Raw genomic sequence first — 54,602 nt, 5'->3', positions numbered from 1 at the left:
TTCCGGAGGTGAGCCCGCCGGCCAAGCTGGAGCGCATCCGCGGCTACGGCGCCGAACTGGTCGTCGGCGGCGCCCGCTATGCCGAGGCGCTGGCCGCCAGCGAACGTTTCGCCGAGCAAACCGGCGCCTTGCAGATTCACGCTTTCAACCAGGAGGAAACGCTTATCGGGCAAGGCACGCTCGGACTGGAAATCGAGAACGACCTGCCTCAGATCGATACTTTGCTGGTCGCCGTCGGCGGCGGCGGCCTGATCGGTGGCATCGCCGCCTGGTTCGCCGGCCGTATCCGCATCGTCGCCGTCGAACCGGAGGGCGCGCCGACACTCTATCGCGCCCTCGAGGCCGGCCATCCGGTCGATGCGCCGGCCGAGGGCATCGCCGCCGATTCCCTGGCGCCCAAACGTGTCGGCGAGATGATGTTCCCGATCGCCGAGGCCTTCGTGGAACGCTCCATCCTGGTCAGCGACGACGACATCGTCGCCGCCCAGAAGGCGCTGTGGGACCGGGTGCGGATCATCTCGGAACCCGGTGGCGCCGCGGCTTTCGGCGCCATCCTGTCTGGCCGCTATGCGCCGGCACCCGGCGAACGGGTCGCCGTCCTGGTCTGCGGCGCGAACGCAAATCCGGCGAAATTTTGATCGCTGCGCCTTTCTCTCGCTCACGTTTTTCAGGAACTGCCTCGCCTTCGCCGCGTTTGCTGGGTATTCTTCGAGTCGTGAGGTTCGGGCCATCCCGCCCGCTCCCGTGGAAGGGCCGATGACGGAACGACCGATCTTCAGCAGCGATCGCGGTCTCGCCGGGCGCCTGGCGCTCAGCCGGCTGGCGACGCGGGTGTCGATGATGGTCGAACGGGGCTGGCCGCTCCTGCTGCCGCTTCTCGTCGTCGCCAGCCTGTATCTCAGCATTTCCTGGCTAGGGCTCTTCCCGCGCCTGCCCGATGCGGCGCGCATCGGGCTGGTCGCCGCCTTCGGCGTCGCGACACTGGCTGCGCTCTACCCGCTACGCTTTTTTCGCATGCCGGGCGGCGCCGAGATCGACCGCCGGATCGAGGCGGCCAACCATTTGCTGCACCACCCCGTCCAGACCCAGACGGACCGGCCGAGCGGCCGCGAAAGCAGCTTCTCGCAGGCGCTGTGGCGCGAGCACCAGAAGCGCATGGCCGACAGGCTCGACAGCCTCGGTGCCGACGTGCCGCGCACGCGCGTGCCGGAACGCGATCCCTGGGGATTGCGCGCCGTGGCGGCGCTTCTGCTCGTCACCGCCTTCGCTTTTTCCTTCGGACCGACCGGTGGCCGGGTAGCCGACGCGTTCAGCGCCCGGGACGCGCATGACGCCGTGCCGCCGCGCATCGATGCATGGGTGACGCCGCCCGCTTATACCGGCAAGCCCCCGATCTTCCTGACCGCGGATGCCAACCAGGCGGCGCCGGCCTTCCATGTTCCCGAAGGCAGCGACGTTTCGCTGCGCGTCACAGGCGGCACGGGCGAGGAGACACTTGCCTATGCCGACAAGAATGGCAATGCCCGCGCCATCGATCCCGCCGACCCGCAGGCCGCTGCGGCCAAGCCGGCGGCAAGCCCGGCAGCGCAGTCCAAAGTGCGTCAGTTCATCGGCAAGCTGACGAGCGATGGCACGCTGACGCTGAAGTCGGGCGAGGACGAACTCGGCCGTTGGGCCTTCGCGGTGATCCCGGACAAGCCGCCGCAGATCCGTTTCGTCGGCGAGCCGAAGCGCGCTGTCAACGGCGCTTTCGAGCTCAACTACCAGATCGACGACGATTATGGCGCCGCCAACGCCAAGGCCGTGTTCGCGCTCGCCGATCCGCAGGTGCCCGATGCGCGTCCGCTCTACGGTCCGCCCGACATGCCGCTGACGCTGCCGCGCCGCGGCGGCAAGGCGAATGCCGCCCGGACCTCGAAGGACCTGACCGAGCACGTCTGGGCTGGCGCCGAGATCAAGTTGACGCTGGTCGCCACCGACGATGCCGGGCATACGGCGAGCAGCGAAACCAAGACATTGGTGATGCCGGAGCGGCCGTTCTCCAATCCGCTGGCGCGGGCCGTTATCGAGCAGCGCCGCCTGCTGGCGCTCGACGCCAACGCCAAGCCGCGCGTGCTCGACCTGATGGATGCGATCACGCTGCGGCCCGAGGACACGTTCGACAACATGTCCCACTACCTCGCCATCATGAGCGCGCGCAGCCGGTTGAAGATGGCCGACAGCGACGACCAGTTGCGCAACGAGGTCTCCTATCTCTGGGAAATCGCGCTCGGCATCGAGGAGGGCAATCTCTCGGCCGCCGAGAAGCGGCTGCGCCAGGCGCAGCAGGCTTTGCAGGACGCCATCAAGAATGGCGCCAGCGACGCGGAGATCGAAAAGGCGATGAAGGAACTGCGCGAGGCGATGAACCAGTTCCTGCAGGAATTCGCCGAGCGCGCCAAGCAGAATCCCAATGCCCCGCAGATGCAGCAGAACGGCCAGGAACTGCGCCAGAGCGACATCGACCGCATGATGGACCAGATCGAGAACCTGGCGAAGTCCGGCGATCGCGACAAGGCGCAGCAATTGTTGTCGCAGCTGCAGGACATGATGAACAACCTCCAGGCCGGCCGCCAGCAGCAGGGTGGCCAGCAGGACAGCCAGATGCGCCAGCAGATGGACAAGCTCGGCGACATCCTGCGGCGCCAGCAGGAGATGATGAACGACACCTTCCGCATGGACCAGATGCAACGCGGCGAGCGCCAGCGCGGCCAGAACCGCGATGAACAGCTCGGCGAAGGCGGCGGCGAGGATCAGGACAGGCCGGGCGCAGGCGAGAACCGCGATCCGCTCGCCGGGCAAAAGCCGATGACGCCGCAGGAATTCGCCGACGCGCTGAAGCAGTTGCAGGACGGCCAAGGCCAGCTGAAGAACGACCTCGAGCAGTTGAAGAAGGGGCTGGAAGGGATGGGCATGGAGCCCAATGAAGGCTTCGGCGAAGCCGGCAAATCAATGGGCAATGCCGAGCAGGCCTTGGGCGATGGTGACGGTGATCAGGCCGTTGGCCACCAGGGCCGCGCGCTGGAGGCGCTGCGCAAGGGCGCCAAGGACATGATGAAGCAGATGCAGGCGATGCAGGGCGACGAAGGCGGCAGCGAGGAAGGCGGTCGCCAGCAGAACGCCGATCGCGATCCGCTCGGCCGGCCGCGCGCCAGCCAGGGTCCCGATTTCGGCGATTCGGTGAAGGTGCCGGACGAGATAGACGTGCAGCGCGCCCGCCAGATCCTGGAAGCGATCCGCAAACGGCTCGGCAATGCGCTCAGCCCCGACATCGAGCGCAGCTATCTGGAACGGCTGCTGGAACTGAAATAGGGATCGCCGCCGCGGCATCGGCCTGCAATTCGGGAGCGGCTGCAACATCATGCCCAAATTCGGCACAGTGACGCCCATCCTGCGCATATTCGACATTGCCAAGGCCCATGAGTTTTACGTCGGCTTCCTCGGCTTCGAGGTGCTGTGGGAGCACCGCTTCGACGACAACGCGCCGCTTTACATGGCGCTCGGCCGTGACGGCTGCGTCCTGCATCTGAGCGAACACCATGGCGACGGCGTGCCCGGCATCGCCATGCGCATCAAGGTCGAGGACATCGCCGCCCTGCATCGCGAGCTGATCGGCAAAGCATACCGTTTCGCCAGACCGGGCCTGGAAGAGACGCCGTGGAAGACCCGGGAGGTGTCGGTTGCCGATCCGTTCGGCAACCGGCTGCATTTCTACGAGGATGCGGCCGGCTGAGTCTGCCTGTTGACGAACGCCTCGCGGATCGCCTCTTGCATCCCGTCGATCGCCTCGCCCGACGCATTCGGGTTGCGATGCATCACCACATTCGAGGAATCGATGTCACCGAACCCGTCGGCCGACGTCAACTCCCGGCAGCCGTCCGGAATGTTGCTGCGCGAAATCGGTGCGATCGCCAGTCCCGAGGTCACGGCAAGCTTCAGCCCGCCTGTCGTGTCGCTGGTGTAGGCGACACGGTAGCCAAGCCCGCGCTGCTCGAGCGATTTGATGGCGAAATCCTTGCACCAGCCGGCCCGGTTATAGAGAGCGATCGGCACCGGACGCTCCTCATGCATGTTATGCAGGACCGATGTCACCCACACCGTCGGATCATGCATCAGCACTTCGCCGCCTGAAGGATCCTGCCATTCGAACACCACGCAAAGATCGAGCTCGCCGGCGGCAAGCGCCGCTATCTGCGCCCCCGAATGGGCATAGCGCACGGTGACCTCGACCTTGGTGTGACGCTTCGAGAACGCGCCGAGCGCACGCGACAGGATGGCATGGCCGTATTCCTCCGGAATGCCGATCCGCACCGGCCCGCCGAGCGGCGCCGCCGCCATCGACGCTGCCGTCTCGTCGAGCAGCGAGACGATGCGGCGAGCATTGACAATCAGCTCGCCGCCGCGCCGCGTCAGCGCCACGCCGCGCGACCCGCGCTCGAACAGGCTGTCGCCGATGACGCTTTCGAGCTTCTTCATCTGCATCGAAACCGCCGATTGGGTGCGACCGGCCTGCTCGGCCGCCTTGGTGAAATTGCCTGCTTCGACAATGGCCACGAAGGTGCGCAGGAGATCGCTGTCGAGGGTGGGCCGCATCCCGTCCGCCATAAGGAATTTTGATTGCTGGTATCATTCCAATTCGTTTGCAACATGTCAAACACGGGATGATAGTTGCTTCACCCATTGGATATGTGGCTGAGGATTCGGCCACGGACCAATCAAGAGTCCTCACTCATGCCCGCTGCCCGAAACGGTGGCGGGTTCTTTTTAGCTTGCTGCAAGCTTGCTTGCGCCCTGGTGCGGGAGCTTGGGATCCTCATGCGCAATCGGATGGTGCTCGGCATGCTGAGCCTGTGCCTGGGCGTGTTGGTCTTCTCGCTGCAAGACCCGCTCGTCAAGGCGGTGTCGGGCGGCTACCCCGTGACCGAGGTGATGGCCATCCGCGCGATCGTCGCCCTGCCGATCCTGATCGTCCTCGTCCATGCCGATGTCGGGCTGCGAGCGATCCTGTCGCGGCGGTTCGGCATGCTGACCATGCGCGCCTTCATTCAGTTCACCTCCTACACCATGTACTACCTCGCTATCGCCGCCTTGCCCCTGGCCGATGCCGTGGCGCTCTATTTCATGGCCCCGCTGTGCATCATGGTGCTGGCCGGGCCCTATCTTGGCGAACGGGTCTCCTGGCAGGCGCTGGCGACCGTGTTGATCGGGCTGCTTGGTGTCGTCGTGATGCTGCGCCCGGGTGCGGGACTGTTCGACTGGGCGGCGCTGCTATCGCTGGGCTCCGCGGTGCTCTACGGCTTCTCGCAACTGATGGCGCGCAAGATCGGCGACACCGAATCCTCGACCGTGATGGCCTTCTACCAGAACGGTGCCTATCTCGCCGGTGCGGCACTGGTCGCAAGCCTGTTCTGGCTTGCCGGCATCAATCATGCCGCCCATCCCAGCCTGGAATTCCTGGTGCGCCCCTGGCTGTGGCCGACAATGCCGGATTTCCTCAAGATGGCCGCCTGCGGCTTCGTCGCTTCCGCCGGCATGATCTTGCTGTCGCAAGCCTACCGGATGGCGCCGGCAAACCGCGTGGCCACCTTCGAATACACCGGCATCCTATGGTCGCCGCTGTGGGGTTTTCTGTTCTTCGCCGAAGTGCCGCGGTCGACGACCGTGATCGGCGCCGCCCTTATCATCGGAGCTGGCCTCTTGGCGCTCAACACCGAACGGCGCAAGCCCCCCGTGCTCGTCGCTGCCGATCCTGCCTGATCAGGCGAAAATGCTCAGCGCCCGTTCGACGCGTGAACGGATTTCGGCCAGCGTGAACGGCTTCTGCACGACGTCGAGGATGATGCCGTTCAACTCCTCGGCGCGCTCGCGCTGATCGGCATAGCCGGTCATCAGCAGGATCTTCATCGACGGGAAAAGTGCCGAAGCTGCAATCGCCATCTCGATGCCGTCCATCTCGGGCATGCGGATGTCGGTGACGACGAGATCATAGCCGCCCTTCTCGGCGCGTATCAGCGCCAGTCCTTGCGCGCCGTCGGCGGCGATGTCGATTGCGTGCCCGGCGCGTTCGAGCGCCCGGGCTGCGAGGGTGCGGACGGACTCATCGTCCTCGACGATCAGAAGCTTTGCCATGGCCGGCATGTTTGGCGAGCAAACGTTGACTTTTTCTGAAGGGCCCGGCGCTCCGGCATGGGTTATTTTCTTGAAGCCGTTAAGGCCTTTTTCAGTATTTGCCGCTGCCTCACGCATCGCCTTTGACGACGCCGACGAACGGCAGTTCGCGAAAGGCGTGCGCGACATCCATGCCGTAGCCGACGACGAAATAATCCGGGCAGTCGAAGCCGACATAATCGGCATTGAGGGTGGTCTGGCGGCGCATGCGCTTGTCGAGCAGCACCGCGATGGCGCAGCTTCTGGCGCCGCGTGACAGCATCAGGTCACGGGTGAAGCTCAGCGTCTTGCCCGACTCCAGAATGTCGTCGATCAGAAGCACGTCGCGGCCGGCGACCTCGTTGTCGATGTCGCGCAGCACCCTTACCTCGCCGCTTGTGGTGCCGGCGCCGTAGCTGGAGATGAAGATGAACTCAACCTCTGGCGACAGGCCGACATCATGCATGGCGCGGATAAGGTCTGCGGCGAAGATGAACGAGCCCTTCAGCACCGAGATCACCAGCAGATCGTGATAGTCGTGCCCGGCGATCTCCTTGGCGAGTTCGAGATTGCGCCGGGCGATGGCCGACGCCGAAAACAGGACCTCGATGTCCTTGCCGCGCACAACTGGCATGCTTCGTCCCTTCAAGACTTTAAGGCCTTCGCGCACCGGAAGCGCTGACATCAGCCGTTTGCGGGCCGGCCTCACCTGTCGCACATGCTATTCCGCGAAGGTGACCGACACCGTCCTCACGCCGTTTCTAGGCACGTCGAGCCGGCTGGCAAAGCCGAATCTTTCACTTGGCGCCAATGAGCGGCTGGATGTCCCCAAAGTATAGCGCGTTGTGCGCCCGTCATTGCCGGTGACGCGGATCTCGAGTGGCGGCAGTGTCGCCGGATTCGCACCGTCATTGGCGGCCTCGCCGTCGACGAACAGCACGGCTCCGGACGCGTCCACGCGTGACGTGACCCCTGAAATGCTCAATGCCGAGGCCGGTCCGCCCGCGAGGAGCGGCGCCTGTCGCACCAGTGCATGGCCGCCGGAGACCCAGAAAGCAGCGAAGGCGGCGCCGATGCCGGCGATCCAGAAGATCGGCCCGCCGCGCGGCGCCGGTGGCCGGTCCGCCGGCGGCTCGGACTTGCGCAGCATGTCCATGCCTTCGAGGGATGGCATGGACATGACACGCAGCGGCGGCGAAATAGCTTCGACACGGGGCGCGGCGCGTGGCACCACCACATAGTCGGCATCGACGATATCCGCCGCGCCAGCGCGCAGGACTCGCTCCGGCGCGGCATTTGCCGGCGGATCGGTCATGATTTCGCCGGAAACCGGGCGCGCGGTTCGATCCTCAGCCATCATGGCCCCAGCATTGCAGCACGTTCGCTTTCGTTTCTTTTGCGTAAAGGGAAATGGTTAACGCTTCTCCACCGGAGTCCTCGTGACGAGCCGAAACAACCCACCGATTAACCGCCGGTTAACCATGCCGGCCGATGGTCTTTTCCCAGGCCGGCTCGCCGCCGACGGATTCCGATTTCAGGTCAAATCGACCTGAAATCTGAATCCGCCTCCGAATTAGAGTGATAGAGCATGATGTCGCCCGAAAACCGTCTCACACTTTTCGGCATCACGCTCTAGGAATTTCAGGTCGCCGAAATTGATTCGCTTCGAAAATGTCGGCCTCCGCTATGGCATGGGTCCGGAAATCCTCCGCGACATCTCCCTGCACATACCGGAGCGCTCCTTCCAGTTCCTGAGCGGGCCTTCGGGTGCCGGCAAGACGACATTGCTGCGCCTTCTGTTCATGTCGCTGAAGCCGACGCGCGGGCTGATCACCATCTTCGGCAAGGACCGCTCCCGCATCTCGCGCACCGAACTGCCGCATCTCAGGCGCCGCATCGGCGTGGTGTTCCAGGATTTCCGCCTGCTCGACCACATGACCACCTATGAGAATGTCGCGTTGCCCTTGCGCGTGCGCGGGCGCGAGGAAACGAGCTATCGCACCGACGTGACCGAGCTGTTGAAATGGGTCGGGCTCGGCGAACGCATGCATGTGCTGCCGCCGGTCCTGTCGGGCGGCGAGAAGCAGCGGGCCGCGATCGCCCGCGCCCTGATCGAGCAGCCGGAGATCCTGCTGGCCGACGAGCCGACCGGCAATGTCGATCCGCCGCTGGCGCGACGCCTGCTCAGGCTCTTCATCGAACTCAACCGCCTGGGCACCGCCGTGGTGATCGCGACCCACGATCTCGGCCTGATGGAGCAGGTCGATGCGCGCCGCATGATCCTGGCCGGCGGGAGGCTTGACATCTATGACTGAGCTTTCCGCCGAACACCTCGACGCACAGGCCGACGAAGCGGCCGTGCCGAGGCCGCGCGTCCAGCGCAAGATGGCGCCCATCGTGCCGGCGCAGAACATCGCCGGCCGCGCCCTGGTGCTGGTCATCGCCATCATGACCTTCCTGTCCTGCCTGACCTTCGGCGCGGTTACGCTGGTGCGCGACACCGCCTCGGTCTGGGAAAACCAGATCTCGCGCGAGGCGACGATCCAGATCAAGCCGGCCGACGGCCTCGACATGGAGGCAGCTCTGGCCCAGGCCTCGCAGATCGCCGGCGAATTCCCCGGCGTGAAGGCGACCAGGATCATCGATCGCGACGCCACCGCCAGATTGCTGGAGCCATGGCTGGGTTCGGGCCTCAACATCGACGAACTGCCGGTGCCGCGGCTGATCATCGTCACCATCGACGAGAACAACCCGCCCGATTTCGCCGCCATGCGCGCCGCGATCACGCCTAAGCTGCCGAGCGCATCGCTTGACGATCACCGCACCTGGGTGGACCGGTTGGTGGCCATGGCCCGCACCACGGTGACCATCGGTATCGCGGTGCTGGCGCTGATGCTCTCGGCGACGGTGCTGACAGTGGTGTTCGCCACGCGCGGCGCCATGGCCGGCAACGGCCACATCATCGAGGTACTGCATTTCGTCGGCGCCGAAGCGCGTTTCATCGCCCGCGAGTTCCGCCGCCATTTCCTGATCACCGGCATGAAGGGCGCGGCCGCCGGCGGAGCCGCCGCGGTCGCCGTCTTCATCGTCTTTTCCTGGTGGTCCTCGCGCAACATGGCGACCCCGCAGGCCGACCAGGCGACTGCGCTATTCGGCAATTTCGCCATCGGCTCTGCCGGTTATCTCGGTGTCGTGCTGATGGTGCTGGTCATCGGCGCGCTGACGGCCGCAACCTCGCACGCCACCGTCGTCGCCTATCTCAGCGACATCGACGTCCGCCAGCCTGAAGCATGACGACGTCGAATAACCAGGATCGATCACGCATGAAGAACTGCCGTAACGCAAATTGCAATTTTTTCCTACCAAAGGCCGCATTTCGGGATTAACCATGCCATGATGGAGGTGCGGGACTCGACCAGTACCGTTGGACCGATGCCGGCGTTGGCGGCGCGTCCGCATGGACGCGACCGGGTTTCGGCCGTGCTGCGCGTTTCTTCTTTCGCCTTGCTTGCCTTGGTCGCCCTATTTGCCGGCGGCTTCGGCTGGTTCGCCAACACTGTCAGTCATCTGACCACCCCTGCCAACCCGGCCAGGGCCGACGCGATCATCGTGTTGACCGGCGGCCAATCGCGCCTCGATGCGGCGATGGAGCTGCTGGCGTCGGGCAAGGGCGCGCGGCTTTTGATCAGCGGTGTGCATCCCTCCGCCAGCCGACGTCAGCTTCAGGCCGCGACCGGCGGCGACAGCAGGCTGTTTTCCTGCTGCGTCGACATCGACCGCGCCGCGCTCGATACGATCGGCAATGCCGAGGAAAGCGCCAAATGGGTCGAGAGCCATGCCTATGGCACGGTGATCCTCGTCACCAACAATTACCACATGCCGCGCAGCCTGCTCGAAATGGGCCGGCTGCTGCACAAGGCCAAGCTCGAACCCTATCCGGTGGTCAACAGCAATCTCGACAATGGCGGCTGGCTGACCAAGCCGCGGGCACTGCGCGTTCTGTTCACCGAATACAACAAATATCTGCTGGCATTGGCGCGCGGCATCGTTCCGGTGAAGCCGACGCCGGACGGCATCGCGTTGGCCGAGATCGCCGCCGGCAGTTGAACCTGCATCGGCGCCTCATCATTTGGTGACGACGGATTCCGGCGCCTGCCGCAGGCGAGCGACTTCCTGTTCGAGCCGTTCGATCCGCCTGTCCCGTTCGGCCAGCGCCGCCGCCACATCGGCGGCCTCGAAACGCTGCGGAATGTGCTGCGGACAATTGGCATCCCAGGTCGCCACGGTGAACAGGATGACCTGTTCGGGCCGTGCCGCATAATCCCGCGGCATCAGCCTCGCCATCAGTTCGGCGTCGCCTTCCACCACGCGCGCGCTGCCCCAGATCTTGACGCGCCGGCGATGGGCATAGTCGATGAGGAACAGGAAGGCCTGCGGATTGTCGGCGAGATTGCCCTGGGTGATGAACTGTCTGTTGCCGGCGAAATCGGCGAAGCCGATCGTCTTTTCATCGAGCACCTTGAGGAAGCCGGCCGGCCCGCCGCGATGCTGGATATAGGGCTGGCCAACACCGTTGGCCGTCGACAGGAAGACGCTGGTCTGCATCCCGATGAAGGCGGCAAGGTCCGATGTAATCTCCGATTGCCAGCCACCGCGCTCCTCGACCCGGGAATAGGCCTGGCGAGAGCCCTTGCGGGCCTGGACCGCCTTGACGGTCGGCGTGAAAGCGACGTCGCTGGTGAAAGCATGCGCGCCCATCGATAGCCTTTCTTACCCCGAAGGGCTAAAGCCCGAGTTCCGACAGCGACGGATGGTCGTCCGGCCGCCGGCCGAGCGGCCAGTGATATTTACGGTCGGCAGCGCCTATCGGCAGGTCGTTGATGCTGGCGATGCGCAGCCGCATCAGCCCATGTTCGTCGAATTCCCAGTTCTCATTGCCATAGCTGCGGAACCAGGAGCCGCTGTCGTCATGCCACTCATAGGCGAAACGCACGGCGATACGGTTGCCATGGAAAGCCCAGACCTCCTTGATCAGCCGGTAGTCGAGTTCCCGGCTCCATTTGCGCGTCAGGAAAGCCTGGATGGCATCGCGCCCTTGCAGGAACTCGGCACGGTTGCGCCAGCGGCTGTCTGCCGTATAGGCAAGCGCGACACGGGCTGGATCGCGCGAGTTCCAGGCATCCTCGGCCATGCGCGCCTTCTGCGCGGCGGTTTCCGCGGTGAATGGCGGCAGCGGCGGGCGGTCTTGCGACATGACAATTCCTTTCTCGACCCAGGCCGTCTGCGTCACGGCCAATATGGAGGCTTCCATCAAGCAGATGTAGATGCCATATTTGTAATCTATCCTTCCAATTTCCGGAAGAAACCATGGACCGGCTCGAAGCCATGTCGCTTTTTGTCGCCGCGGCGGAGGCCGGCAGCCTGTCTGCCGCCGCGCGCCGTTTTCGCATTCCGCTGGCGACGGTCAGCCGCAAGGTTTCCGACCTGGAACGGCATCTCAAGACCCGCCTTCTGAACCGCTCGACGCGCCGGCTTACGCTGACCGACGCCGGCCAGGCCTATCTGGCCGCCTGCCGCCGCATCCTGGGCGAGGTCGGCGAGGCCGAGCGCATGGCGGCCGGCGAATACAGCGCCCCCACGGGCGAACTGGCCATCACCGCGCCGGTCGTCTTCGGCCGCCTGCACGTGCTGCCCGTCGTGACCGGCTTCCTCGCCGCCTATCCCGACGTGGACATCCGCCTGACGCTGGCCGACCGCATAACCCAGTTGGTCGAGGACCATTTCGACCTCGCCATCCGCATCGGCCGGCTTCCCGACTCCAGTTTTGTCGCCATGCGGATCGGTACGATCCGCCATGTCGTTTGCGCGAGCCCCGGCTATCTGGCCGAACGCGGCGCCCCGACGACGCTTGCGGACCTCGAGGCCCACAGCTGCATCACCTTCGAAGGGCCGGGCGCGCTCTCGACATGGAGCTTCACCGCCGGCAAGACCGAGATGCCGGTTCGGATCCGCTCGCGGCTCCAGGTCAACACCGCCGAAGCGGCCATCGATGCCGCGCTCGCCGGCGTCGGGCTGACGAGGGTGCTGTCCTACCAGATCGACGCGGCGGTGCGGTCAGGCGCGCTGCGCGTGCTGCTGCGGGAGTTCGAACCGGAACCCTGGCCGGTAAGCCTGGTGCATGCGGGCCACGGTCTGCTGCCGGTGAAGCTGCGCGCATTTCTCGACTTCGCCGCCCCGCGCTTGAAAGAAAGACTGGCGCGGCTGATGTAGCGCGGCTGGGCCTTCGGGCGAAGCCGAAACGCTTTTCGGCGCCATTCGGGGCATCTTCGGCCATTTCCTTTTTGCGCCCGCTTGGTGTAACCAACGCACACCTCTTTACCGGGCCTCCCCCAATGCTCCAAGTCCGATCGCTGGCGTTCAACTTCGTCTTCTACGTCAATCTGATCGTCCAGATGATCCTCTGGACTCCCTATTATTTCCTGTCGCCGCGCCATCGCGCCTGGTTCGTGCCGAAGTTCTGGTCGCGCACCTCGATGTGGCTCTACGACAAGATCGCCGGGACGAAGAGCGACATCACCGGGCTGGAAAATCTGCCCGAAGGCTCTTTCATCCTGGCGCCCAAGCACCAGTCCTTCTGGGACGCGATCGCCTTCTTCCCCTATCTCCAGGATCCGCTCTACATCCTGAAGCGCGAGCTGACCTGGATTCCGTTCTTTGGCTGGTACATCCTGAAAATGCGCATGATCCCGGTCGACCGCGGCAGCCGCTCAAAGGCGCTGAAGGCAGTGGTTGCGGCGACAAAGGAAGAAATCGCGCGCAACCCGCGCCAGCTCATCATCTATCCCGAAGGCACCCGCCGCGCGCCCGGCGACGAACCCGCCTACAAATACGGCATCGTCGAAATCTATGCACAGCTCGGCATTCCCGTGGTGCCGGTCGCCCATGTTGCCGGCCTCTATTGGCCGCGCCGCAAGTTCCTGCGCTATCCCGGCACCATCAAGGCGCGCTTCCTGCCGCCGATCCCGCCGGGCCTGGACAAGGAGGAATTCATGCGGCGGCTGATCGGGGAAACCGAAACCGCCTGCGACCAGTTCCTCATCGACGCGTCCCGCGCGCCCAATCCGCCCGCCTTGCCGCCGACGGCAGTGAAGCGGCTGCGGGAGCTCGGCGCCAAAGCCTGAAGTGCGGCCATCGGCGCCGACGGCCGCTCGCGCAATGTTCAAGCGAACACGGCCAGTGCGGTCGTCAGCACCAGCGTCGCGGCAAAGACTAGATTGATGATGCGCGAGGCTACCGGCCTGCGCAGGAAGCGCGCGAAAGCGGCGCCCGCAAGCAGCCACACGGCATGGATGGCGACGATCATGAACGCGAGGGCCGCCAGTTTCGGCGCGGTGCCGATGTCGCCAGCGCCCCAGTCAACAGACGCGCCGGCGAACACCGCGGCGATGGCCACATAGGCCTTGGGGTTGGCCACCGCCAGCAGGAAGCCGCCGGCGAATGTCGGGCGCGCGGCCTCGCCGGCATGCGCCGCCAGGGGCGGCGCGGTGGCGATCTTGAACGCGAGATAGAGGATATAGGCAGCCGACGCAGCGACGAGCAGCGGCGCGAGCCGCGGCATCGCGGCAAGCATAGCGCTCACCCCGCTTGCCACGAGCAGAAGCACGGCGATCGTGCCCAGGATCACCCCTAAGGCGTAGCTCAGGGAATGGCGCAGGCCGAAAGCCGCGCCGACGGCGGTAACGCTTATCGTCGCCGGTCCCGGGCTGCCCATGACGACCATGGCGGCAAGCATCAGCGCAGCGAGCTGACGCCACAGATCCGGCTGCGAAAAAAACGAGACGGCCATCCGCGCCTCCTGTCTTGCCAAGCGTCAATGACGGTATGGCAAGGTCGGGGAGATCGTCTTGGACGATCGTGCGCGCTGTTGGCGGCTCAGCCGCTCGCCTTGTCGAGCTCGGCCATGTCGTCGGCGTTCAGCTCCAGCGACGCCGCCTTGATCAGGCTGTCCATCTGTTCAGGCTTGGTGGCGCTGGCGATCGGCGCGGTGACGCCCGGCCGGGCAATGACCCAGGCAAGCGCCACTTCCGCCTGTTTGGCCGAATGCCTGGCAGACACCGCGTCGAGTACCGCGAGGATGCGCATCCCGCGCGCATTGAGGTAGTCCTTCACCCCGCCGCCGCGCGGACTTTGACCGAGATCGGCCTCGCTGCGGTATTTGCCGCTCAAGAAGCCCTTGGCCAGGCTGAAATAGGTGATGACGCCGATATCCTCGGCCATGCAGAGATCGCGCAGCGGGCCATCGAACGACGAGCGGTCGTAGAGATTGTATTCCGGCTGCAGCACCTCGTAGCGCGGCAGGCTGCGCAGGCTCGCCACGTCCAGTGCGGCGCGTAGCTGGGCGGCGTCTAGGTTGGAGCAGCCGGCGTAGCGGATCTTGCCCTTGGCGAGCAGCTTTTCATAGGCGCCGAGGGTTTCCTCATAGGGCGTGGTCGGATCCGGCCAGTGCGACAGATAAAGATCGATGAACTCGGTCTGCAGCCGCTTCAGCGATGCATCGACGGCCTTTTCGATGTAAGCGGCGGACAGGTCCTTGTGGCCCTGTCCCATGTCCGAGCCGACTTTGGTGATCACCACGACCTTATCACGGTTGCCGCGGTCCTTCATCCATTTGCCGATGATGGTTTCCGATTCGCCGCCCTGATGGCCGGGCACCCAGCGCGAATAGGCGTCCGCTGTGTCGACCGCGTTCAGGCCAGCGCCGACGAAGCGGTCGAGCAGGTCGAACGACGTCTTCTCGTCGGCGGTCCAGCCGAAGACATTGCCGCCCAGAACCAGGGGCGCGATGGAAAGGTCGGTGCGACCGAGACGGCGTTTCTGCAAGGTTGATCTCCGTGGGTGGGATTGGGCGGCTGCCGCCCATTGCGGGTTCGAGGCCTAAGCTAGGTCTTGCCGCATCGAGGTCAAAGGCCTCACCGGATTTTTCCGCGGAACCAGCGCTTCACAAAGGCGCGATCCGCCTCGCCACGTCTTCCAGCCAGTGGTCGCGAATGCCGAGCGCCCGGAGATGGTCGAGCGTGCTCGACACATAGTCCTCGTTGTTGCCGGACTGGCCGACAGCGCCGCGCACCACATCAGCGGCGTGGGCGGCATCGAGCGCACCGGCATACTGCTCATGGCCGCGGTCGACGATATAGGCCACGGCTTCGACCGTGCCGCCGCCGTCAAGGCGGACATTGAGCATGCGCTCGAGATAGACATTGGTGACCAGCTCGCGCTCCCGCAGATAGGCGACGACCTCGTCCCGCAACTCGCCCGGCACCCGGAAAGCCAGCCCGACGCAGGAGCCCCCGCGGTCAAGGCCGAGTACCAGCCCCGGACGTTCCCGCGTGCCGCGATGGACGAAGGAATAGACGCACAGCGCGCGACGATAGCCATGCAGGCGCGCCCGCCTTGTCTCGACATGCGCGAACCCCGGCCGCCATATCAACGAACCATAGCCAAACACCCAAAAATCGCCCATATCGCCGTGCCTGATTGCGTAAGAATGGCAACACCACACCGGAATCGGTGTTTTTTCCGTCCATCTCTGTCTACCTATTGTCGTTGCCAGAATCGACAGCCCGCCCACAGCCCCCGATGCGTGAACGAGAACCGCAGCATGACGTCCACTGACGAACGCCAGCCGAAGCATCGCCGCCGCCTGTTCTGGCTTGCAGCGTTTGTCATCGCGCTGTTCGCCATCTACAGCGGCGGCTGGTTCTATCTCGCCGACAGGGTCCGGAGCGAAGCCGACAAGGCGGTCGCCACGCTCAACAAGAGTGGCATCGAGGCCGGCTGCGCCAATCTCCAGGTCAGCGGTTATCCCCTGAGCTTCGCCGTCTCCTGCGACAATCTTGCCTATGAGGACGACGCCAAGAACGTTGCCGCCTCCGCCGGCTCTTTCAACGCCGTCGCCCAGATCATCCAGCCGCTGTCGCCGGTCGCGGACCTGCGCGGTCCGCTCAGGACCTCGGTTCCGGGCATGGTGCCGCTGTGGATCGACTGGGATGATCTGCAGGCCAACGTCAAGCTCTCATGGCCGCTGCCGCGGCGCATTTCGCTCACGGCCGAGGGCCTGTCCGGCCAGACCGATCCGGCCGACGACACCGATCCGGTGCAACTGTTCAGCGCCGGCAGGGCGGCGGGACAGCTGCAGCCGAACGGCAGGGATATCGACTATATCGGCAGCTTCGGCGATCTGGAGATCGACCCCGATGCGATCGGGGGCCGCGTCCTGCCGCCGCTAGACGCCAGTGGCGAGGCGACGCTGAAGAACGGCCTGGCACTGATCGGCACGCAACTGAAAAGCCTGCGCGGCCAAGCTATCGAGATCCGCAGGCTCGATTTGTCGTCGGGCACGGCGCACGTCGCCGTTTCCGGGCCGCTGTCGGTCGACGCCGAGGGTCTGGTCGATGCCGATCTGATGATCAGACTGAAAGACCCGAAAGCCGTGGCCGCCGTTCTCGGCGCCGCCATACCCGAGCAGAAGAACCAGATCGAACAAGGCTTTGCCGCCCTGGCGCTGCTCGGCAACGAACCGTCGATGCCGCTCAAGGTGGTCAAGGGCAAGGCCTCGCTCGGCTTTATCCCGCTGGGCAAGATCAAGCCGGTCGACTAGAGCAACTCCAGGAAAAGTGTGGACGGTTTTCCGTCCGGAATTTGCGTCAAAACAAAGAGGTAGAGCAGTTCGCCGTTTCCGTGAAACGGTGAACTGCGCTAAGCATCCCCAATGGACAGACCGGCAAAACTCCTGAGCGTCGGCGCGCTGACGCTCGACACCATTCTTCGCGTCGAAACGCTTCCCGTCCATCAGGGCAAGTTCATGGCCGCCGATGGCGTCCAGATCGCTTCCGGCATGGCCACGAGTGCCGCCTGCGCCGCACGCCGGCTGGGCGCCGAAGTGTGGCTTTGGGCGAGCGCCGGCGATGATCAGGTCGGCGACCAGCTGATATCGGGCATCGAGGCGGAGGGCGTCGATTGCAGTCTCGTCCGTCGCGTCGCCGGAGCGCGCTCAGCGCTGGCCGCGATCCTCGTCGACGGCCATGGCGAGCGCATCATCGTGCCTTTCTACGATCAGCGCGCCCAGGCCGATCCCGACGGCTTGCCGGTCGCCGATCTCACCGCTTTCGATGCCGTGCTGGTCGATGTGCGCTGGCCGGGTGCGGCAGCGCTGGCGCTCAGCGCTGCGCGCGCTGCCCGCCGCCCCGGGATTCTCGATGCCGACACCGCGCCATTGGCAGTGCTGGAGCGGCTGTTGCCGCTCGCCTCGCACATCGTCGCCTCCGAACCGGCGGCGCGCATCGTCTGCGGTCAGGCGGCGGACCCGCAGGCCGCATGCGCCTACCTTGCGTCGCGCACCGACGCTTTCGTCGCGGTAACCGCAGGCGGCGCTGGAACATGGTGGCATGACAGGCACGCCGGCTGCGTGCGCCACGTCGCTGCGCCAAAGATCAAGGTGGTGGATACGCTGGCAGCCGGCGACGTCTTTCATGGTGCCTTCGCCGCGGGGTTGGGGCAAGCCATGCCGATCGAAGAGGCGCTACGCTTTGCCAGCGCGGCCGCGGCGCTCAAATGTCAGCGCTTCGGCGGCAGGTTGGGCGCGCCGGACAAGGCCGAGACGCTGGCGATGATGACGGCGACCTGGCCTGAAGGAGCCTAGTTTTTCGCCGGATGTTCGATCGCCTGGCGGCCGAAATCCGGCACGTCGATGTCCTGGCCGGCCTCGATGATCGAGCGGCGCACGGCGCGGGTGCGGGTGAACAGGTCGAACAGCTTGTCGCCGTCGCCCCAGCGGATCGCCCGCTGCAGAAAAGCCAGATCCTCCGAGAACCGCGCCAGCATTTCCAGGATCGCATCCTTGTTGTGCAGGCACACGTCCCGCCACATCGTCGGATCGGAGGCGGCGAGACGCGTGAAGTCGCGGAAACCGGAAGCGGAATATTTGATGACTTCCGTCTTGGTCACCGATTCCAGGTCATCGGCGGTGCCGACGATGTTGTAGGCGATGATGTGCGGCAAATGCGAGACGATGGCCAGCGTCATGTCGTGATGCTGCGGATCCATCGTGTCGATGTTGGCGCCGCAACGGCGCCAGAATTCGGACAGCTTTTCCAGCGCGTCCGGATCCGTGCCCGGCAGCGGCGTGAAAATGCACCAGCGGTTGTCGAACAGATCGGCGAAACCCGCATCGGGCCCTGATTTCTCCGTGCCGGCCAGCGGATGGCCGGGAATGAAATGCACGCCGCCGGGTATATGCGGCTGCATCTGTGCGATCACGGAAGCCTTGGTGGAGCCGACATCGGTGACGATGGCGCCTCTCTTCAGCGCCGGCGCGATCTCCTGCGCCACCGCGCCGGACGAGCCGACCGGCACCGAGACGATGACCAGGTCGGCATCGCGGACCGCTTCCTTGGCATCCATGGTGTAGGAGGAGCCCAGCCCAAGCTCTTGCGCCCGCGCCAGCGTTGCGGCGCTGCGCGTCGAGATGGCGACATGGCCGGCCAGGCCCTCGCGGCTGATGACGCGGGCCAGCGACGAGCCGATCAGGCCGATGCCGACCAGCGCGATCTTTTCGAACATCGGTGATGCCATGGCGTTCTAGCTTTTCAGGAATGTCGTGAGTGCCGCGACAACGCCGCGATTGGCCTCTTCGGTGCCGACGGTCATGCGCAGCGCGTTGGGAAATCCGTAGCCCGAAACACGCCGCAGGATGTAGCCGCGCTGGGTGAGATAATCGTCCGCCGCCGCGGCCGAATGCTTGCCGTCGTCGGGAAAATGAATGAGGAGGAAATTGCCGACGCTCGGCGTTACCCGCAACCCGAGCCCGGTCATCTGCTCGCTCAGCCAGGCCAGCCAGGTCTCGTTGTGCGCGACGCTGCGCTCGACATGGGCGCGGTCGCGCACGGCGGCGATGCCGGCCTCGATCGCCGTCGCATTGACATTGAAGGGGCCGCGTATGCGGTTGATCGCGTCGACGATGTGCATCGGCCCATACATCCATCCGATCCGCGCCCCGCCAAGTCCGATCTTGGAGAAGGTGCGGGTCATGACCACGTTCTGCGAGCTGCCCGCCAGCTCGATGCCGGCCTCGTAGTCGTTGCGCCTGACATATTCGGCATAGGCGGCGTCGAGCACCAGAAGCACGTTCTTCGGCAGGCCGGCATGCAGGCGGCGCACCTCCTGGAACGGCACGTAAGTGCCGGTCGGATTGTTGGGATTGGCGAGGAACACGATCTTCGTACGTGGCGTTACGGCCGCCAGGATCGCATCGATGTCGGCGCGCTCCTTGGTCTCCTTCACCGCGACCGGCGTCGCACCCGCCGACTGGATGTAGATCTTGTAGACCATGAAGGCATGTTCGGTGAATATGGCCTCGTCACCGGGCGCGAGATAGGTCTGCGCCAGCAGGCCGAGGATCTCGTCGGAGCCGTTGGAACAGATGATGTTCTGTGCGTTGAGCCCATGCACCTCGGCGATTGCCTCGCGCAGGCGCCGGGCGGTGCCGTCGGGATAGACGTCGAGCTTGGCGGCGACCTCGCGCGCGGCCTCGATTGCCTTCGGCGAGGGACCGAGCGGGTTCTCGTTCGACGACAGCTTGTGGACCTTGTCCACCCCGGCGGGGGCCGCGCTCTTGCCCGGCACATAGGCCTGGATGTCCATGATGCCCGCGCGCGGGGTTGGACGTGCCTTGTCCGGGGTCTGGCTCATATCGCAAATCCGTCGAGAACGCTTCCGTCCTGGAAGCCGCTGCGGAAATACAAGCCATGGCCCGCAATGTCGAGAGGTGGCAGTGGTGCAAGCAGGCGGCATTGACGGCGAGGCAGGTGAGTTCTAGAAGGGCAGCAACAGTTCCGTGGTGATTTGGCCGGTCGGCTTGCAGCCACGTTAAACAATTCGCTAAAGGGCCGTTTGCGTGACGTAACCGGCTTTGCGAAGGCAATGCCGGTTTTTTGTTGTCCGCGGCCGGCCGGACACCGTGTCGGCCCGTATTCGGTTTCCGCCGGACACGTCGTGCGATGTAAGAGGATGCGATGGCCGCTCAGCGCGCTGGCAGAACCAACAACGAGGCAGACCAACCGTCGAGCCCGGTCGTGCGCTTCGGCGCCGACAAGCCGCTCAGGCTCGACGCCGGCACGCTGCTGTCGCCGTTCCAGATCGCCTACCAGACCTACGGCACGCTGAACGACGCCCGTTCCAACGCCATTCTCGTATGCCACGCATTGACCGGCGACCAGCATGTGGCCAGCACCAATCCGGTGACCGGCAAGCCGGGCTGGTGGGAAGTGCTGATCGGCCCCGGCAAGATCATCGACACAAACCGCTTCTTCGTCATCTGCTCAAACGTGATCGGCGGCTGCCTCGGTTCCACCGGTCCGGCCTCCACCAATCCCGCTACCGGCAAGCCCTATGGGCTCGACCTTCCGGTCATCACCATCCGCGACATGGTGCGTGCCCAGCAGATGCTGATCGACCATTTCGGCATCGAGAAACTGTTTTGCGTGCTCGGCGGGTCGATGGGCGGCATGCAGGTGCTGCAATGGGCGTCGAGCTATCCGGAACGTGTTTTCTCGGCGCTGCCGATTGCCACCGGCGCGCGGCATTCCTCGCAGAACATCGCTTTCCACGAGGTCGGCCGGCAGGCCGTGATGGCCGACCCAGAATGGCATGGCGGCAAGTATTTCGAGCACGGCAAACGCCCGGAAAAGGGGCTCGCCGTGGCGCGCATGGCCGCCCACATCACCTACCTGTCGGAAGCAGCCTTGCACCGGAAGTTCGGCCGCAACCTGCAGGACCGCGAAGCTCTGACCTTCGGCTTCGACGCCGACTTCCAGATCGAGAGCTATCTGCGTCACCAGGGCATGACGTTCGTCGACCGTTTCGACGCCAATTCCTATCTCTACATGACACGGTCCATGGACTATTTCGACCTCGCCGCCGACCATGGCGGCAGGCTGGCGGACGCTTTTGCCGGCACCAAGACCCGCTTTTGCCTGGTGTCGTTCACCTCGGATTGGCTGTTTCCGACCGAGGAGAGCCGCTCGATCGTCCATGCGCTGAATGCCGCCGGTGCGTCGGTGTCCTTCGTCGAGATCGAGACCGATCGCGGGCACGACGCCTTCCTGCTCGACGAGCCGGAACTGTTCGCCGCCATCAACGGCTTCATCGGCTCGGCCGCGCGAGCGAGAGGGCTCGGCGCATGATCCCGCAGAATTGCAGACCTGTCGGTCACGGATCACGCGCCACGACAAGGGGCAAGCCATGAGCGTCAACCGCGCCCAACGCGTCGATCTCGAGGTAATCGCCGGTCTGATCCCGCCGCAATCGCGGGTGCTGGACGTCGGTTCCGGCGATGGCTCGCTGCTCGAGCTTTTGCAGGAGACCAAGCAGATCGACGGCCGCGGACTGGAACTGTCGCAGCGCGGTGTCAACGAATGCGTGGCGCGCGGCCTCTCCGTCGTCCAGGGCGACGCCGACAAGGATCTTGAATTCTATCCCGACAAGGGTTTCGACTTCGTCGTCCTGTCGCAGACCTTGCAGGCGACCCGCAACCCGAAGCTCGTTCTCGACGAACTGCTCAGGATCGGCGAACACGCCATCGTGTCCTTCCCCAATTTCGGCCACTGGCGGGTGCGCCTGTCGCTGTTCGTCAAAGGCCGCATGCCGGTGACCAAGGACCTGCCCTATTCCTGGTACGACACGCCAAACATCCATTTCTGCACCATCCGCGACTTCGTCAATTTGTGCGAGGAGCTTGGCGCGAGCGTGGAAAGGGCAACCGCGCTCGACGCCAACGGCCAGAAGATCGGCCTGTCGATGCCGTGGTGGTTCTGGAATTTCTTCGGCCAGCAAGCAGTGTTCTTGTTGAAGCGATAAGGCACGCCGCTTCATTCCAGGACATCCGTGGCCTTGTGTGGATATTCGACGCCATCGACGAACACCACATCGGCGGTCGAATTGTCCGTCCGCAGCGGCAGTATTGCCTGATAGGCAGCTGAATCGTACCAGCGGCGCGCACGCTGTTTGTCCGGAAATTCGATGATGATGAGATGCCCCGGCCAGTCATTCTCGATCATCTCCACATCGCCGCCATGGACCAGGAACCGGCCGCCGAAAGGTTCCAGCGTGGCATCGATCTTCTGCAGGTATTCGACAATCTGCGGGCCCATCTTGACCTGGCGCATGTGAGCAACGGCGTAAGCGGTCATGGCGTAACTCCCTTCGGTTCGAGGCCGACGACCGGCCGCGCAAGGCAATCTGCCCAACCATCGGCCAGGATGCGATTACCTCCGAGGTCATCGAATAGCTGCGACCCGAGGCAGGCAACGCCGTCTTCGGCTTGGCCTTGAAGACAGGTCTGGGCATCCGTCCGCCGGATGCTTCAGATGCTCATCGGTCAAGTTCCGGGAAATAGGGATCCGACAGAAACCGCCTGTCCCGCTCCCCAAGCAGGCAGTCGACCGGCGGGTCGGCGTCGACGCGGGTGATTGCGGGCCTGTCCCGAATGCCACTTACTTCGAGGATCAGCTTACGCCGGATCGCCGTCGAAAATTCGGCGGCTGTATAAATCGGCAGCACGAAGGAGCCCGGCCCGCCGGTTACGCACTGGGCGTAGTACCGGTCGAGATGGCTGAAGGTGGGCGATGGATTGATCAGGATCGGCAGGCCGTTGATGACGATGCCTCTGGCGTTTGCCGCATCCCGCGTGGCGGTGACGGGCGGCCCGATATTGTTTGGTCCGTCACCGGAAATATCGATGACGCTGCGTTCGCTTTCGAAAGCGGTGCGGTCGAAAAGCCCCGCGCCGAAGGCGAGCGCGCCGGAGATCGACGTGCCGCGGAAGCTGCGGAACGGACGGGCCGCGATCTTGTCGGCAAAAGCGTTGGCGCTCTCGGCGCCGTCGATGACCTGCCAGCCGATGAGCGCGTCGTCGCGCACAGTGCCGGCCCATTCGAAATAGGTGAGCGCGATGCGACCGGCGTTCCCGGCGCGGACCGCCTTGATGAAGTCGGGATGACGCAGCGCCTCCACATAGCCGGCGCGCTGCAGGGCGAACTCCTTCTCGTCCATCGACAATGAGATGTCGACCGCCAGCACCAGTTCGACGTCAACGGCCAGACTATCCGGCGCGGGCGCAGTCACGGCGGCCTCGGTGCAGGCCAGGCAGGCAAGCAGGCTGAGAGCATCAAGCATGGCCGGCTCAAGCGATGTTTCCGCTGCGATCTTCCCTCGCGATCACGGCGAAATAAAGCTGCCGCATGGCGTGGCGCGGGCCAGCCCCGAGAGGTGCTATTTCTTGCGGCGAGGAGCTGCCGGCGGCGGCTCGATCGCGCCCGCCCTTATGCGTGCGGGCTTCAGGGCCGGCATGCCGGACGCCTTCACGATGGTCAGTGCGCGCGGGAAGAACTGACTGTCGTGCTGGCCGCGCCCGATATTGAGGATCGTCGCCCCGGCCAGCCGCTTCTCCAGCATCGACAGCACCCGCCGCAGCGTCGGCCCGTCGAAGGCATCGAGAGCCTCATCGATGATCACCCATTTCGGGTGCCGCAGCACGAGCCGAGCGAAAGCCAGCAGGCGCAGTTCGTCGTCGGCCAGCTCATGCTCCCAGCGCGCGCTGCGGTCGAGCGACGACGACAGGCGCTCCAGGCCGATCTCGGCCAGCACGGCCGAAATATCGGCATCGCTTGCCGGCGCAACCCCGTCGACGCGGTCGAGCACTTCTCGCAGCGTGGCGGTCGGGAAGTAGGGCGTGCGCGGCACGAAGATGGGCATCTCTCCCGCCGGCATGCCGATGCGCCCGCTCCCCCACGGCCACAGGCCGGCAATGGCGCGAAAGAACAGCGTCTTGCCCGCGCCCGGCTCGCCGGTAAGCAGGACGCGTTCGCCGGCGTGGATCTCGACATGCTGCTCGGCGAACCTCGTGCGCCCCTCGGGCGAGGCCACTTCGAGTTTCTCGAAGGTCAGCTTGCGGTTTGCATTCTCGCCGAATTCGATGCGCCTTTCCTGGTCGTGCAGCACATCGGTCTCATCCAGCGCAATGCGGAAATCGGCGACGCGCATCAGCGTCGCGCGCCAATCGGCGATGCTGCCGATATTGTTGATGAACCAGCGCAATGAGGAATGGACCTGATTGAAGGCGCCGACCGCCATCATCAGCCCGCCGAAACTGATGTCGCCCGCGAAATAGACCGGCGAAGCGACCAGGATGGGAGCCACCACGGTGATCCAGCCATAGGTGTCTGTCACCCAGGCGAGATTGATCTGGGCGCTGTAGATGCGCCGCATGGCCCCGAGCACGGTGCCGAGATCGATTTCCAGCCGCCGCCTGGCGTCGGGCTCGCTGCGGGCGAGCGCGATGGCATCGATGTTCTCGTTGACGCGCACCATCGAGGAACGCAGCTCCGCCTCGCGTGTGTAACGGTCGCTGTTGAGGCGGATCAGAGGCCGTCCGACCAGCCAGCTCAGCCAGGAAGCCGTACCGGCATAGAGGATGGCCGCCCACACCATGTAGCCCGGTATGGCGAGCGACGTTCCCCCGATATGGAAGACGAAGCCCGAGGACAGCTCCCACAACACGCCGACGAAGGAGGCGAGCAGGATTAAGGATTGCAGCAGGCCAACCCCAAGATCCGTCGACAGGTCGGAAAGATGGCTCGCATCCTGCTGCATGCGCTGGTCGGGATTGACGCCGATGGCGCCCGCATGCGCCAGGCGAAAGGCGCGCGCCGGCCGCATCCATCCATCGATCAGATCGAGCGTCAGCGCCTCGCGCAGCTTCAGCCGGATCGTCTGATTGAGCCAGGTCTGGCCGACATTGAGCACAAGGAGCCCACCGGCGATGGCGGCAAAAATGGCGAGCTGGTGCAGGAAGGCCGGCATGTCGCGGCGCGCAAGCGCATCGTAGAAAGGCTGGTTCCAGCGGTTGAGCAGTACCTGGCCGATCGAGGTCGCGACAATGACGGCCACCATTCCGATGGAGGCCCAGCGTAGCCCTTTGCGAACCGGCGATCCGGCAAGCGCCAGCTTGATCGCCGCCACCTGATCACGCAGGCTCGAGGCTTCGACCGCAGCGATAGGCCGGGCAGAGGCATCATTGTCCGGATGATCGGCCATGAGCTGAAGTCCTTGCATTCAGAGGCGGCGCTGAAACCGGATGGAGAGCAGTGACGGCATCGGTCCTCAGCCAGGCTGCGAGCCCGTCAGCGACAGATAGGTCGCGAAATGCCGTCCGGCGCAAATTTCCAGCATGATCACGAAGGTGTCATTCGCGAACCCGGTGATGTCGTGGCCCCGGTCTCTATCCGCCGGCCGAGCCGCGTTGCTGCATGCGGCGAAAGCACCGGCACGAAAACCCGTCGGGAAGCGCGCTGGGCGGCCGGCACGCCCTGATAGAGCCGCTTCTGCGCCTCGACCACGATGACGCCGGAAAAGATCGGCCACAGCCGCCGGCCGGCACGCTCCAGCATATTGTGGAAGCGCATCATGAAACGCCGCCGCGATGGCGGAAAGAACAGGGCGTCGGACCAGGCGGCGGGCGTGAAATTCGCCTCGCGCAGCAATTCGGTGAGCTGACCGCGCGAGAAGGGCCTGCCATTGCCGAACGGCGTGTGCTCGAACCGCGCCCAGACGCCGCGCCGGTTGGGCACGACGATGACCACCCGGCCGGCCGGCGACAGCACGCGCCAGATCTCGTTCAGCGTTTCGCGCGGGTTTTCGACATGTTCGAGCGAATGCACGAGCAGCATGCGGTCGATGCAGGAATCGACCAGCGGCAGTTCCTCATCGAAAACCAGAGCCGTCGCGGTCGGCCCCGTCGCCGGCCAGACCACGGCGCCCTGCGTCGCCGGCATGAAGGCGAACACCCGCTCGGCGTCGCTGCCGAACCGTTCCAGCCACGGTAAGGTGTAGCCGAGCCCCACCAGCCGCTCATTGGGGACGGTGGCCCATATCGATGACAATGCCATGGTGATCGAATGCTCGGCGAAGCGACCGAGCGCTGTCGAATAGAAGGAGCGGAGATCGACGATGTCGGAATGCATGTCAGGGATGTAGCCGCGATATCGGCGCGTTTCAACAAAGGCCGCGACGTCCCAAGATCCCGGATGTCGAATGGCATCCTGACATCAGTCATCTTCGGGATGACATCTGCGCGTCGGCGTCCTATGTCTGCGGCGAAGATGGAGAGATGCGATGGCGGTCGAAATCGAACAGTTCATGTGCCGCAGCGACAATTTCGGCGTGCTGGTGCATGACCCCAAAAGCGGTCAGACCGCGCTTATCGATGCGCCGGAAGAGGCGGCGATCCTGGCCGCGGTCAAGCGCACCGGCTGGACGCCGACTGTCATCCTGACCACGCATCACCATGTCGACCATGTCGAGGCCAATCTGGCGCTGAAGCAGCGGTTCAAGCTGCGCATCGTCGGTCCCGAAGCGGAAAAGGCCAGGATCCCCGGCATTGACGACACGGTCGAGGACGGTTCGGTCCTGCATCTCGGCGAAGAACGTATCGAAGTGATCGCCACCCCCGGCCACACCGCCGGCCACGTCTCCTATCACCTGCCGGCATCGAAAGTGGCGTTCACCGCCGACACACTGTTCGCGCTCGGTTGCGGGCGGCTGTTCGAGTGCAAGCCGCCGGTGATGTTTGAATCCCTGAAGAAGCTCGCGGCACTGCCTGCCGCGACCGTGATCTATTGCGGGCACGAATACACGCTCGCAAACGCCCGTTTCGCGCTGAGCGTCGACCCGACCAATTCGGCATTGAAGGAACGCGCGGCAAAAATTGAAGCGTTGCGCGCCGATAACAAGCCGACGCTGCCGACCACGATCGGCGAGGAATTGTCGACCAACCCTTTCCTGCGCTGGCACGATCCGGCAATCCGCAGGCATCTCGGCATGGAGAAGGCGTCGGACGTCGAGGTTTTTGCCGAAATCCGCAAGCGCAAGGATAATTTCTAGGCCAAGCGACACTGGTCGAAACCATGACGAGTTCCGCAGAAATCATCGCCCTCCTTGGCATGAAGCCGCACCCGGAAGGCGGCTGGTACACGGAAACCTTTCGCGACGGTGGCGGCGGGGCCCGAGGCCACTCGACGGCGATCTATTTTCTGCTGGAGCAGGGCCAGGTTTCCGCCTGGCATCGCGTCAGGGATGCCGCCGAGGCGTGGCACTTCTACGCCGGCGCGCCGCTGGCGTTGTCGATATGGGAAGAAGGCGGCCCAAGGGCTAACCGGGTGATCGAGCAGGTGCTCGGCATCGAGTTCGCCGCCGGCGAGCGGCCGCAAATCGTCGTGCCGGCGGGCTGGTGGCAATCGGCACGCAGCTTGGGCGAGTGGACACTGGTCGGCTGCACGGTGGCGCCGGGCTTCGACTTTGCGGCGTTTGAACTGGCGGAGCCCGGCTGGCGGCCAAAACAGCCTTAACGCAGCAGGAAACCAAGCGTGATCGCAAGTTGGGCGGTGTAGTAGAGCACCCAGACCGCCAAACGCATCCAGGCGCGATGCGGCGAAATGGCGGCCGCCAGGAACCGTTCCGTGGCCAGCAGCGCGTCTGAGGCCATGAACAGAATGGCGCCGCCGATAACAGCGGCACTGCTCGTCGTCAGCGCCGAAATGCCCATGGCGAGGATGGCCGCGACATAGCCCGCGATCGGCGCCCGCAGGGCCGGGCCGATGCGGCGCCACAGCGCCGCCAGCATGAGGATCACGAACACCGCCATGACAAGTGTGATTGCCGCGCGCCAGGGTTCGGCCGCCAGCACTCCCAGCCCCTCGCCGCTGCGCAGGAACAGCACGACATAGACGATATGCGTGGCGAGAAAGCTGCCCAGCCCGCCCAGAAACATCTTTTCGCCGTCGCGCGACAGGAAGGCGTCGCCGACGGCGCTCAGTGCAAGGGCGGCGACCAGCAGCAGCGGCCCGCCCTGCATCGCCGCCAGCACGGCAAGCATGGCCACGGCGAGCGTTTTTGCCGCCGAACGGGCGAGCGTCGGCGCCATGCCTGATGTGAAGGCGTAGACGACCGCCGCCACCAGCGAAAAGATCAGCGTCGCATTGGCGTTGCCGTCGATGCCGCCTGGAAACGGCATCGTCATGCCCGGGCTCCGCCTTCGGATGCCCCGGCTCCGCTTTCGGATGCCCGGGCTCCGCCTTCGGTGGGCTTGCGCAGGAGCAGCGACTTTGCCGCAAGTGCTGCCCCGCCGGTGATGAGCACGCAGGCCGCGACGATGCGCAGCGACGGCTCGGCGACGCCGGCCGCGATCAACACCAGCGTCGACAGGAGCGGCGCGGCATAGCTTGCCGCGCCCAGCACCTGGATGTTGCCCCGCTTGACGCCGACGTCCCAGGCATAGAAGGCTGCCCCGACCGGCATCAGGCCGAGACCGAGCACGGCAAGCCACTGCCCGGCACTCGCGGGCAGCACCGTTTCTTCCAGCACCAGATGGCAGGCAAGCGACAGCAGCGCGGTCGCCGCGCAGAACCAGGTGACGATGCTGGTCGGCACCGAAGGGAAACGCCGCGACAGGAGCGAATAGGACGACCACAGCACGGCGCAGACGGCAGCCATGGCGTAGCCGAAGGCATAGCGCGCGTCGAAGGCGAGGCCGCCGCCCTTGGTGACGATGAGCACGGTGCCGGCAAGGCCGAGCAGCGCGCCCACGATATGGTTCCAGGCCAGCCGCTCGCCCGGCATCAGTGCCGAGCCGAGCACGATCAGCAGCGGCCACAGATAGGCGATCAGGCTCGCCTCCACCGCCGGCGCGTTGCGCAGCGCGGTGAAGTAGAAGAAATGGTACCCGAAGAGGCCGGCAATGCCGATCACCCAAACCTGGCGAGGTATCTTCTGGCTTTTATCAGCGGCCGGCATGAAAAGGCGCGCGAAAAGCCCGACCCCGGTGCCGATCGAGAAGGTGATCGCCGACAAGAGGAACGGCGGCACCTTGCCGGATGCGTCCGTAAGCAACGCCAGCAGTGCCCACATGGCGACGGCCGAAAAGCCGATCAGTGTCGCGCGCCCCATTCTGTCTCCAGCGGCGCGCGTGGCGCCTTATTGTATTGCTTCGAACCGCCTGGCGCTGATCGTCAAGGTGCCGATCTGCGTCCCGACCGTCGCGCGGATCGGCGCATATACCCCGGTTTGGCCAAGCGGTGCAAACGTCACCATCATCCGACTTTTGTTCTTGAGGTAGTTGAGCGCCTTGCGGCCCTTGCGATAGCCCGCCACCGGCTCGAAACCCATCCGGCAGGTGACCGTGTCGCCCTTGTAGCCGGGCACCGAGATCGACCCTTTCGAAGCGTAGCTCAGCGTCAGGTCGGCGCGCATCTCGCCGTCATAGAGCCTCACCGTGCGGCCGCAGACCTTGTCGAGGCTGTCGGCATGGATGACGGTCGCCGCCATCGGATCGAGCACCGATGCCAGGTCGCCGGCGCCGAGTGGCACCCAACTCTCGGGATCGCGCTTTTCCGGCGCGGGAACGACCGTCGTCGAGGTGACGTTGCCATTGGCAAAACGGATGTCGATCGCGGAGGCTTTCTTGCCGGAAGTGTAGTCCGCGCGGAACGCCTGCGGCACCATCTTCTGGCCCGAGATCGTACCCTTGGACGAGATCGTGCCGCGCGTATCGTCGAACAGCTTGGCCAGACCAGCCGCGGAAACGCTGCCGTCGATCGAATAGACGCCGTTCTCATAATGGCTGGAAAAGCTGGATTTCGCGATGGAAAGGCCGAGGAACGACACCGTGTATTCGCCCCTGAAGGACTGCGGCGCGGCGGCCGTCGCGGCCGACGGTGAGGCGGCGGCCAGCGCGGCGGCAAGGGCATGGGGCAAGCGAAGCATGGCGCGATCGGGTCCTTGATTTCAGCCGGAGGCGGACAACTCCGGTCTGGCATGTCCCTATGGAACCGCTTATACGACGAATTCCGGCCTTAATGTGAAATGCCGCTGGGCCAGGCTGGAGCTTGACGCATCGGCGAAATGCAACTATGGAACGCCAACTTTTTCCATAAGGCCGCTTGACCAGAACCGCGCGCCACCCGGCGTGGGCACGAAGGTTTGGCAGGTCCCCGAGAGAACTGAAGGTTAGAACCATGTCCCGCACCTGCGAACTCACTGCCAAGGCAGTCCAGACCGGCAACAATGTGAGCCACGCCAACAACAAGACCAAGCGTCGCTTCCTGCCGAACCTCGTCAACGTGACGCTGATTTCGGAGGCGCTGAACCAGAATGTGCGCCTGCGCATCTCTGCCAACGCGCTGCGTTCGGTCGAGCATCGCGGCGGTCTCGATGCCTTCCTGGTCAAGGCTGACGTCAAGGAGCTGTCGCAGCGCGCGCGCCTCTTGAAGAAGCAGATCGCCAAGAAGCTCGCCGAGCAGGCTGCCGCGTAAACTGTCTTTCAGGCGGGGGACGACCGCCCTGGCCAACCTCTTGTCGGCCTTGAGCATCGGATCACCGTCCGCAAGGCGGTTTCGGAAATCCGGTGCTCGAACAAAGCGAGCGCGATCCGGTTTCGGCATGACGCTCCGCTGGTTCCATTACCCAGGATAAAAAAATGACTTCCTTCTCGCGATACCTGCCCTTCGTGGCCGCCATGGCGCTTGTCGTCGTGGCATCGAACATCCTCGTGCAGTTCCCGATGCACGGCCAGATCGGCGGCTTGTCGCTGGCCGACCTGCTGACCTGGGGCGCCTTTACCTATCCCTTCTCCTTCCTCGTCACCGACCTCGCCAATCGCCGCTACGGGCCTGCCGTGGCGCGCCGGATCGTTTTTGTCGGCTTCATGACGGCGGTGGTCTGCTCGGTCCTCGTGCCGCCCTTCCTGTTCCGCCATGGTTTCATCGAATTCGAGACCGCCGCCGACCGGCTGGCGCGCATCGCGGCGGCGTCCGGCGCGGCTTTCCTCACCGCGCAATTGCTCGACGTGACCGTGTTCAACCGTCTGCGCCGACAGAGCTGGTGGCGGGCGCCGATCGTCGGCACGCTGGTCGGCTCGGTGTTCGACACCGTCGTGTTCTTCAGCGTCGCTTTCTCCGCGGCTTTCGCCTTCGTTGGCCCAAGCGACAGTTTTGCGCTGGAAACGGCGCCGCTGATGGGCGTGTTGCCGGTCGAGGCCATGCGTTGGGTCTCCTGGGCACTTGGCGACCTCAGCGTGAAGCTGATCATCGCCGTCGTGGCATTGATCCCCTACCGGCTGCTCGCCGCCCGCTGGAGCCAGCCGGCTGTTGCCGCGGTCTAGGCCGTGATCCCGAAAAGTGGAATCCGGTTTTCGGACCAGATCACGGCCAGGAAGAGAGGTGGCGCGTGATTCCCTGGATCCAGCTGGACTCCGCGAAAACCCCGGATGGCGCGCAGGAGCTTCGGCTCAAGCGGCGCGGTTCCGAATTCTCGATCATGCTGGGCACCAACGAGTTGATGAACAGCCGCCTCAGCGGCTCGGAAGAGGCGCTGGCGAAGCTCTCTTGTCAGAGGATCGCCGGCCGCAGACAGCCGAGAATGCTGATCGGCGGGCTTGGCATGGGTTTTACGCTGCGCGCCGCTCTCGACGAATTAGCTGAGAATGCCGAAATCACTGTCGCGGAACTGGTGCCGGCGGTCGTCGCGTGGGCGCGAGGGCCGATGGCCGAGCTGTTTGGTGGCTGTCTCGACGACCCGCGCGTCATCGTGCGGGAGGCCGATGTCGGGCAGTTGATAAGATCCCGGCCCGCGGTCTGGGACGCCATCCTGCTCGATGTCGACAACGGCCCGGACGGCATCGTTCACAAATCCAACGACGCGCTGTACAGCCTGCAGGGCCTGGCGGCAGCGCGCACCGCACTGAAGTCCGGCGGCGTGCTTGCCGTGTGGTCGCAAGGGCCGGACAGCGGCTTCACCCGGCGGCTGAAGCAGGCAGGTTTCGCGGTCGAGGAGGCGAGCACGCGCGCCAACGGCAAGCGCGGCGCGCGCCATGTCATCTGGATCGCCACAAGGCCCTGACCGCAGCGGCCTTGCTCAGTCCTGGTGCAAAATGAATTCCAGGTAGAGATTGCGCTGCAGGATCGAGTGATTGTCGTCGGAGATCAGCGACACCATCAGCGCGCCGTCTTCGCGCGTCCAGACGTCGAGCCCTTCCATATTGTCGATCTGGTAGCCCATATCGGCTTCCAGCAGCACCGGACCGTCGGCGACCGCGCCCTTCTCCACGGTCTCGCCGTCAATGCGCCGAAGCCGCATCTTGAGGCCTCCTGCCATCGTGAAACTGCGCTCCAGCAGCAGAAGGTCGCCATCCGGCAGGAAGGCCCCATCGGTGATGTCGAAATCGCCGTTGCGCTTGACGGTGAAGACGCCCTTGTGCGGACCTTCGATGATGGCGGCATAGATGTTGCCAGCCTTGTCCAAGCTCTTTTCCGACACCACGACCAGGCCGCCTTGGTGGCGGCCATCGGCATTGGCGTGGGTGACCGTCTCGAAGCCTCTGTTCCGGCGCAGCTCCCATGCCGGAACCAGGAAATCCATCTGCCTGAAGGGCGCCTTCATACCGTCGGGGTTTATTCTGAACTGGGCGACCCGATGGTTGCGCTCGAAACCCACGGTGGCAATGCCGTCCTTGACGGAAAGCCCCTCGGCATCGACTTTCGATTTCTCGTCGATCGGCTGGCCCGATGCATCGACCATCTGTTCCATGCGGAAGTCCCGGATGCCTGACGGGCGCTGGTCCGCATCATGGGTCACGGTGCCGAAGAACCAGAAGCCGGTATCGGCGACGCCGACGAAGTCGCGACCGCCTTTCAGGAAACGGAAGGCCGACAGGGCGCCGAAATCGCGCGACGGCGACGTCATCTCGAGCCCGCCGACGAATTCGAGCGGACCGAATTGCCTGTCGGTACGGCCTATACGGAATTCGGTGATCGGACGGGCCGAAACCTCGACCGGTTCAACCGAGGTCGCGCCGGCCGAACTGGATGGCACCGGGGCTGCACCGGCAAACAGGGCGATGGCGGCGAAAAGTGCTTGTCGAAATCCGCCGCGCGAAAAGATCATCCGGCGCGCCGCATGCCGCCGCGCCGTGTATCGCGTGCGCTTTCCTCGGCGAACAGCGAAGCCAATTGCTCGGTCATGGCACCGGCCAGTTCCTCGGCATCGACGATGGTGACGGCGCGCCGGTAATAGCGGGTGACGTCATGGCCGATGCCGATGGCAAGCAGCTCGACCGGCGAGCGCGTCTCGATCAGCTCGATGACGGCGCGCAGATGGCGCTCGAGATAATTGCCCGGATTGACCGACAGCGTCGAATCGTCGACCGGCGCGCCGTCCGAGATCATCATCAGGATCTTGCGCTGTTCGGGTCGCGCGATCAGCCGGTTATGCGCCCACAGCAGCGCCTCGCCGTCGATGTTTTCCTTGAGCAGGCCCTCGCGCATCATCAGTCCGAGATTGCGCCGTGCCCGCCGCCAGGGATGGTCGGCCGACTTGTAGATGATGTGGCGCAAGTCGTTCAGCCGGCCCGGATTCGGCGGCTTGCCGTCCTTCAGCCACTTCTCGCGGGCCTGCCCGCCTTTCCAGGCGCGCGTGGTGAAGCCCAGAATCTCGACCGAAACGCCGCAGCGTTCCAGCGTGCGCGCCAGAATGTCGGCGCAGGTGGCGGCGACGGTGATCGGCCGGCCACGCATGGAACCCGAATTGTCGAGCACCAGCGTCACCACGGTGTCGCGGAATTTGGTGTCGCGCTCCTGCTTGAAGGACAGCGGCTGCATCGGATCGATGACGACGCGCACCAACCGTGCCGGGTCGAGATAGCCCTCTTCCAGGTCGAAATCCCACGACCGGTTCTGCTGCGCCATCAGGCGGCGCTGCAAACGGTTGGCCAGCCGGCCGACGACACCGGACAGGTTGGCGAGTTGCTTGTCGAGGAAAGCGCGCAGCCGGTCGAGCTCTTCTTCCTCGCAAAGCTCCTCCGCCCCCACCGTCTCGTCGAAAGCTGACGTGAAGACCTTGTAGTCGATCTCCTTCGGCAGGTTGGTGAAGGGGTTGTCGTTGCGGCGCGCCTCGCCGGGCGTCTCGGCATCGGCATCGTCATCGTCGGACAAATCGTCGGCAGTGGCGTCGGAGGCTTCGGTCTCGGCCGACTGCTCGTCGTCCGCAGAGGCTTCGGCATCCTCGGACTGCGACTGTTCGGAGCCGGAATCGTCCTCGCCGCCTTCCTCGCTCTGTTCCTCGCCTTGCGGCTGGTTGTCGTCATTGTCCTCTGAGTCTTCGGTCTCCTGCTCGTCGCCGAGTTCCTCGGCCATTTCCATGGAGGCGAGCATTTCACGCACGACGCGGGCGAAGGCCTGCTGGTCGTCGAGCTTGGACGACAGCCCGTCGAGGTCGGCGCTGGCCTTTTCCTCGACCCAGGGGCGCCAGAGCTCGACCAGCCGCTCGCCGCTCTTGGGGACCGGCCGGCCGGTCAGCTTCTCGCGCACCATCAGCGCCAGCGCCTCCTCGATCGGGGCGTCGGCCTTGTCCTTGACGTCGACGAGATTGGCCTTGGCGTATTTGTCCTCCAGCATCGAGCCTATATTGTCGGCGACCCCTTGCATGGCGCGGCTGCCGATCGCCTCGACGCGCGCCTGCTCGACCGCGTCGTAGATGGCGCGGGCCGCCTTGCCTTCCGGCGCCAGCCTGGTGTGGATGCGCACATCATGACAGGCGCGCTTGAGCGCCATGGAATCGCCGAGGCCGCGGGTGATGGCTATGTCGGTCTTGGACGCCTTCTTGGGCAATTCCGGCAGCCGGGCGCGGCTGCCGGCGAGCGCCGGGCGGTCCTTGGCGAAGCCGACTTCCATTTCCTTGTCGCCGGCGATGGCGCGCATGCAGACGGTGACGGCGCGCTTGAAGCTGTCGGCTTCAGAGCCCGTTTTCGACTTGTTGCGCGTATTGTCGCCCGGACCCGCCATCGAGGCTCTGCTTAGCCCAGCACCACATTGGCGGCGCTCTCCGGCAGATCCTCGCCGAAGGCGCGCTGGTAGAACTCGGCAACCACCGAGCGCTCCAGTTCGTCGCATTTGTTGAGGAAGGTCAGCCGGAACGCCGTGCCGATATTGCCGAAGATCTCGGCATTCTCCGCCCAGGTGATGACGGTACGCGGGCTCATCACGGTCGACAGGTCGCCGTTGATGAAGGCCGAGCGCGTCATGTCGGCGACGCGCACCATCTTGTTGACGATGTCCTTGCCCTTGCCGTCGCGATAGTGCTTGGCTTTGGCCAGCACGATGTTCACCTCATTGTCGTGCGGCAGGTAGTTCAGCGTGGTGACGATCGACCAGCGGTCCATCTGCGCCTGGTTGATCTGCTGGGTGCCGTGATAGAGGCCGGTGGTGTCGCCGAGCCCGACCGTGTTGGCGGTCGAGAACAGCCGGAACGCCGGGTGCGGACGGATGACGCGGCTCTGGTCGAGCAGCGTCAGCCGGCCAGACGATTCCAGCACGCGCTGGATGACGAACATCACGTCCGGACGGCCGGCGTCGTATTCGTCGAAGCACAACGCCACATTGTGCTGGTAGGCCCATGGCAGGATGCCGTCACGGAATTCGGTGATCTGCAAGCCGTCCTTGACCACGATCGCGTCCTTGCCGACGAGGTCGATGCGGCTGACATGGCTGTCGAGATTGACGCGCACGCAAGGCCAGTTGAGGCGGGCCGCGACCTGCTCGATATGGGTCGACTTACCGGTGCCGTGATAGCCCGACACCATGACGCGCCGGTTGTAGGCGAAGCCGGCGAGGATCGCCATCGTCGTCGCCTTGTCGAAAAGATAGTCGGGATCGATGTCGGGCACATGTTCGCTGGTGACCGAATAGGCCGGCACCACCATCTTGGAGTCGAAGCCGAATTTGTCCTTCACCGACACCGTGGTGTCGGGCAGGTTGGCGATGTCGCGGTCGACCTTGTTCATCTCTATCCACGTCTCCACGGGCGAAACGACTGATTTCGCCGGCAATCGATTTTGTCCGGGGGCGGTCTTAGAGCCTTTTCCACCCTTATGAAAGTTGGAAAACGACACGAACCGTTGGGTTGCTCAGCACAAACCCGCCTGCTTGAGCACGCGATAGGCCTGGAGCACATCGCGGAACCGGTCTTCCGAACCTCTGTCGCCGCCATTCGCATCCGGATGGTGACGCTTCACCAGTTCCTTATAGCGCGCCTTGATCTCCTTGCCAGTCGCCTTTGTATCAAGGCCAAGCGTTTCCAGCGCCTTGGCCTCAAGCGGCTTGGCCTTGCGCTCACGCACCTCGCGCGGATCCTTCGGCCCCTTGAACAGGTCAAACGGGTCGCGCATGCGGTTGTAGTAGCCTGCGCGGCCGGAGCGCATCTGCGCCATATCGGGCGACGAGCGCGTCGAGGCGCCATTGACTCCCATCTTCCAGGTCGGCCGGTGGCCTGTCATCGCCTCCTTCTGGAAACGGGCGACCTCGGTGTCCGGCACGCCGGAAAAATAGTTGAAGCCCTTGTTATACTCGCGCACATGGTCGAAGCAGAAGCGGAAATACTCGCCCTCCTTCATGCGCCCGACCGGAGCGCGGTGGGTGCCCGCCTCCTTGCAGCCATCCCACTGGCAGACCGGCGCGTGCGACTTCAGCTCCGCGTCCTTCTCCTGGCGGATGCGGATCTTCTCGAAATATTTGGGATACGGCTTCATCTAACCCATTTATGGGGCGTTCGCAGATGCGAAACAAGAATTGACATTTTCGCGATGATCGCCCTAACCGCTGAATCGCGGCATAAAGCGGGCGAAGGACCGATTTTGTTGAAGCGCGGCATGCAACGAAGTCGGTTCGGCTTCCGCGATCCTGCTGGCGATATGTGGTGAAGGGAGACGGCAATGTCCATACAGGCAACCATGGAAGACAAGCTGAAAAAGGCATTTTCGCCGGAGCGGCTGGCCGTGATTAACGAAAGCCATCTGCACGCCGGCCATCATCATCCGGAATCTGGCCATCAGGCTACGTTCGACGGCACCGGCGAGACGCATTTCCGCGTCCGCATTGTTTCGCAGGATTTTGCCGGCATGAGCCGCATCGAGCGCCACCGCGCGGTCAACGCGCTTTTGGCCGACGAATTGAAGGCAGGCCTGCACGCGCTGGCGATCGAACCGGCGGCTCCGGGCGAAAAGACGCGCTGGTAGGCCGGTCCTCCTCGCGGTGACGTTCAGGGTTCCGTTTCGATGCCGGAATCACCCAACCGCCGATTTCAGGAATGCCAGTGCCGCGCCGGTCAGGGCGTCGCCATCCTCGCCGAAATCGCGGTTGATCGACATATGCGTGTAGGCGCTGCCGTCGAACAGCGTCACCTTGGTGCCGGTGGCGCGCAAGCGCTCGGCAAAGGCCTTGGAGTCCTCGCCCCGGCCCGAAGCGCCTGAGTAGGCGATGAAGGTCGGCGGGTGCTTGCGGCCGTCTACATAACTGGCCGGCGACAACGCCGCCCATTGAGCGGGATCGGGGAAGGCCCGCGCATAGGCCCGCGCCATGCCGCCATTCCTGGCAAGCGCGGTGAGGTCATAGGCCCTGGTGTCGTCGAGAAGCAGAGCGGCCACATCCGGCAGACCGCCGCGCATGCCGGTCAGCGCAACGAGGTGACAACCGGCCGAATGGCCCATGGCCACGATCCGCTTGGCATCGCCGCCATGCCGGGCAATGTTGGCGCGGACATAGGCATAGGCCTTTTCGACATCGCCGGCCTGGGTGGCGACCTCGGCTTCGGGCAGCATGCGATAGTCGATGGAGACCAGGCAGAAGCCGTTGGCGAGCAGGAAGGCCGGCTTCGCGTTGACCTGCGAGCGCTTGCCGGACCGCCAGGCGCCGCCATGGACGAAGAAGACGACCGGCAATCCGCGTGCGCCATCCGGTGCATAGATATCGAGCTTGGCCGGCCCGTAATCGAAGGTTGTCGGCACGGCTTGGCTCCGGCACCATGCGGTCGATGTGCCCAATGGCAACATCGCCGCCGCGGAAGCCAGAATGAAGCTTCGTCGATCGATCATCGCAATCTCCCGATCGTTGGGCTCGATATGTAGACCAGGAATGCCCACGCACCACGAGCATCCTGTTGGATTTGGGAGTGCTCAAAAGGTCTGATTCAAGACCATACCAGCCGCATCAAATGCACTCGCTCTGCCGTTCGGTTCACGAAATCGATATTTGCCCTTGACGGTCTCCTCTGGCCATCACCACCTGAGGTGTCAGACGAGCATTGCAACAGTGTGCTGTCCAGGTTCGATGCAAATACAACGCTCTCTCCAATGTGGAGGGAACCACAATGCATCCCGGTAGTTGAATAAGATGAGCCGGGCGGCAGCCAGAATGGCTCTGAGGGCAACCATCATGGGTGAGAACCAGTCCGACGTCTTCGATCTGTTTTCGGAGATTTATGCGAACGCGGGCCAGGAGGAAATAAGCCTCCAGCAATATCTCCTTGCCTGCCGGGAAGACAAGTCAATGTATGCCTCGGCGCCGGAACGGATGGTCGAGGCCATCGGCGAGCCGACCCTGGTCGACACCAGCAAGGACGAGCGGCTCGGCCGCATTTTCTCCAACCGCACGGTCAAGGTATATCCCACCTTCTCCGATTTCTACGGAATGGAGGATACGATCGAACGCATCGCCGGCTATTTCCGCTATGCGTCCCAGGGGCTCGAGGAGCGCAAGCAGATCCTCTATCTCCTCGGCCCTGTCGGCGGCGGCAAGTCCTCCCTGGCCGAACGGCTGAAGAAACTGATGGAGGAACGCCCGATCTACACGCTGAAGGCCGGCAATCAGATCAGTCCGATTTTCGAATCGCCGCTTGGCCTGTTCCATCCCGATCGCATGGGCGACCTGCTGGAGGACAAATACGGCATAGCCCGGCGTCGCCTCAACGGCATTATCTCGCCCTGGGCGGCCAAGCGGCTTGATGAATTGTCTGGCGACATTTCCAAATTCAGCGTGGTGAAATTGATGCCCTCGCGGCTGCGCCAGATCGCCATCGCCAAGACGGAGCCTGGCGACGAGAACAATCAGGATGTCTCGGCGCTGGTCGGCAAGGTCGATATCAGGCAATTGGAGGATTTCAGCCAGTCCGATCCGGACGCCTATTCCTACAGCGGCGGGCTGAACCGGACCACGCAGGGCCTGCTCGAATTCGTCGAGATGTTCAAGGCGCCCATCAAGGTCCTGCATCCGCTGCTGACGGCAACCCAGGAAGGCAGCTACAACGGCACCGAGAATTTCGGCGCGTTTCCCTATCAGGGCATCATCGTCGCCCATTCCAACGAATCGGAATGGCAACAGTTCAAGAACAACAAGAACAACGAGGCCTTTCTCGACCGCATCCTGGTGGTCAAGGTGCCGTATTGCCTTCGGATCACCGAGGAGAGGCATATCTATGAGAAACTGTTGCGCGAGAGCGAGCTGGCCGGCAGCCCCTGCGCACCCGAAGTGCTGGATATTCTCAGCCGGTTCACGGTCTCGACCCGTCTTGCCGAGCACGACAATTCGCCGCTCTACACCAAGATGCGCGCCTATGACGGCGAAAACCTCAAGGAGGTCGACCCCCGGGCCAAATCGGTTCAGGAATATCGCGACGCCGCCGGCGTCGACGAGGGCATGACCGGCGTAAGCACGCGCTTCGCCTTCAAGATCCTGTCGCAGACATTCAACTACGACACCAACGAGGTCGCGGCGGATCCCGTGCACCTGATGTACATCCTGGAAGAGGCGATCAAGCGCGAGCAGTTCCCAAAGGAGACGGAAGCGAGCTATCTCGAATTCATCAAGTCGGAACTCGCGACGCGCTATGCCGAGTTCATCGGCCACGAGATCCAGAAGGCCTATCTGGAATCATACAGCGAGTATGGCCAGAACCTATTCGACCGCTACATCGCCTATGCCGATGCCTGGATCGAAGATCAGGACTACAAGGATCCCGATACGGGCCAGATCCTCAATCGCGAGATATTGGACAAGGAGTTGTCGCAGGTCGAAAAACCGGCCGGCATCGCCAACCCCAAGGATTTCCGCAACGAAGTGGTCAAGTTCACGCTGCGTGCCCGGGCACGCAACCACGGCCGCAACCCGTCATGGACAAGCTACGAAAAGCTGCGCGAGGTTATCGAGAAGCGCATGTTCGGCCAGGTCGAAGATCTTCTGCCGGTGATCAGTTTCGGCTCCAAGCAGGACAGCGTCACGGAAAAGCGGCACAATGAATTCGTGCAGCGCATGGTGCAACGCGGCTACACCGAACGGCAGGTACGACGGCTGGTCGACTGGTACATGCGCGTGAACAAGGCGGGCTGAGAAAAGCCCGGATGGTTCCATGCCGATCTTCATCGACCGCCGCCTCAATCCGAAGGACAAGAACCTGGGCAATCGCCAGCGCTTTCTCAGGCGCGCGCGCGAAGAACTCAAGCGGAGCATCCGTGACCAGATAAGGACGGGCCGGATCGCCGACGTGGACAGCGGGCATGCCGTGCCGATGCCTCACAGAGGCACCGGCGAACCGACCTTCAGCGATGCCAGGGACAGCGGCCGGCGCCAGCACATCCTGCCGGGAAACAGAACGTTCATTCCCGGAGATCTGGTGCCCAAGCCCGGGCAGGGCGGCGCAGGGTCCTCGTCGCCGGGAAATACGGCCTCCGAGGACGATTTTCGCTTTGTGCTGTCGCGCGAGGAAGTGCTCGACCTCTTTTTCGAGGATCTCGAACTGCCGGATCTGGTCAAGCTCAATCTCAAGCAGATACTTGCATTCAAGCCAAGGCGGGCAGGTTTTGCGGCAACCGGATCACCGACCAACATCAATGTCGGGCGCACGATGCGAAACAGTCACGCCCGTCGTATCGCGCTTGGGCGCCCGAAGCAGCCGGAGCTGGATGCGATCCTCCTTCAGCTCGCCAAATTGGAATCGACGCCGCCAGATGCCGCGACCCGCGAAAGCATCTTGACTTTGCGGGAGGAGCTCGAGCGGCTGGAGCGCCGCCGAAAGCGCATCGCCTATGTCGATCCCGTCGACATCCGCTTCAATCGCTTCGACCCGCAGCCGGTGCCGAATGCCAGCGCCGTCATGTTCTGCCTGATGGACGTCTCCGGGTCGATGGGCGAGCGCGAGAAGGATTTGGCCAAGCGTTTCTTCGTGCTGCTGCACCTGTTCCTGACCCGACGCTATGAGCGCACGGAGATCGTCTTCATCCGCCACACCCACGAGGCCCAGGAGGTGGACGAAGAGACATTCTTCTACTGCACCCAAAGCGGAGGCACCGTCGTTTCCACCGCGCTCGAGGAAATGCAACGCATCATAGAACAACGCTATCCGGCCACGGAGTGGAACATCTATGCCGCCCAGGCTTCGGACGGTGACAATTTCGCCACCGACTCGCAGCGCTGCATAGAACTGCTCCACGGCAAGCTCATGCGCCTGTGCCAGTATTTTGCCTATGTGGAGATCATCGACGAACGCGAAAGTCATATTTTCGGCTCGACCGAAAATGGCACCTCGCTCTGGCGCGCCTATAGCGCCGTCGAGCAAAAATGGCCGAACTTCCAGATGAGGCGCATCGCCGCTCCGGCCGATATCTACCCGGTATTTCGCCAGCTTTTCGCCAGGCAGCCGGCTATGGCCAAGAGCGCGTAAGGGGTGCCGGATGGCTGGCCAGGCCAACAAATCGGGGCTGCTTTTTTCGGGGTCCGACTGGGATTTCAAAAAGCTTTCGCGGGTCTATGACGAGATCGAGGCGATTGCGGTCGACCAGCTTCATCTCGACACCTATCCGGTGCAGATGGAGGTCATCTCTTCCGAGCAGATGCTCGACGCCTACTCGTCGGTCGGCATGCCGCTGATGTACCGGCATTGGTCGTTCGGCAAGCATTTCCTCTACAACGAGCTTCTCTATCGCAAGGGCGGTCGCGGGCTGGCCTATGAATTGGTCATCAATTCCAATCCCTGCATCGTCTACCTGATGGAGGAAAACACCATGGCGCTGCAGGCCTTGGTGACTGCCCATGCAGCACTTGGACACAATCATTTCTTCAAGAACAATTACCTTTTCCGCCAATGGACGGACGCCGGAGGGATCCTGAGCTATCTCGACTTCGCCAAGGGCTACATCGCCCGGTGCGAGGAGCGGCACGGCCTGGCCGCCGTGGAAGCCATTCTCGATTCCGCTCACGCGCTGATGGAGCAAGGCGTGTTCCGGTATCACCGGCCGCCGAAACTGTCGTCGGAGCAGCAGCGCGAGGGACTTCGCGAGCGCCTCGAATATGAGGAGCGTTCCTACAATGACTTATGGCGCACCCTGCCGCCCACGCAGGACGCCGGCAACTCCGAAGCGGGCGATGAAGGCGTGTCGGAACGGAAGAAATCGCTCAATCTGCCCGAGGAAAACCTGCTCTATTTCCTTGAGAAGAACAGCCTTGTGCTCGAACCCTGGCAGCGCGAGATCCTCAGGATCGTCCGTGTCATTGCGCAGTATTTTTATCCGCAGCGGCAAACCCAGGTGATGAACGAAGGCTGCGCCACTTTCGTGCACTACACGCTCATGAACATGCTGTTCGACCGTGGCCGGATCACCGAAGGCGCGATGCTCGAAATCCTGCGCAACCACTCGAACGTGATCTTCCAGCCATCCTTCGACGACCCACGGTTTTCCGGCATCAACCCCTACGCGCTCGGGCTTGACATGATGCAGGACATTCAGCGCATCTCGACCGAGCCGACAGCCGAAGATCGCGACTGGTTCCCGGACATAGCCGGCCGTGGCGACTGGCTTGAGACCCTGCTCGACGCCTGGGCCAACCACCGCGACGAATCCTTCATTCGCCAGTATCTCAGCCCGACCCTGATACGAAAATGGCGGCTCTTCGTGCTGGCCGATGGAGCCGACCAGCCGCACTACGAAGTCGCATCGATCCACAATGAGCGCGGCTACAACAACATCCGCGCCGCGCTGGCCCACAGCTATGATGTGGGAGCGAGTCGGCCCGACATCCAGGTTGTGGACGTGGACCTGCTCGGCGACCGGCATTTGCGGCTCCAGCACAAGGTGAAGAATGGCGTCGTGCTGGAGAATGACAGCCGCGACGCGACCCTTCGTCATATCCGGCGCCTCTGGGGTTACGAAGTCAGCCTGGCGGCCGTCGACGCCGACACCGACGCAATGGTCGGCGAACGCTCGACCAAGGACTGTTGAGCATCAGGGCGGTTCCTCGACGCTCGAAACGGCTTGCCGTCCGCAATTGCATGAACAATGAGATGACGCGTCCGCGACAGGATGAACCGTTCAGCTGTCGCCTGCCGGCCTGATCCTTAGCCTGGCGACGCGGTTCTTGTCGCGTTTCATGACGATGAAACGCTTGCCGTGGAACGTGAAGGCCTGCTTCTCCTCGGGGATCGACTGCGTCTCGTGGATGACGAGGCCGGCGATGGTGGTTGCCTCCTCGTCCGGCAGGTCCCAGTCGAGCGCCCGGTTCAAGTCGCGGATCGGCACGGTTCCGTCGACGACGACGGAACCATCCGCCTCCTGCTTGACCCCCTGTATGTCGACATCGTGCTCGTCGGCGATCTCGCCGACAATCTCCTCGATGATGTCCTCCAGCGTCACCAGTCCCTCGACCTCGCCATACTCGTCGACGACGACGGCGAAATGCGCCTTGCGGCGCAGGAAGGCGTTGAGCTGTTCCTGCAACGTCGTCGTGTCGGGCACGAACCAGGGCTTTGACGCGATCTTCATCACATCGATTCTGGAGAAGTCGTTGCCGACATCGTTGAGCGCGCGCAGCAGGTCCTTGGCATGCAGCACGCCGACTATGTTGTCGAGCGACCCCTTCCACAAAGGCATGCGGGTGTGCGGGCTCTGCAGGATCTCGCGCACCACGGCTTCCGGCGCATTGTCGGCATTGACCGAGCGCATATTGGTGCGGTGGACCATGACGTCGGAGACTTCGAGCTCCTCGAGGTCGAACAACCCGCCGATGCGGTCGCGCTCCTCGCGCACCACCTGGCCGTCGCGGCGGAAATCGTCGACGGCGCCGCGCAGCTCGTCCCCGCTCGAACGCTGCGGCTCGATGCGCGACAGTTCATAGCCGAAAGCGGCAAGCAGGCGCGCGCGCATGGCGACGGCCAGCAGGATGATGACGGCAAGGACTGCGACGACGATCCAGCCGGCCCCGTTCATTTCGGACGGCTCTCTTGCCTGTCCGGACGGCCTCCTTGCCTGTCCGGACGGCTTCCTTGCCGGCCCGAACGACTTTCCGTCGCGCTCGGGTGGTTCTCCCTGAGGAACGACAGCACTTCCGAGGCCGGCACATCCCTGGCGATGAAGGCCTCGCCGATGCCGCGCGTCAGGATGAAGGTCAGCGCGCCGCGCGATACTTTCTTGTCCTGGGTGATGAAGCCAAGCAGAGCATCGGCGTCGGGCAGTTCGCCGGGAATGTCGGCCATCCGCCACGGCAGGCCCACCGTGTTGAGATGCGCCTCGACGCGCGCTGCGGTGTCGGGACTGGCCAGATTGAGCCGCGACGAGAAGCGATGCGCCAGCGCCATGCCGATGGCGACCCCCTCGCCATGCACGAGGCGGGCGCCGTCATAGCGGGTGGCAGCCTCCAGCGCATGGCCGAACGTGTGGCCGAGATTGAGCAGCGCGCGGTCGCCGGTCTCGAACTCGTCGCGGGCAACGACATCTGCCTTGGCGCGGCAGGCCTCGGCGATGGCCTCCACCCTCTCCGATCCTCCGGCGAACACACTGGCCCAGTTCTTCTCCAGCCAGGCGAAGAATTCGGGTCGGTCGATCAGCCCGTATTTGGCGAGTTCGGCGTAGCCGGCGCGAAATTCGCGGATCGGCAGCGTATCGAGCACTCCGGTATCGGCCAGCACCAGCTTCGGCTGGTGGAAGACGCCGACCAGGTTCTTGCCGCGGGCGCTGTTGATGCCGGTCTTGCCGCCGACCGAGGAATCGACCTGCGCCAGGAGCGAGGTCGGGATCTGCACGAAGTTCATGCCGCGGCGCACGATGCCGGCGGCAAAGCCGGCCAGGTCGCCGATGACGCCGCCGCCGAGGGCGATGACGACGTCGCCGCGTTCCAGCTTCGCGGCCAGAACGCCGTCCACCACCTCTTCGAGATGCGCGAAACTCTTGGTTTTCTCGCCGGGCGGCAGCGTGATCACGGCGGGCTCGATGCCGCTCTCCAGCAGGCCGGCCTTCAGCGCATTGAGATGCGCCGCCGCGACGTTCGTGTCGGTCACGACCGCGGCGCGTCGGCCCGGCAGGCGGCGCGACATCTCGGCGCCGGCGCGCGACAGAAGCCCCGGCCCGATCAGGATGTCGTAGGCCCGCTCGCCAAGTCCGACTTCGACGGCAACGGCAGCAGAGGCGCTCATGGTTCGACCTCGCCCGCGGGAGTGGTCTGGACGATATCGAAATGCCGGCACAGCGCCTCCACCACCTCGGCCGCGATGACTTCCTTGCGGTCGTCGCGGGTCGGCACGGTGACGTCCGATGTCGCATAGACCGGATAGCGCTCGCTCATCAGCCGCTCGAGCACCCCGCGCGGATCGGGGCTCTTCAGCAGCGGCCGGTTCTGTTTCTTGGAGACCCGGTCCATCAAAAGGTCGAGTTCGGCCTTCAGCCATACCGACACGCCATGCGCCGCTATCGCCTCGCGCGTCTGTGCGTTCATGAAGGCGCCGCCGCCGGTCGACAACACCTGCGGGCCGTTTTCCAGCACACGCAGGATGACGCGCTGCTCCAGCGCCCGGAACTCGGTTTCGCCATAGCGCTCGAACAGTTCCGGAACGGTCATGCGCGAGACGCTTTCGATCTCCTGGTCGCTGTCGATGAAAGGCAGCGCCAGCACGGTGGCGACCTTGCGGCCGATCGCGGTCTTGCCGGCGCCCATCAGGCCGACAAAGACGATGGAGCGGCCGCCAAGCCTGCCCAGCAGCGCGGCATGGCTCCCGCCCGGAGGATTTGCTGGTAGCGCGTTCATCAGCCTCGAAGCCCTCTTTGCCGGCGTATCGACATGAAAAGCCCGGTTGCGTCAAGCGCACTGAGGCAGGCTGGCTTCCCGCGGGCGGGGGACCGGCTGCATTGGAAGTTGCCGGCGCGCTTCAGCTTCTTGCTTGAATTGGCCCGATTGGCGTCCCATAAGGGCACAGGGTTTGGAAACGCAGAACAAGAAGACGGGCGAAGATTGATGCCGACACTGTTTCGCCTTGTCGTGATATCAGCGATTCTGGCGGGCATCGCCTATGGTACGATGTTCGCGTTGGTGATGTTCGTCGAGCCGAAAAAGGCGGAAATGAGCGTGCGCATCCCTGCGGAAAAGCTGAACCCAAAGAAAAACTGAGCCCGAAGAAAAACTTCAGGAAATGAACAGCGCAGCCCGCATCGAAGCCTTTCTGGAGATGATGAGCGCCGAGCGGGGTGCCGCCGAAAACACGCTTTCCTCCTATCGCCGCGACCTCGATGACGCTTCGCAGGAGATCCCTGGCGGTCTCGCCGGCGCCGGCGCGGCGGACATCCGCGCCTATCTCGACGACATTGCCGCACGCGGCTTCGCACCGACATCGCAGGCACGCAAACTGTCGGCGATCCGCCAGTTCTTCAAGTTCCTCTACGCCGAAGGCCTACGCGGCGACGACCCGACCGGCACGCTGGACAGCCCGAAAAAAGGCCGCCCGCTGCCGAAGACCATGAGCGAGGCCGACACCGGCCGGCTGATCGACCGCGCCGCGCAGGAGGCCGGCGATGCCGGGCTCGGCGACAGCGAAAGGCTGGCGGCGCTGCGTCTGCACGCGCTGGTCGAAGTGCTTTATGCGACAGGCCTGCGTGTTTCGGAACTGGTCGGCTTGCCGGTGACGGTGGCGCAACGCGACGACCGTTTCTTCATGGTGCGCGGCAAGGGCGACAAGGAGCGCATGGTGCCGCTGTCGGCCAAGGCGCGCGCAGCGATGCGGGCCTGGCTCGCCGCCCGGGCCAGGGTCCCCGCTTTCGCCGACAGCGCCTTCCTGTTTCCTGCCGCGTCGGACAGCGGCTACCTCTCGCGCCAGGTCTTCGCTCGCGACCTCAAGGGGCTGGCGGCCCGGGCCGGCATTGCCTCGGCCAAGGTCTCGCCGCATGTGCTTCGCCATGCTTTCGCCAGCCATCTCTTGCAGAACGGGGCCGATCTCAGAGCCGTGCAGCAACTGCTTGGCCATGCCGACATATCGACGACGCAGATCTATACCCATGTGCTGGAGGAGCGATTGGTGCGGCTGGTCAACGATCATCACCCGCTTGCCGACTAGACCTCATATCGCTATGTGAAGGCGACGTTCCATCGCCCGGAGCCCCGGATTTCAGGGTCCCGCCAGTCTTTGCTTCCGACGTATCGGTCCGCCCAAGCATGTACAATTACCTCGATTTCGAAAAGCCGGTGCAGGATCTGGAACTCAAGATCCTGGAACTGAAGAAGCTTGCCGAGAACGGCGAGGCGGTCGATGTCGCCGACGAGATCAGCAGGCTCGAGAAGCGGTCGCGCGATGCGCTGCGCGATCTCTACAAGGCACTGACGCCCTGGCAGAAGGTGCAGGTGGCGCGCCACTCCGACAGGCCCCACTGCGTCGACTACATCAAGGGCCTGTTCAGCGATTTCACGCCGCTCGCCGGCGACCGCAATTTCGGCGAGGACCAGGCGATCGTCGGCGGCTTTGCCCGGTTCCGCGGCGAACCGGTAGCGATCCTCGGCCAGGAGAAGGGCTCCGACACGGCGAGCCGGCTGAAGCACAATTTCGGCTCGGTGCGCCCCGAAGGCTATCGCAAGGCCGTGCGGCTGATGGAGCTTGCCGACCGCTTCAAGATCCCACTGCTGACATTGGTCGACACGGCCGGCGCCTATCCCGGCGTCGGCGCCGAGGAGCGTGGCCAGGCCGAAGCCATCGCCCGTTCGACCTCGGCCTGCCTTGCGCTCAAGGTGCCGTCGATTTCGGTTGTCATCGGTGAAGGCGGTTCGGGCGGCGCCATTGCCATCGCCACCGCCAACCGCGTCTACATGCTGGAACATGCCATCTATTCGGTGATCTCGCCCGAGGGCGCGGCCTCCATCCTGTGGCGCGACACGACGCGCTCCAAGGACGCGGCGACCAACATGAAGATCACCGCCCAGGACCTTCTGGAACTGAAGATCATCGACGCCATCATTCCCGAGCCGATCGGCGGCGCCCAGCGCGCGCCCGAAACGGTCATTGCCGCCACGGGCGATCTCATCGCCAGGACGATGAAGGATTTTGCCGGCGCCAACATGGATTTTCGCGAGCAGCGCCGCGAGAAGTATCTTGCGATGGGCCGCAGCCTCTGAACACCCCTTTGGCGGCGCAACCGGCCGAGGCAAGCCGCCTCCACGGCAACGCTCCACGGCAATGTGGCGGCGATGAGCAATTTCGCCACAAAAATGCCGCCGGATTCGGTTCAATGGAATTGCCGCGAGGGGTGGCCAAGGCTTGCGGTAAGGAATTTTCAAGGTTAACGGGCTTACGGTCCGTCTGTGTTCAGCATGCGGGCTCGGCCGTTTCGAAGCCATTGGCCCGAAAGAGAAGACGTAGCCTTATCCATGTTTGCCAAGCTTGCCCGCACCGGAATTCTCATCACCGCGATAGCCGTCGCCGGCTGCAATGATTCGTCGATGAAGGATTTTGCCCCGGAGGCCAACAAGCCTCTGCCCGACAAGATCCTGGCCGACATGAAGGCCAAGGGCATGGTGCGCACCTCCTCGGTGATGGTGCGCATCTTCAAGGAAGAGGGCAAGCTCGAAATCTGGAAGGCCAAGACCAACGGCCGCTACGACATGGTCGCCAGCTACGATATCTGCAAATGGTCGGGCAAGCTCGGGCCGAAATACACCGAGGGCGACCGCCAGGCGCCGGAAGGTTTTTATACCGTGCGTCCGGCGCAGATGAACCCGCGCTCGAACTACCATCTGTCCTTCAACATCGGCTATCCCAACGCCTATGACCGCGCCAACGGCCGCACCGGCTCCAACCTGATGGTGCACGGCGCCTGCTCGTCTTCGGGCTGCTATTCGATGACCGATGCCCAGATCGAGCAGATCTATGCGTTCGGCCGCGATGCCTTCCAGGGCGGCCAGACCGAGTTCCAGATCCAGGCCTTCCCGTTCCGCATGACCGCAGCCAACATGGCGCGCTACCGCAACGACCCGAACTACGAATTCTGGAAGATGCTGAAGGTCGGCTACGACAATTTCGAGATCACCAAGGTACCGCCGAAAGTCGACGTTTGCGAGAAGCGCTACGTCTTCAACCAGGTGGCTCCCGAAGGCACCACATTCAATCCGACCGGCCCCTGCCCTGCGTCCACGCAGCCGGATTCGCTGAAAAGCGCCTACAGTGCTTATCAGAGCACGTATGAGGCTGCGTTCAACGGCGCCCTCAAGGCAAGCACGCCGGCGCCCAAGCCCACCATCGCCGGCATCAAGGAAGCCAGCATCGTCTCCGACTGGTCCAAGCGCCGTGCGCGCGGCGAGCGCGTGCCGATCGACCCGCCATCGCTCAATTCGGACGGCTCGGTCACTGAGACCACGCGCATGGGCCGCATCGATTCGCCCGCCGGCCGCAAGATGGCCGCGCTTGACGCCGAAAAGGCCGCGAAGCAAAAGGCCGAGGAGCAGCGGCTGGCCGCCATAGAAGCTGCCAAGCAGGCCAAGGCGCAAGCGCTGGCCGAAAAGGAAGCCGCCAAGGCGCAGGCGCTGGCCGAAAAGGAAGCGGCCAAGACCGCCAAGGAAGCCCCTGTCGCCACCGCGACGATCGAAGCGCCGGCCGAGCCCGAAACGCAGGCCGCGAGTGCCGACGAGAGCCGCGTGACGAGGCTGAAGAACAAGCTGCTCGGCATGTTCGGCGGCTGACATTTTCAACGTGACCGACGACACCGTCTACGATCTGAAGGGGCTGAACTGCCCTTTGCCGGTGCTGAAGGCGAAGAAGCGGCTGGCCGGGATGCGGCCCGGCAGCCGGCTCTGGCTGGAAACGACCGATCCGCTCGCCGTTATCGACATTCCGGCGTTCTGCGCCGACTCTGGCCATCATCTCGTAGAGACATCTGCCATATCAGGCGGTCACCGCTTCCTGGTCGAGCGCGGCGAATAGCTGTCGTAAAGATCAGCGTCCCGCGATCGCCAGGGGATTGTTCTCCAGCGCCGCGCGGTCGGGCGTGTCGATCGACGGCCGATTGGTGAAGGCGGCAAACAGTCGCCTTACATAATTTTCGGGCATGTCGAGCGTGATCAGCACCAGCCGGGTGCCGCGCTGGCCTTCCGGCCAGGACGGCAATCGAGCCGGGGGATGCAGGATTTTCTGCACGCCATGCACCACCAGCGGCCGCGACGGATCCTCCTTGAGTTCGATGACGCCCTTCATGCGCAGCAAGTGCTCGCCATGCGTGGAGCGCAAAAGGTCGAGGAACATCTCGATGGCCGAGAACGGCACCGGGCCGTCATGCACCAGGGAGTGGGTGCGGATGCGCTGATCGTGCCGGTGCCCGTGGTCATGGTCGTGCCCGTGCCCGTCATCATCATGATGATCATGATCATGCATCGCTTCCTCGCCGAGCCAGCGCCGCACGTCGGCGGATTTGGTCGCTGGGTTGTAGAGGCCGCAGTCGAACAGCGCCGCGACACCCGTTTTCGCATCGTCGACAGCCAGCAGTTCGGCGCCCGGATTGATCTGCCGCAGCCGCGTCCGCAGCGCTTCCAATCCATCCGGACCAGCGATCAGATCGGTTTTGGAGAGCACGATGCGGTCGGCGACGGCGACCTGCTTGACCGCCTCGACATGGGCATCCAGCGTGGCATCGCCGTTGGTCGCGTCGACCAAGGTGATGACGCCGTCGAGCCGGAAAGCCTGGACCAGGGCGGGATGCGCCATGATCGATTGCAGCACCGGTGCCGGATCGGCAAGGCCGGTGGTCTCGACGATGACGCGAGCAAGGCGGGCTATGCGGCCGGTCTGCAGCCGGTCGACCAGATCGGCCAGCGTGTCGACCAGTTCGCCGCGCACCGTGCAGCATAGGCAGCCGTCCGAAAGCTGGATGATGCCGTCGGACGCCTGTTCGACCAGCAGATGATCGATCGCCACCTCGCCATATTCGTTGATGATGACGGCGGTGTCGGCCAGCGCCGGGTCCTTCAGGAGCCGGTTGAGCAGCGTCGTCTTGCCGGCGCCGAGAAAACCGGTCAGCACGGAAACGGGGATGGGAAAACCGCTCATCGGATTCTGTCTTTATGTTTGAGCATGATCTTTCCCGAGAACCGGACTCCACTTTTCGGGATCATGCTCAGTTCGCGACCTTGACCGGCTGGTCGCCCTGGGCAGCCGAGCCCGCCACCGTCGGACCGGCGCCGGGCGCCGGTCTGTCCGGACGCCAGGTCGGAATGGGCACGTCGGCATATTCCTGGCCGCCCTGGGCGAGCATGGCCATCGGCGTCGGACCGGTTGCGCCGCCAAGCCCCACGGCAACCAGCGTCGGCACATGGTCAAGCTTTTCCTGATAGGGCGATTTCGGCACGTTCTTGGCGACAACGGGCGGTGCCTCCGATTGCTCGGCCGGCGCCTTCTTCTTGCAGATCTCGTCACGCATGTCGTTGGGCGAGATGGTGTCGCCGTAGGGCGCCAGCGTGGCAATGGTGGCCGAGCCGGCGGCAGGCGTATCGAAACCCTGGTCGAGCAGTTTGGCCGCGGCCTCGGCACGGGTGATCGCCGATTTCTCGCCGAGCACCACCGCCACCAGCGTGCGGCCGTTGCGGGTCGCCGAACCGATCATATTGAAGCCGGAGGGGCAGACGAAGCCCGTCTTCATGCCGTCGGCCCCGGGATAGCGGCCGATCAACAGGTTGTAGTTGGGAATCGCCTTCTTGCCGACCGCAAGCCCCTCGATCGAGAACCACGGCGCATATTGCGGAAACTCGCGGCGGATCGCCGTCACCAGCACGGCCAGGTCGCGCGCTGTGGTGTACTGGTCCGGCGAAAAAAGCCCGTTCGGATTGACGAAATGCGTTCCGTTCATGCCGAGCCGGACCGCTTCGGCGTTCATGCGCTCGGCAAAGGCTGCCTGCGATCCCCCGACATTCTCGCCGACGGCCATGGCGATGTCGTTCGCCGACTTGACCAGCATCATCTTCAGCGCATTGTCGAGCCGCATCACCGAGCCTGGCTTGAAGCCCATCTTGCTCGGCGGCTCGGCGGCGGAATGTTTCGTTACCTTGATCGGCGAATCGAGCCGGACCTCGCCGGCCGCGATCGCCCGGAAGGTCACATAAGCCGTCATCAGCTTGCTCAGCGATGCCGGGTACCAGCGCTTGAACGCGTCCTGATGTTCGAGGATCTTGCCGCTGTTCAGGTCGAACAGCACGACCGGATTGGCCAGCGCCGGCCCGGCCAGCGCCGAGAACGCCAGGGCGCCCGCGCAGAATAGTTTGAGGAAATGCCTGTGCCGCATGATCGAATCCGAAATCGCCTCTTGCCGTAGTCGCCCCTGGCTCCGTAAGATTTACGCGATCGCCAGCAAAATGAGTCCGCCCTCAAAAACGGACCGCATTGTTGCGGTGCTATTTACCCTATGTGACGTCAACATGGCAAAGTGCCTGGCGATCACAATTGCAAGGCAGCGGACCTGCCCCAACAGCGAGATGGAACCATCATGCCAATCCTGAACCGTGCCGCCGAAATGCAGGACGAGGTTGCCGGCTGGCGACGACATCTGCACCAGACCCCGGAACTGAATTTCGACGTCTTCAAGACAGCCGCCTTCGTCACCGAGAAACTGAAGGCCTTCGGCTGCGACGATGTGGTGACGGGCCTGGGCAAGACCGGCGTCGTGGGCATCATTCGCGGCCGCCAGGGCGAAGGCGCCACCATCGGCCTGCGCGCCGACATGGACGCGCTGCCGCTCAACGAGATATCAGGCAAGCCCTATGCTTCGACCGTTCCCGGCAAGATGCATGCCTGCGGCCATGACGGCCATACGGCGATGCTTTTGGGTGCGGCGAAATATCTCGCCGAGACGCGCAATTTCGCCGGTTCGGTGGCGGTCATCTTCCAGCCGGCCGAGGAAGGCGGCGGCGGCGGCAACGAGATGGTCAAGGACGGCATGATGGAGCGTTTCGACATCGCGAAAGTGTTCGGCATGCACAACATGCCGGGTCTGCCGGTCGGCCAGTTCGCCATCCGTCCAGGCCCGATCATGGCGGCGACCGCGGAATTCACCATCACCGTGAAGGGCCGCGGCGGCCATGCGGCGATGCCGCACGGCACGATCGACCCGATCGTCATCACCAGCCAGCTGGTCGGCGCCCTGCAGACGATCGCCTCGCGCAGCACCGACCCGGTCGAAGCCGTGGTGGTGTCGGTGACCAAGTTCCATGCCGGCGACGCCTACAACATCATCCCGGAATCGGCCGAGATCGCCGGCACGGTGCGCACATTGCGCAAGGAAATCGCCAAGAAGTCGGAAGAGCGCATCCGCAGTATCTGCGACGGACTGGCCACGGCCTTCGGAGCCAGGATCGAGGTCGATTACCAGGCGAACTACCCCGTAACCTTCAACCACGCGGAAGAGACGGTCTTTGCCAGCGATATCGCGGCAAACGTCGCCGGCGACGCCCATGTCCACCGCGCCATCCAGCCGGTGATGGGCGGCGAGGACTTCTCCTACATGCTCGAAGCCCGGCCCGGCGCCTTCATCTTCATCGGCAATGGCGATACCGCCGGCCTTCATAACCCGGCCTATGACTTCAACGACGAGGCCATCCCGCACGGCATGAGCTACTGGGTGAAGCTGGCCGAAACCGCGCTTGCCGCCTGAGGCCTGGCGGCGGCAGGGGCCGGCCGATTGTGTTCGGCCCGCCCCTTGGCGAAACGATCGGAAGCGGCTATGTGTCGGGCCGCGTGGTCCCGTAGCTCAGTAGGATAGAGCGGCAGATTCCTAATCTGTAGGTCACAGGTTCGATTCCTGTCGGGATCACCAGCATTTCCAAATGCTTAGGTGGAACGGCACCGAGAGTGCCGCGCGGTGATTCTCCGCCGAGACCTCTAGGCGCGTGGAGCGCACTCTCGAAGAACACGATGTCCGGCCGACACTGGAAATCCGCCCCGGTCACAAGTCAACTTCACCGATGCTTCTCGACGAAAGCTCTGCATGCAGGTGATAGCCGTTCGATCTGGCTTTCAAGGTCGCATTTACCCATCGGTTTCGTCGGGCAAAACCGTGCGTAGTCGCGGCGACATCCTTTGCCTTCGAAAATTTTGAAAGATCTTACCTGAGTAGGGTTTGTTGCGTTGACTGAACTGGGGATCAGCCCGGTTTCGATCTCCATCGCACCGTCACGATTTGACCCCTTGCTTCCACCCTTGCCCCCACCCTT

Annotated in this window: 57 protein-coding genes, 1 tRNA gene and 1 riboswitch (1 of these 59 running past the window's edge); of the genes, 29 read left to right on the top strand and 29 right to left on the bottom strand. The window is 64.0% G+C overall.

The window, feature by feature from the left end:
• The 3 genes from LB566_RS28735 to LB566_RS28725 all read left to right on the top strand — a co-directional run.
• Nucleotides 1–638, top strand: the 3' portion of a protein-coding gene (locus LB566_RS28735) for a threonine/serine dehydratase (RefSeq protein ID WP_224629366.1). The gene continues 304 nt to the left of window position 1, outside the view; 638 of the gene's 942 nt are visible here — the last part of the coding sequence; the start codon falls outside the window, past its left edge; the stop codon is at nt 636–638.
• A 118-nt stretch (nt 639–756) separates the two neighbouring features.
• The gene (locus LB566_RS28730) at nt 757–3,351 is read left to right on the top strand and encodes a TIGR02302 family protein (RefSeq protein ID WP_224629364.1); all 2,595 of its coding nucleotides are present in this window, start codon (nt 757–759) and stop codon (nt 3,349–3,351) included.
• 49 nt (nt 3,352–3,400) lie between these two features.
• Nucleotides 3,401–3,772 carry a glyoxalase superfamily protein gene (locus LB566_RS28725; protein ID WP_224629362.1) on the top strand — a complete coding sequence of 124 codons (372 nt, stop codon included), beginning with the start codon at nt 3,401–3,403 and terminating at the stop codon, nt 3,770–3,772.
• Here the strand turns inward: LB566_RS28725 and LB566_RS28720 are convergent.
• Nucleotides 3,751–4,632 (bottom strand): LysR family transcriptional regulator, encoded by an 882-nt coding sequence (locus tag LB566_RS28720; protein ID WP_224629360.1) that lies wholly within the window; start codon nt 4,630–4,632, stop codon nt 3,751–3,753. The two genes, LB566_RS28725 and LB566_RS28720, sit on opposite strands and share 22 nt — an antisense overlap.
• A gap of 222 nt (nt 4,633–4,854) precedes the next feature.
• On the opposite strand from LB566_RS28720, the gene LB566_RS28715 reads away from it, so the two are divergent.
• Nucleotides 4,855–5,796, top strand: coding sequence for a DMT family transporter (locus LB566_RS28715; protein WP_224629358.1), 942 nt, complete (start codon nt 4,855–4,857; stop codon nt 5,794–5,796).
• Here the strand turns inward: LB566_RS28715 and LB566_RS28710 are convergent, their stop codons facing one another.
• The 3 genes from LB566_RS28710 to LB566_RS28700 form a co-directional block, all read right to left on the bottom strand.
• Nucleotides 5,797–6,168, bottom strand: a complete 372-nt coding sequence (locus LB566_RS28710) for a response regulator (RefSeq protein ID WP_224629355.1) — start codon at nt 6,166–6,168, stop codon at nt 5,797–5,799. It abuts the gene before it with no gap.
• A 109-nt stretch (nt 6,169–6,277) separates the two neighbouring features.
• Complete coding sequence (gene hpt / locus LB566_RS28705) at nt 6,278–6,820, bottom strand: hypoxanthine phosphoribosyltransferase (RefSeq protein ID WP_023677924.1); 543 nt, start codon at nt 6,818–6,820, stop codon at nt 6,278–6,280.
• 87 nt (nt 6,821–6,907) lie between these two features.
• Nucleotides 6,908–7,546, bottom strand: coding sequence for a hypothetical protein (locus tag LB566_RS28700; protein ID WP_224629353.1), 639 nt, complete (start codon nt 7,544–7,546; stop codon nt 6,908–6,910).
• Nucleotides 7,547–7,841: 295 nt separating this feature from the next.
• On the opposite strand from LB566_RS28700, the gene ftsE reads away from it, so the two are divergent.
• From ftsE to LB566_RS28685, 3 genes are all read left to right on the top strand, one after another.
• Nucleotides 7,842–8,501 (top strand): cell division ATP-binding protein FtsE, encoded by a 660-nt coding sequence (gene ftsE, locus LB566_RS28695; RefSeq protein ID WP_027054078.1) that lies wholly within the window; start codon nt 7,842–7,844, stop codon nt 8,499–8,501.
• Entirely contained in the window at nt 8,494–9,480 is a 987-nt protein-coding gene (locus LB566_RS28690) for a cell division protein FtsX (protein ID WP_224629351.1), read from the top strand. The genes ftsE and LB566_RS28690 overlap by 8 nt, the downstream gene beginning before the upstream one ends.
• A 99-nt stretch (nt 9,481–9,579) precedes the next feature.
• Nucleotides 9,580–10,293 carry a YdcF family protein gene (locus tag LB566_RS28685; protein ID WP_224629349.1) on the top strand — a complete coding sequence of 238 codons (714 nt, stop codon included), beginning with the start codon at nt 9,580–9,582 and terminating at the stop codon, nt 10,291–10,293.
• A gap of 18 nt (nt 10,294–10,311) precedes the next feature.
• On the opposite strand, the gene LB566_RS28680 is transcribed toward LB566_RS28685, so the two are convergent.
• Together LB566_RS28680 and LB566_RS28675 are read right to left on the bottom strand one after the other, a co-directional pair.
• A complete protein-coding gene (locus tag LB566_RS28680) occupies nt 10,312–10,944 on the bottom strand; it encodes a pyridoxamine 5'-phosphate oxidase family protein (RefSeq protein ID WP_224629347.1) in 633 nt (210 codons plus the stop codon).
• Nucleotides 10,945–10,969: 25 nt separating this feature from the next.
• Nucleotides 10,970–11,440 (bottom strand): DUF1348 family protein, encoded by a 471-nt coding sequence (locus tag LB566_RS28675; RefSeq protein ID WP_140640236.1) that lies wholly within the window; start codon nt 11,438–11,440, stop codon nt 10,970–10,972.
• A 113-nt stretch (nt 11,441–11,553) separates the two neighbouring features.
• Here LB566_RS28675 and LB566_RS28670 point away from each other — a divergent pair, with 113 nt between their 5' ends.
• Together LB566_RS28670 and LB566_RS28665 are read left to right on the top strand one after the other, a co-directional pair.
• Nucleotides 11,554–12,456, top strand: coding sequence for a LysR family transcriptional regulator (locus tag LB566_RS28670; RefSeq protein ID WP_140553293.1), 903 nt, complete (start codon nt 11,554–11,556; stop codon nt 12,454–12,456).
• Between the two features lie 122 nt (nt 12,457–12,578).
• The gene (locus LB566_RS28665) at nt 12,579–13,367 is read left to right on the top strand and encodes a lysophospholipid acyltransferase family protein (RefSeq protein ID WP_140500784.1); all 789 of its coding nucleotides are present in this window, start codon (nt 12,579–12,581) and stop codon (nt 13,365–13,367) included.
• 38 nt (nt 13,368–13,405) lie between these two features.
• On the opposite strand, the gene LB566_RS28660 is transcribed toward LB566_RS28665, so the two are convergent.
• From LB566_RS28660 to LB566_RS28650, 3 genes are all read right to left on the bottom strand, one after another.
• On the bottom strand, nt 13,406–14,032 hold the full coding sequence (locus LB566_RS28660; RefSeq protein WP_224629346.1) for a LysE family translocator: 627 nt from the start codon (nt 14,030–14,032) through the stop codon (nt 13,406–13,408).
• Between the two features lie 86 nt (nt 14,033–14,118).
• A complete protein-coding gene (locus LB566_RS28655; protein ID WP_224629345.1) occupies nt 14,119–15,066 on the bottom strand; it encodes an aldo/keto reductase in 948 nt (315 codons plus the stop codon).
• Between the two features lie 118 nt (nt 15,067–15,184).
• Entirely contained in the window at nt 15,185–15,706 is a 522-nt protein-coding gene (locus LB566_RS28650; RefSeq protein WP_224629340.1) for a gamma-glutamylcyclotransferase, read from the bottom strand.
• 138 nt (nt 15,707–15,844) lie between these two features.
• On the opposite strand from LB566_RS28650, the gene LB566_RS28645 reads away from it, so the two are divergent.
• Both LB566_RS28645 and LB566_RS28640 read left to right on the top strand, forming a co-directional pair.
• Nucleotides 15,845–16,843, top strand: coding sequence for a DUF2125 domain-containing protein (locus LB566_RS28645; protein WP_224629338.1), 999 nt, complete (start codon nt 15,845–15,847; stop codon nt 16,841–16,843).
• 111 nt (nt 16,844–16,954) lie between these two features.
• Entirely contained in the window at nt 16,955–17,884 is a 930-nt protein-coding gene (locus LB566_RS28640) for a sugar kinase (RefSeq protein ID WP_224629336.1), read from the top strand.
• On the opposite strand, the gene LB566_RS28635 is transcribed toward LB566_RS28640, so the two are convergent.
• Together LB566_RS28635 and hisC are read right to left on the bottom strand one after the other, a co-directional pair.
• A complete protein-coding gene (locus LB566_RS28635; protein ID WP_224629335.1) occupies nt 17,881–18,816 on the bottom strand; it encodes a prephenate/arogenate dehydrogenase family protein in 936 nt (311 codons plus the stop codon). The two genes, LB566_RS28640 and LB566_RS28635, sit on opposite strands and share 4 nt — an antisense overlap.
• A 6-nt stretch (nt 18,817–18,822) precedes the next feature.
• Entirely contained in the window at nt 18,823–19,932 is a 1,110-nt protein-coding gene (hisC, locus tag LB566_RS28630; RefSeq protein WP_224629334.1) for a histidinol-phosphate transaminase, read from the bottom strand.
• Between the two features lie 135 nt (nt 19,933–20,067).
• Nucleotides 20,068–20,145, top strand: a riboswitch (SAM riboswitch).
• Between the two features lie 110 nt (nt 20,146–20,255).
• Between hisC and metX the strand changes: the two genes are divergently transcribed.
• Together metX and metW are read left to right on the top strand one after the other, a co-directional pair.
• A complete protein-coding gene (gene metX / locus LB566_RS28625; RefSeq protein WP_224629333.1) occupies nt 20,256–21,425 on the top strand; it encodes a homoserine O-acetyltransferase MetX in 1,170 nt (389 codons plus the stop codon).
• A gap of 58 nt (nt 21,426–21,483) precedes the next feature.
• Entirely contained in the window at nt 21,484–22,098 is a 615-nt protein-coding gene (gene metW, locus LB566_RS28620) for a methionine biosynthesis protein MetW (RefSeq protein WP_140553308.1), read from the top strand.
• Between the two features lie 11 nt (nt 22,099–22,109).
• Here the strand turns inward: metW and LB566_RS28615 are convergent, their stop codons facing one another.
• From LB566_RS28615 to LB566_RS28600, 4 genes are all read right to left on the bottom strand, one after another.
• On the bottom strand, nt 22,110–22,430 hold the full coding sequence (locus LB566_RS28615; RefSeq protein ID WP_224629332.1) for a DUF1330 domain-containing protein: 321 nt from the start codon (nt 22,428–22,430) through the stop codon (nt 22,110–22,112).
• A gap of 181 nt (nt 22,431–22,611) precedes the next feature.
• Nucleotides 22,612–23,415 (bottom strand): DUF1194 domain-containing protein, encoded by an 804-nt coding sequence (locus LB566_RS28610; RefSeq protein WP_224629331.1) that lies wholly within the window; start codon nt 23,413–23,415, stop codon nt 22,612–22,614.
• A gap of 96 nt (nt 23,416–23,511) precedes the next feature.
• Nucleotides 23,512–25,335 (bottom strand): ABC transporter ATP-binding protein/permease, encoded by a 1,824-nt coding sequence (locus tag LB566_RS28605; protein ID WP_224629330.1) that lies wholly within the window; start codon nt 25,333–25,335, stop codon nt 23,512–23,514.
• Nucleotides 25,336–25,472: 137 nt separating this feature from the next.
• Nucleotides 25,473–26,261: a class I SAM-dependent methyltransferase gene (locus LB566_RS28600; RefSeq protein WP_224629329.1), complete on the bottom strand. Its 789-nt coding sequence runs from the start codon at nt 26,259–26,261 to the stop codon at nt 25,473–25,475.
• Between the two features lie 151 nt (nt 26,262–26,412).
• Here LB566_RS28600 and gloB point away from each other — a divergent pair, with 151 nt between their 5' ends.
• Nucleotides 26,413–27,180, top strand: a complete 768-nt coding sequence (gloB, locus tag LB566_RS28595) for a hydroxyacylglutathione hydrolase (RefSeq protein WP_224629328.1) — start codon at nt 26,413–26,415, stop codon at nt 27,178–27,180.
• Nucleotides 27,181–27,203: 23 nt separating this feature from the next.
• Nucleotides 27,204–27,644: a cupin domain-containing protein gene (locus LB566_RS28590; RefSeq protein WP_224629327.1), complete on the top strand. Its 441-nt coding sequence runs from the start codon at nt 27,204–27,206 to the stop codon at nt 27,642–27,644.
• On the opposite strand, the gene LB566_RS28585 is transcribed toward LB566_RS28590, so the two are convergent.
• Genes LB566_RS28585 through LB566_RS28575 form a run of 3 tightly spaced genes read right to left on the bottom strand, consistent with a single transcriptional unit; the run spans nt 27,641 to nt 30,057 of the window.
• Nucleotides 27,641–28,315, bottom strand: a complete 675-nt coding sequence (locus LB566_RS28585) for a lysoplasmalogenase family protein (protein ID WP_224629324.1) — start codon at nt 28,313–28,315, stop codon at nt 27,641–27,643. The two genes, LB566_RS28590 and LB566_RS28585, sit on opposite strands and share 4 nt — an antisense overlap.
• Complete coding sequence (locus LB566_RS28580; protein WP_224629317.1) at nt 28,312–29,241, bottom strand: DMT family transporter; 930 nt, start codon at nt 29,239–29,241, stop codon at nt 28,312–28,314. The genes LB566_RS28585 and LB566_RS28580 overlap by 4 nt, the downstream gene beginning before the upstream one ends.
• A gap of 27 nt (nt 29,242–29,268) precedes the next feature.
• Complete coding sequence (locus LB566_RS28575) at nt 29,269–30,057, bottom strand: DUF3108 domain-containing protein (RefSeq protein WP_224629316.1); 789 nt, start codon at nt 30,055–30,057, stop codon at nt 29,269–29,271.
• Between the two features lie 251 nt (nt 30,058–30,308).
• Here LB566_RS28575 and rpmB point away from each other — a divergent pair, with 251 nt between their 5' ends.
• The 3 genes from rpmB to LB566_RS28560 all read left to right on the top strand — a co-directional run bounded on the left by rpmB (nt 30,309) and on the right by LB566_RS28560 (nt 32,190).
• The gene (gene rpmB, locus LB566_RS28570) at nt 30,309–30,605 is read left to right on the top strand and encodes a 50S ribosomal protein L28 (protein ID WP_224629315.1); all 297 of its coding nucleotides are present in this window, start codon (nt 30,309–30,311) and stop codon (nt 30,603–30,605) included.
• Between the two features lie 164 nt (nt 30,606–30,769).
• Nucleotides 30,770–31,453 (top strand): queuosine precursor transporter, encoded by a 684-nt coding sequence (locus tag LB566_RS28565; protein WP_224629305.1) that lies wholly within the window; start codon nt 30,770–30,772, stop codon nt 31,451–31,453.
• Between the two features lie 65 nt (nt 31,454–31,518).
• Complete coding sequence (locus LB566_RS28560) at nt 31,519–32,190, top strand: hypothetical protein (RefSeq protein WP_224629303.1); 672 nt, start codon at nt 31,519–31,521, stop codon at nt 32,188–32,190.
• A gap of 15 nt (nt 32,191–32,205) precedes the next feature.
• Here the strand turns inward: LB566_RS28560 and LB566_RS28555 are convergent, their stop codons facing one another.
• The 4 genes from LB566_RS28555 to LB566_RS28540 form a co-directional block, all read right to left on the bottom strand.
• Nucleotides 32,206–33,234 (bottom strand): esterase-like activity of phytase family protein, encoded by a 1,029-nt coding sequence (locus LB566_RS28555; RefSeq protein ID WP_224629300.1) that lies wholly within the window; start codon nt 33,232–33,234, stop codon nt 32,206–32,208.
• Nucleotides 33,231–35,129 (bottom strand): cobaltochelatase subunit CobT, encoded by a 1,899-nt coding sequence (gene cobT, locus LB566_RS28550; RefSeq protein WP_224629299.1) that lies wholly within the window; start codon nt 35,127–35,129, stop codon nt 33,231–33,233. Before cobT ends, LB566_RS28555 begins: the two co-directional genes overlap by 4 nt.
• 11 nt (nt 35,130–35,140) lie before the next feature.
• Entirely contained in the window at nt 35,141–36,127 is a 987-nt protein-coding gene (gene cobS / locus LB566_RS28545; protein ID WP_224629298.1) for a cobaltochelatase subunit CobS, read from the bottom strand.
• Between the two features lie 123 nt (nt 36,128–36,250).
• A complete protein-coding gene (locus LB566_RS28540) occupies nt 36,251–36,871 on the bottom strand; it encodes a J domain-containing protein (protein ID WP_140553331.1) in 621 nt (206 codons plus the stop codon).
• A 183-nt stretch (nt 36,872–37,054) separates the two neighbouring features.
• Here LB566_RS28540 and LB566_RS28535 point away from each other — a divergent pair, with 183 nt between their 5' ends.
• Nucleotides 37,055–37,357: a BolA family protein gene (locus LB566_RS28535; protein ID WP_224629297.1), complete on the top strand. Its 303-nt coding sequence runs from the start codon at nt 37,055–37,057 to the stop codon at nt 37,355–37,357.
• A 48-nt stretch (nt 37,358–37,405) separates the two neighbouring features.
• Here the strand turns inward: LB566_RS28535 and LB566_RS28530 are convergent, their stop codons facing one another.
• Complete coding sequence (locus tag LB566_RS28530) at nt 37,406–38,212, bottom strand: alpha/beta hydrolase (RefSeq protein WP_224629295.1); 807 nt, start codon at nt 38,210–38,212, stop codon at nt 37,406–37,408.
• A 340-nt stretch (nt 38,213–38,552) separates the two neighbouring features.
• On the opposite strand from LB566_RS28530, the gene LB566_RS28525 reads away from it, so the two are divergent.
• Genes LB566_RS28525 through LB566_RS28515 form a run of 3 tightly spaced genes read left to right on the top strand, consistent with a single transcriptional unit; the run spans nt 38,553 to nt 43,387 of the window.
• Nucleotides 38,553–40,502, top strand: a complete 1,950-nt coding sequence (locus LB566_RS28525) for a PrkA family serine protein kinase (protein WP_224629384.1) — start codon at nt 38,553–38,555, stop codon at nt 40,500–40,502.
• A gap of 19 nt (nt 40,503–40,521) precedes the next feature.
• The gene (locus tag LB566_RS28520) at nt 40,522–41,832 is read left to right on the top strand and encodes a YeaH/YhbH family protein (RefSeq protein WP_224629294.1); all 1,311 of its coding nucleotides are present in this window, start codon (nt 40,522–40,524) and stop codon (nt 41,830–41,832) included.
• Nucleotides 41,833–41,842: 10 nt separating this feature from the next.
• Nucleotides 41,843–43,387 carry a SpoVR family protein gene (locus LB566_RS28515; protein ID WP_224629293.1) on the top strand — a complete coding sequence of 515 codons (1,545 nt, stop codon included), beginning with the start codon at nt 41,843–41,845 and terminating at the stop codon, nt 43,385–43,387.
• Nucleotides 43,388–43,477: 90 nt separating this feature from the next.
• On the opposite strand, the gene LB566_RS28510 is transcribed toward LB566_RS28515, so the two are convergent.
• The 3 genes from LB566_RS28510 to LB566_RS28500 are packed head-to-tail and all read right to left on the bottom strand — an operon-like array spanning nt 43,478 to nt 46,181.
• Nucleotides 43,478–44,371: an HlyC/CorC family transporter gene (locus LB566_RS28510; RefSeq protein ID WP_224629292.1), complete on the bottom strand. Its 894-nt coding sequence runs from the start codon at nt 44,369–44,371 to the stop codon at nt 43,478–43,480.
• Nucleotides 44,368–45,573 carry a 3-dehydroquinate synthase gene (gene aroB / locus LB566_RS28505; RefSeq protein WP_224629291.1) on the bottom strand — a complete coding sequence of 402 codons (1,206 nt, stop codon included), beginning with the start codon at nt 45,571–45,573 and terminating at the stop codon, nt 44,368–44,370. Before aroB ends, LB566_RS28510 begins: the two co-directional genes overlap by 4 nt.
• On the bottom strand, nt 45,570–46,181 hold the full coding sequence (locus LB566_RS28500; protein WP_140553339.1) for a shikimate kinase: 612 nt from the start codon (nt 46,179–46,181) through the stop codon (nt 45,570–45,572). The genes aroB and LB566_RS28500 overlap by 4 nt, the downstream gene beginning before the upstream one ends.
• Nucleotides 46,182–46,388: 207 nt before the next feature.
• Here LB566_RS28500 and LB566_RS28495 point away from each other — a divergent pair, with 207 nt between their 5' ends.
• From LB566_RS28495 to LB566_RS28475, 5 genes are all read left to right on the top strand, one after another.
• The gene (locus LB566_RS28495) at nt 46,389–46,541 is read left to right on the top strand and encodes a histidine kinase (RefSeq protein WP_140553359.1); all 153 of its coding nucleotides are present in this window, start codon (nt 46,389–46,391) and stop codon (nt 46,539–46,541) included.
• 22 nt (nt 46,542–46,563) lie between these two features.
• Nucleotides 46,564–47,481, top strand: coding sequence for a site-specific tyrosine recombinase XerD (locus tag LB566_RS28490; RefSeq protein ID WP_224629290.1), 918 nt, complete (start codon nt 46,564–46,566; stop codon nt 47,479–47,481).
• Nucleotides 47,482–47,579: 98 nt separating this feature from the next.
• Nucleotides 47,580–48,530 carry an acetyl-CoA carboxylase carboxyltransferase subunit alpha gene (locus LB566_RS28485; RefSeq protein ID WP_140500751.1) on the top strand — a complete coding sequence of 317 codons (951 nt, stop codon included), beginning with the start codon at nt 47,580–47,582 and terminating at the stop codon, nt 48,528–48,530.
• 252 nt (nt 48,531–48,782) lie between these two features.
• Nucleotides 48,783–50,090: a murein L,D-transpeptidase family protein gene (locus LB566_RS28480; protein ID WP_224629289.1), complete on the top strand. Its 1,308-nt coding sequence runs from the start codon at nt 48,783–48,785 to the stop codon at nt 50,088–50,090.
• A gap of 10 nt (nt 50,091–50,100) precedes the next feature.
• Nucleotides 50,101–50,331, top strand: coding sequence for a sulfurtransferase TusA family protein (locus LB566_RS28475; RefSeq protein ID WP_181172632.1), 231 nt, complete (start codon nt 50,101–50,103; stop codon nt 50,329–50,331).
• A 12-nt stretch (nt 50,332–50,343) separates the two neighbouring features.
• Here LB566_RS28475 and LB566_RS28470 read toward each other — a convergent pair whose 3' ends face one another.
• Complete coding sequence (locus tag LB566_RS28470) at nt 50,344–51,450, bottom strand: CobW family GTP-binding protein (RefSeq protein WP_224629288.1); 1,107 nt, start codon at nt 51,448–51,450, stop codon at nt 50,344–50,346.
• A 67-nt stretch (nt 51,451–51,517) separates the two neighbouring features.
• Nucleotides 51,518–52,678, bottom strand: coding sequence for a D-alanyl-D-alanine carboxypeptidase family protein (locus LB566_RS28465; RefSeq protein ID WP_224629287.1), 1,161 nt, complete (start codon nt 52,676–52,678; stop codon nt 51,518–51,520).
• 201 nt (nt 52,679–52,879) lie between these two features.
• On the opposite strand from LB566_RS28465, the gene LB566_RS28460 reads away from it, so the two are divergent.
• Nucleotides 52,880–54,043: a M20 aminoacylase family protein gene (locus tag LB566_RS28460; RefSeq protein ID WP_140640184.1), complete on the top strand. Its 1,164-nt coding sequence runs from the start codon at nt 52,880–52,882 to the stop codon at nt 54,041–54,043.
• 85 nt (nt 54,044–54,128) lie between these two features.
• Nucleotides 54,129–54,205, top strand: a tRNA-Arg gene (locus LB566_RS28455).
• A gap of 142 nt (nt 54,206–54,347) precedes the next feature.
• Here the strand turns inward: LB566_RS28455 and LB566_RS28450 are convergent.
• Nucleotides 54,348–54,602 (bottom strand): hypothetical protein (locus LB566_RS28450; protein ID WP_224629286.1); only part of this gene is annotated, 255 nt, incomplete at its 5' end.

The sequence above is a fragment of the Mesorhizobium sp. CA13 genome (assembly GCF_020165235.1).
Taxonomy (GTDB): domain Bacteria; phylum Pseudomonadota; class Alphaproteobacteria; order Rhizobiales; family Rhizobiaceae; genus Mesorhizobium.
This window is presented reverse-complemented; position numbering and strand designations above follow the sequence as displayed.

Excerpts from the sequence above, each read along its gene's own strand:
- LB566_RS28730 (WP_224629364.1), top strand. The coding sequence starts at position 757 with ATGACGGAACGACCGATCTTCAGCAGCGATCGCGGTCTCGCCGGGCGC.
- LB566_RS28725 (WP_224629362.1), top strand. The coding sequence starts at position 3,401 with ATGCCCAAATTCGGCACAGTGACGCCCATCCTGCGCATATTCGACATT.
- LB566_RS28720 (WP_224629360.1), bottom strand. The coding sequence starts at position 4,632 with ATGCGGCCCACCCTCGACAGCGATCTCCTGCGCACCTTCGTGGCCATT.
- LB566_RS28715 (WP_224629358.1), top strand. The coding sequence starts at position 4,855 with ATGCGCAATCGGATGGTGCTCGGCATGCTGAGCCTGTGCCTGGGCGTG.
- LB566_RS28710 (WP_224629355.1), bottom strand. The coding sequence starts at position 6,168 with ATGGCAAAGCTTCTGATCGTCGAGGACGATGAGTCCGTCCGCACCCTC.
- hpt (WP_023677924.1), bottom strand. The coding sequence starts at position 6,820 with ATGCCAGTTGTGCGCGGCAAGGACATCGAGGTCCTGTTTTCGGCGTCG.
- LB566_RS28700 (WP_224629353.1), bottom strand. The coding sequence starts at position 7,546 with ATGATGGCTGAGGATCGAACCGCGCGCCCGGTTTCCGGCGAAATCATG.
- LB566_RS28690 (WP_224629351.1), top strand. The coding sequence starts at position 8,494 with ATGACTGAGCTTTCCGCCGAACACCTCGACGCACAGGCCGACGAAGCG.
- LB566_RS28685 (WP_224629349.1), top strand. The coding sequence starts at position 9,580 with ATGATGGAGGTGCGGGACTCGACCAGTACCGTTGGACCGATGCCGGCG.
- LB566_RS28680 (WP_224629347.1), bottom strand. The coding sequence starts at position 10,944 with ATGGGCGCGCATGCTTTCACCAGCGACGTCGCTTTCACGCCGACCGTC.
- LB566_RS28675 (WP_140640236.1), bottom strand. The coding sequence starts at position 11,440 with ATGTCGCAAGACCGCCCGCCGCTGCCGCCATTCACCGCGGAAACCGCC.
- LB566_RS28670 (WP_140553293.1), top strand. The coding sequence starts at position 11,554 with ATGGACCGGCTCGAAGCCATGTCGCTTTTTGTCGCCGCGGCGGAGGCC.
- LB566_RS28665 (WP_140500784.1), top strand. The coding sequence starts at position 12,579 with ATGCTCCAAGTCCGATCGCTGGCGTTCAACTTCGTCTTCTACGTCAAT.
- LB566_RS28660 (WP_224629346.1), bottom strand. The coding sequence starts at position 14,032 with ATGGCCGTCTCGTTTTTTTCGCAGCCGGATCTGTGGCGTCAGCTCGCT.
- LB566_RS28650 (WP_224629340.1), bottom strand. The coding sequence starts at position 15,706 with ATGGGCGATTTTTGGGTGTTTGGCTATGGTTCGTTGATATGGCGGCCG.
- LB566_RS28645 (WP_224629338.1), top strand. The coding sequence starts at position 15,845 with ATGACGTCCACTGACGAACGCCAGCCGAAGCATCGCCGCCGCCTGTTC.
- LB566_RS28640 (WP_224629336.1), top strand. The coding sequence starts at position 16,955 with ATGGACAGACCGGCAAAACTCCTGAGCGTCGGCGCGCTGACGCTCGAC.
- LB566_RS28635 (WP_224629335.1), bottom strand. The coding sequence starts at position 18,816 with ATGGCATCACCGATGTTCGAAAAGATCGCGCTGGTCGGCATCGGCCTG.
- hisC (WP_224629334.1), bottom strand. The coding sequence starts at position 19,932 with ATGAGCCAGACCCCGGACAAGGCACGTCCAACCCCGCGCGCGGGCATC.
- metX (WP_224629333.1), top strand. The coding sequence starts at position 20,256 with ATGGCCGCTCAGCGCGCTGGCAGAACCAACAACGAGGCAGACCAACCG.
- metW (WP_140553308.1), top strand. The coding sequence starts at position 21,484 with ATGAGCGTCAACCGCGCCCAACGCGTCGATCTCGAGGTAATCGCCGGT.
- LB566_RS28615 (WP_224629332.1), bottom strand. The coding sequence starts at position 22,430 with ATGACCGCTTACGCCGTTGCTCACATGCGCCAGGTCAAGATGGGCCCG.
- LB566_RS28610 (WP_224629331.1), bottom strand. The coding sequence starts at position 23,415 with ATGCTTGATGCTCTCAGCCTGCTTGCCTGCCTGGCCTGCACCGAGGCC.
- LB566_RS28605 (WP_224629330.1), bottom strand. The coding sequence starts at position 25,335 with ATGGCCGATCATCCGGACAATGATGCCTCTGCCCGGCCTATCGCTGCG.
- LB566_RS28600 (WP_224629329.1), bottom strand. The coding sequence starts at position 26,261 with ATGCATTCCGACATCGTCGATCTCCGCTCCTTCTATTCGACAGCGCTC.
- gloB (WP_224629328.1), top strand. The coding sequence starts at position 26,413 with ATGGCGGTCGAAATCGAACAGTTCATGTGCCGCAGCGACAATTTCGGC.
- LB566_RS28590 (WP_224629327.1), top strand. The coding sequence starts at position 27,204 with ATGACGAGTTCCGCAGAAATCATCGCCCTCCTTGGCATGAAGCCGCAC.
- LB566_RS28585 (WP_224629324.1), bottom strand. The coding sequence starts at position 28,315 with ATGACGATGCCGTTTCCAGGCGGCATCGACGGCAACGCCAATGCGACG.
- LB566_RS28580 (WP_224629317.1), bottom strand. The coding sequence starts at position 29,241 with ATGGGGCGCGCGACACTGATCGGCTTTTCGGCCGTCGCCATGTGGGCA.
- LB566_RS28575 (WP_224629316.1), bottom strand. The coding sequence starts at position 30,057 with ATGCTTCGCTTGCCCCATGCCCTTGCCGCCGCGCTGGCCGCCGCCTCA.
- rpmB (WP_224629315.1), top strand. The coding sequence starts at position 30,309 with ATGTCCCGCACCTGCGAACTCACTGCCAAGGCAGTCCAGACCGGCAAC.
- LB566_RS28565 (WP_224629305.1), top strand. The coding sequence starts at position 30,770 with ATGACTTCCTTCTCGCGATACCTGCCCTTCGTGGCCGCCATGGCGCTT.
- LB566_RS28555 (WP_224629300.1), bottom strand. The coding sequence starts at position 33,234 with ATGATCTTTTCGCGCGGCGGATTTCGACAAGCACTTTTCGCCGCCATC.
- cobT (WP_224629299.1), bottom strand. The coding sequence starts at position 35,129 with ATGGCGGGTCCGGGCGACAATACGCGCAACAAGTCGAAAACGGGCTCT.
- cobS (WP_224629298.1), bottom strand. The coding sequence starts at position 36,127 with ATGAACAAGGTCGACCGCGACATCGCCAACCTGCCCGACACCACGGTG.
- LB566_RS28540 (WP_140553331.1), bottom strand. The coding sequence starts at position 36,871 with ATGAAGCCGTATCCCAAATATTTCGAGAAGATCCGCATCCGCCAGGAG.
- LB566_RS28535 (WP_224629297.1), top strand. The coding sequence starts at position 37,055 with ATGTCCATACAGGCAACCATGGAAGACAAGCTGAAAAAGGCATTTTCG.
- LB566_RS28530 (WP_224629295.1), bottom strand. The coding sequence starts at position 38,212 with ATGATCGATCGACGAAGCTTCATTCTGGCTTCCGCGGCGGCGATGTTG.
- LB566_RS28525 (WP_224629384.1), top strand. The coding sequence starts at position 38,553 with ATGGGTGAGAACCAGTCCGACGTCTTCGATCTGTTTTCGGAGATTTAT.
- LB566_RS28520 (WP_224629294.1), top strand. The coding sequence starts at position 40,522 with ATGCCGATCTTCATCGACCGCCGCCTCAATCCGAAGGACAAGAACCTG.
- LB566_RS28515 (WP_224629293.1), top strand. The coding sequence starts at position 41,843 with ATGGCTGGCCAGGCCAACAAATCGGGGCTGCTTTTTTCGGGGTCCGAC.
- LB566_RS28510 (WP_224629292.1), bottom strand. The coding sequence starts at position 44,371 with ATGAACGGGGCCGGCTGGATCGTCGTCGCAGTCCTTGCCGTCATCATC.
- aroB (WP_224629291.1), bottom strand. The coding sequence starts at position 45,573 with ATGAGCGCCTCTGCTGCCGTTGCCGTCGAAGTCGGACTTGGCGAGCGG.
- LB566_RS28500 (WP_140553339.1), bottom strand. The coding sequence starts at position 46,181 with ATGAACGCGCTACCAGCAAATCCTCCGGGCGGGAGCCATGCCGCGCTG.
- LB566_RS28495 (WP_140553359.1), top strand. The coding sequence starts at position 46,389 with ATGCCGACACTGTTTCGCCTTGTCGTGATATCAGCGATTCTGGCGGGC.
- LB566_RS28490 (WP_224629290.1), top strand. The coding sequence starts at position 46,564 with ATGAACAGCGCAGCCCGCATCGAAGCCTTTCTGGAGATGATGAGCGCC.
- LB566_RS28485 (WP_140500751.1), top strand. The coding sequence starts at position 47,580 with ATGTACAATTACCTCGATTTCGAAAAGCCGGTGCAGGATCTGGAACTC.
- LB566_RS28480 (WP_224629289.1), top strand. The coding sequence starts at position 48,783 with ATGTTTGCCAAGCTTGCCCGCACCGGAATTCTCATCACCGCGATAGCC.
- LB566_RS28470 (WP_224629288.1), bottom strand. The coding sequence starts at position 51,450 with ATGAGCGGTTTTCCCATCCCCGTTTCCGTGCTGACCGGTTTTCTCGGC.
- LB566_RS28465 (WP_224629287.1), bottom strand. The coding sequence starts at position 52,678 with ATGCGGCACAGGCATTTCCTCAAACTATTCTGCGCGGGCGCCCTGGCG.
- LB566_RS28460 (WP_140640184.1), top strand. The coding sequence starts at position 52,880 with ATGCCAATCCTGAACCGTGCCGCCGAAATGCAGGACGAGGTTGCCGGC.